Here is a 42,610-nt window from a genome sequence, read left to right on the forward strand (position 1 = left end):
ATCACCCGCGGATCGCTGCGCAGTGACCAGGCCAGCTGGCCGTACCCGACGTCGGCGGCGACGACCTCGGCGGCGCCCCGGTCCAGGAGGACCTCGGTGAATCCGCCGGTCGATGCGCCCGCGTCCAGACAGCGGCGGCCCTCGACGGGAATCGCGAAGGCGTCCAGGGCCCCGATCAGTTTGTGCGCGCCGCGCGACACCCAGGTGCGTCCGCCGTCGTCGGCCACGGTCAGCGCCGCAGTGACAGACACCGCCGTGGCCGGCTTGACCGCCGGCAGGCCATCGATACGCACCTTCCCGGCGCCGATCAACTCCGCGGCCTGCTGCCGGGAGCGTGCCAGACCACGCCGGACCAGCTCGGCGTCGACGCGGGCACGCCGTGGCACGCGAGCACTCAGCCCTTCTCCGCCGACTCCAGCGCCCGCATCAGCACGTCGTGCGCCTCGGACAGGCGGCGGGCGATGTCTTCGAGCTCTTCGAGCGACGGCCCGGCTCCGGCGTTGTCCGGGTCGGGCAGCTGGGCGAGCAGTTCTTCGATTTCGGCGCGAATCTGGTCAGGATCGATAGTCATTGCGCTCCCTACGCTAGTCACCGGCTAGTCGGTGGGCATCAGCGACCACTTCTGCAGGGCGTCGCGGGCCTGCTCGTCGCCGGCCTCGATGCGCGGCACCTCGTCCAGATCCCAGACGGCCGCGGCCAGTGCGCGCACGATGGCCAGGCCGTCGCCTTGGTCGTCTCCGGTCGCGGTGACCGTTACCGTCTGGTCCCGGCTCTCGACCCGCCAACACGGCTGCGGGCCGACCTTGAGCTGATCGGATTCCAGCAGCAAGGACCGCAAGTCCTGGCCGATGTAGGTAGGCCGCTGATCGGGTTCGGCGTAGACCGCGTCGCGCGCGGAGTTCACCCCGGTGAGCACCATCAGGCTGGGCAAGTCGGCGGCGTTGGCGCCTTCGATGTCGGTGTCCAACCGGTCTCCGACCACCAGTGGGGCGCGGAAGTCACCGCGGCCCACCGCATCTTTCATCAGTTGCGGACCCGGCTTGCCGGCCACCTGCGGGTCCTCGTCGGTGGCCGCTCGCAGCGCGGCGACCAGAGATCCGTTGCCGGGCAACAGACCCCGCTCGGTGGGCAGTGTCTTGTCGACGTTGGCCGCAACCCACAACGCACCGGCCCGGATCGCCAGCGTTGCTTCCGCGAGGTCGGACCAGTTGAGGGTTTTGGACAAACCTTGCACGACGGCGTCGGGTCCGTCATCGAAGCACCGGACCGGACGCAAGCCGACCGCGGAGATCTCGTCGGCCAGTGCGTCGGTGCCGACGACCAGCACCTTGGAATCCGGATCCAACTGTGCGGCAAGCAGATTGGCCGCGCTCTGCGCGCTGGTGACCACATCCTGGCTGTCGGCATCGAACCCGAGCTCACGCAGGTGCGCGGCGACCTCGCCGGCGCTGCGGGAGGCATTGTTGGTGACGAAGAGCTTGCGGCTGTCGATTTCCTCCAACGATTCCACCGCCCCCGCAGTGGGCTCTTGGCCGCGGAAGACGGTGCCGTCCAGGTCCAATAGCAAGCAATCGTATTGCTGTGCAATGTTTTTGGTGTCAGCCAAGTTCGCTGACCCGGTCTTCGGCATCGGTGACGCCCTCGATGTCGGCGGCCGCCGACCGCAAAAACCATTGCAGGGCGTCCTCATCGCGTCCGAGCGCCAGCAACGTTTCGGCGTAGGCGTAGAACAACCGTGCCGCCGTCGAACCGGTGCGCGCCGGGTCCAGCTGCGGGGTGGACAGCACCGTCAGCGCCTGCTCGAGCTGCCCGAGGTCGGCGCGGGCTCCGGCGGCCACGATGCGCAACTCGTCCGCGTCGTCACCGGTGAGCTGGGCCGCCTCGGGCCCGCGCGCCAGGTCGATGGCCCGCTGCGGGCGACCGAGGCCGCGTTCGCAGTCGGCGATGAGCGCCAGCAGCGCGGACTTGCTGCCCATCCTGCGGGCGGCACGGAACTCGGCCAGCGCCTGCGCCCAGTCACCGCAGTGATACGCGGCGATGCCGACCGCCTCACGGACCGCGGCGATCCGGCTGGCCCGGGCGCGGGCCGCACGGGCGTGGCCCAGCGCGGATTGCGGGTCGTCGTCGAGCAGTCCTCCGGCGGCGACCAGGTGCCTCGCGACGGCGTCCGCGGTGGCTCGGTCCAGGGTGCTCAGTTCACGCCGGACGTCGGGCGCCAGTTGTCGGGCGTCGATGTCCGCCGGGATCGGGGGTCCGTCCTGAGCGGGACGATCGACGTCGGGCCTGGGTTGCGCGGGACGGGCTCGTCCGGGACCCGACCAGGACCCGTTTCGCTCGCGACGCGGATCGCGCCGACGTGAATCACCCGACGGAGGTCTCGGACGCCGCGCGCCGTCGCGCCCCTGCCTGTCGTCGACCACGCGCTAGAGGTTACGGGCACCCGGGACAGAGACACAATTTGCGAGTTCGGCGGCACCACAACCCGGCATGGGGTCAGGCCTGCAACTTGTTCGGGAACAACGGCGAGAGCAACGACGGACAATAGGTGGCGATCGCGACGATGGTGAATCCTGCGGCCCGCTCGCGCGACATGTCGTTGAGTTCCGCAATTTCGGCGACGACGGCCTCGAACGTGCCGCCGGGCGCAAGTACCTTCGGGCACACCGATCGGCCCATCGCGACCGCGGTTGCGGGCTGGCTGTAGGCGATACCGGCGTTGGTCAACGCACTGAGGAATGCGTTGCCCAACATGTCTGCGTGGATCGGGGCAGCCACGCCGGCCGAGACGCTGAATACACCGGCGGTCAACGCCAAAACCCTGAGCGCGATCCCGGGTGTGGTCATCGTGACAACAGTGCGCAACCATGGTCACGTCCGCGACACAGTGGGGTAAAGATTTGCGCACTACCGCGTTTCGGACCGTCGCCGCGATACGCCGCCGTGGTGGCGCGCTACGGGGTTCGTTCGACGCCGGCGATGTTGCGTTTGCCGCGACGCAGCACCAGCCACCGCCCGTGCAGGAAATCCGTTGTCTGTGGTGACCATTCGTCGCTTTCCACGCGAATGTTGTTGACGGACACGCCACCTTCGGCGATCGTGCGCCGTGCCGCCTTCCTGCTGTCCGAAAGCCCGCTGGCCACCAGCAGGTCGACGATCCCTTCCGCGTCACCGGGTTTCAGCTCGGCGACCCTGGTCTCACGCAGGGCCGCCGACAACGTCGCCTCGTCGAGGTCCGCCAATTCGCCCTGCCCGAACAGCGCCCGGCTGGCATGCTCGACCGCTGCGGTGGCTGCCTCGCCGTGCACCAAAGTGGTGAGTTCAGCGGCCAATCTGCGCTGAGCCGCGCGCTGCTGGGGGCGTTCTGCGGTGGCCTGCTCCAACTCGGCGATTTCCTCGGCCGTCAGGAAAGTGAACCACCGTAGGTAGCGGATCACGTCCGCGTCGGCGGTGTTGACGAAGTACTGGTACCAGGCATACGGGCTGGTCAGCTGCGGGTCGAGCCACAGGCTGCCACCGCCGGTCGATTTGCCGAACTTGGTGCCGTCGGCTGCGGTCACCAGCGGGACGGTGAGCGCATGCACTGCGGCACTGAGCTTTTGGCGCACCAACCGTACCCCGGCGATGATGTTGCCCCACTGATCCGAGCCGCCGATCTGCAGCGCGCAACCGTGCCGGCGGTGCAGTTCCACGTAGTCGTTGGCCTGCAGCAGCATGTAGCTGAACTCGGTGTAGGAGATCCCGTCGCCTTCGAGCCGACGGCGCACGGTGTCGCGGTCCAGCATCACGTTGATCGAGAAGTGTTTGCCTATATCGCGCAGGAACTCGATGGCCGACAGCGGGCGCGTCCAATCGAGATTGTTCTCGACGATGGCACCGGTCGGTGAATTGTCGAAGTCGACGAAACGCTCCAGCTGTCCCCGGATCCGTTCGGTCCATTCGGCGACGATGTCGGCCCCGTGCAGACTGCGCTCACCGACCTCGCGGGGGTCACCGATCATGCCGGTGGCACCGCCGGCCAGCACAATCGGGCGGTGCCCGGCGCGTTGGAAACGGCGCAACGCCAACAGCGGCACCAGATGCCCCGCGTGCAGGCTCGCCGCGGTGGGGTCGAATCCGGCGTAGACGGTCATCGGACCGCGTTGCGCCTCGGCGGACAGCGCGGCGAGATCGGTGGACTGAGCGATCAACCCACGCCAGTTGAGCTCGTCGAGGATCCCGGAGGACTCGGTAACCATGGCACAGAGTCTTGCAGGGCCGTCGTCGCTGCCGATACGTGCCCGCGATTCGCTCAGGATGATTTGAGCCGAGCGCCTCGACGACGACCAGTCGTAGAGTGACTTGCGGCCAGCCGAGGCGAATCTGACCCCCCAGTCACGGAGCGATATGCAGAACCAGTTCTTCCCGTTGGTCGTCGTGGCGGTGATGCTTGCCCTCGGGTTGACGCTGACCGTCGAGGACTTTCGACGCGCCGCCACGCTCCGGCGCCCACTGCTGGTGGCGCTGATCTGTCAGTCGCTGCTGTTGCCCGCGGTGTGCCTGCTGATCGCCGAATTACTACACCTTTCGCCCAACCTTGCGGTCGGGCTCATGCTCATGGCCGCTACCCCGGGCGGAATGCTGGCGAATGTCCTGAGCCATCTCGTCGACGGTGACCTCGCGCTCAACCTGACTTTGACGGCGATCAACGCGGTGTTGGCGATCTTCGCGATACCGGCGATCCTGGCGTTCTCGATGACCTGGTTCCTCGGCGACGGACGCTTCATCCCGTTGCAGTTCGACAAATTCCTGACCGTGGTGGGCCTCGTGCTGATCCCGACGGCGGTCGGTGTCGCGGTACGCCACCGCTTCCCTGATCTGGCCCGACGGCTACGGAAGCCGGTCAGGATCGCTGCCGCGGTGCTCCTGGTGGTTGCCATCGCCGCCGGGGTTGCGGGCGGCCAGGCGACGCTGTGGAACAACTTCGGCGTGCTCAGTGCCGCGGTGTTGTCCTTCTGCGCGATCAGCCTCACCGTCGGCTACCTGGCGCCCCGCTGGCTGCGCCTGGCCCCCCGCCAGGCCATTGCCGTCAGTTTGGAGATCGGACTGCACAATGCCGTGGTGGCAATCGGCATCGCGTTGAGCCCGCAACTTTTGAACAACGCCGAGATAGCCACTCCCGCTGCAGTTTACGGAGTTCTCGCGCCCTTCGTCGCGCTGCCGTTCGTCTTTGCTGTTCGCCGCCTGGACCCCGCCTACCGTGCCACGCCGGACCCCGACGACACCCTCATCGAGAAATCTTCGGGTTAGTCACTGGCCACGGCGTCAGGGTCGGCGGGGTTTTCGTGGTCGTAAGGCGTTTGGCGTTGAGTGTGCATCCTTGGCGTTGAGTGTGCAGCCTTGGCGTTGATAGTGGAATGACGGCTTTCGGGGTGAACACACGGCGGGAAAATCGGCGAAATCCCGCCCAGTTTTCACGCGCAAATCCCAGGATTCACACTCAAATCCATGGCTTCACGCTGAAGGTCCAGGTTCAGCCGAACGTGGCGGCGACTAGTCACTTTCGCCGGGCGCGGGCGCTCGCGGACTGCGTCGGTATGCCGACACCTCCGGCCGACCGGCCAGCCACAACCGCCAGGGCCGGTCGGCGGCTTTGCTCACTCCGACGCGCGGTCCTTCAGTGGCCGTGAGCGGACCGTGCAGCTCCAACCGCACCGGCGCGTCGGGATCGAAAAGGTCAATGCCGTTGTCGTCCATGGTGATTCCCATGGCCGAGCAGAGGTTGCCCGGACCCCGGGCCAGCGCGACGGTGCGCACCAACTCGCCGCGGCGATACCGTGCCGTGTCGAACCCGTCCTCGATGACACATGCCCTGAGCAGCACCGCCGCGGCGGTGCCGTCGGGACCGCACGCGACGTTGGCACACACGTGGATTCCGTGACTGCGGTAGGTGTATAGCCGCCCGGGTGGCCCGAACATAACCGCGTTGCGGGGGGTGCGCCCGCGGTAGGAGTGCGCGGCGGCGTCCGGCCACGGTCCGTCCGGGACTCCGCCGTAGGCCTCGACCTCGACGATCGCCGCTGTGACGCCGCGGCTGACGAGGGTGGCGCCGAGTAGGCGGTGGGCGGCGGTAAGGGGGTCGACCGACAGTTCGGAGGCGCTCACCGCACCGATTCTGCCCGTGGTGATCGCCAGCGCAGCGAAGCTGGGCGCAGCGGGTCACCGCGACCAAAGTCGACCCTATTGACAGCAGCAGACATCGGGTGGATATTCATCACATGATGACTTCATCACGCGATGAATTAATGACGGAGACCACCGCGGTTAGCATCGAGCACCTCCGCGTGATCCGCGGCAAACGCCCGGCTCTGCACGACTTCTCCGTCGAGATCGGGCGGGGCAGCATCACCGGCCTGCTCGGTCCATCCGGATGCGGCAAGACCAGCCTGATCCGCTGCATCGTCGGCAGCCAGATCGTCGCCGGCGGCAAGGTCACAGTGCTCGGCCGACCGGCCGGCTCCGCCGCGCTGCGCCGACGGGTCGGGTACGTGCCCCAGGACCCGACCATCTATCAGGACCTGCGGGTGGTCGACAACGTGCGCTATCTCGCGTCGCTGTACGGCTTCGACGGGGACGCCGCCGACGAGGCCATCGACCGCGTGGGACTGACCGATCACCGAACGGCGTTCTGCGCCAACCTTTCCGGCGGCCAGCGCACCCGGGTGTCACTGGCGTGCGCACTGGTCAGCCGACCCGAGCTGCTGGTGCTCGACGAACCCACCGTGGGACTGGATCCGGTTCTGCGGGTTGATCTTTGGCGGCAATTCCAGGAGCTGGCCGACACTGGTACCACCTTGCTGGTGTCCAGCCACGTGATGGACGAAGCCGACCACTGCGGCGATCTGTTGTTGATGCGCGAAGGCCACCTGGTCGCGCACACCACCCCGGCCCGACTACGAGAGGACACTTCATGCACATCACTGGAGGAAGCGTTTCTGTCCATCATCCGGCGCAGCACCGAGCAGCAACCGAAGGCCGGCTAGGGCTCAAGGGATACACCGCGACCACGGCGCGGATCCTGCGCCAGTTGGCCGCCGACCACCGTAGCGTCGCCATGATCGTGGTGGTGCCCGTTCTGGTTATCACGTTGATGTACTTCATGTTTCAGAATGCACCCCACCGCCCGGGCGCTCCGACGCCGTTCAACAATGCCTGCCTGATCCTGCTGGGCCTGTTCCCGCTGTTCGTGATGTTCATCATCACGTCGATCACCATGCAACGCGAGCGCGCGTCGGGAACGCTGGAACGCATCCTGACCACGCCGTTGCGCCGCTTCGACCTGCTGATGGCATACGGCACCGCGTTCTCCATCGCCGCGGCGGCCCAGGCCACGGTGGCCTGCCTGGTCTCGTTCTGGCTGCTGGGCTTCGAGACCACCGGCAGCCCGGCGTGGGTGTTCGTGATCGCGATCGCCAACGCGATGCTGGGGGTCGGGCTCGGATTGTTGTTCAGTGCCTTCGCGCGCACGGAATTTCAGGCCGTGCAGTTCATCCCGTTGGTGATGGTGCCGCAGCTGTTGCTGGCCGGGGTGATCGTCCCGCGGGCGGCGATGCCGGACTGGCTGCACTGGATCAGCAACGCCATGCCGGCCAGCTACGCACTCGAGGCGCTGCAGCAGGTGGGTGCGCATCCGGGACTGACCACGACTACCGTGCGTGACATGGTCGTCGTCCTGGGCTTCGCCGTCGCATCCCTGTGCCTGGCCGCCGCGACCTTGCGGCGGAGGACCCCGTAGCGTGGCGGCAGCCACCGGCAAGAAGCGGCCCGGCCGGCCCGCCGGCAACTCCGACACCCGGGAGCGAATCCTGGTCTGTGCGCGAGAGATGTTCGCCGACAAAGGGATTGACAAGACTTCGATTCGGGCGGTGGCCGCGGCGGCCGGAGTGGACGCCGCCCTGGTGCATCACTATTTCGGCACCAAGGAGCAACTGTTCGCCGCCGCCATCCATATCCCGATCGACCCGATGCAGGTGATCGGGCCGGTGCTGGAAGCACCGATCGAGGAGATGGGGTTGCGGCTGCCCTCGCTGCTGTTGCCGCTGTGGGATTCGGAACTGGGCGCGCAGTTGATCGCCACGCTGCGCTCGCTGATCTCGGGCAACGACGTGGGTCTGGCGCGCTCGTTCCTGCAGGAAATCGTCGGCGGCGCGGTGGGTGCGCGGGTCGACAATCCGCCCGGAACGGGCAAGATCCGCACCCAGTTCGTCGCCTCGCAATTGATGGGCGTCGTGATGGCCCGCTACATCATCAAGGTCGAACCGTTCGCGTCACTGCCGACCGAGCAGATCGTGCAGACCATCGCGCCGAACCTACAGCGCTATCTCACCGGGGATCTTCCGGAAGGCCTTGCGCCGTGAAGCGCGCATGTTCGTCGTCGTCAACGTCACGAGCCTCGTCCACGAGCAGCACCGGGATGCCGTCGTCGATGCGGTAGGCACGCCGCAACCGCGGGTTGTAGAGCGCTTTGCCGTCGTCGACCAGCAGCAGCGGCCCCCGGTCGGCCGGGCACACCAGGATCTGCAGCAAGGTGTCGTCAAGCATCGGCGGGCACCTTCTTGCCGCTGATCTCGGTGCGCGCCGCCGGGGTCAGTCGGCGGAACTCGTTGCTGCCGGCATCCAGATACCAGGCCTGACGGCCGGATTTGGGGATACCGGCGGCCCGCAGCGCGCTGACCGTGGGCCGGTAGGTGGCGCTGAGTTCGAACTTGGGCACCACATGAACGATGTCGGGACCCAGCCCCACCGGCATGCCCGCAATTGCCTCGGTCAGGTCGGCGGCGGTGATGGTGGCACCGGGCCGCAGCGTCACCGCGGACACCGCCAGATAACGGTCGCCCACCGGGACGCCGTAGGTCACCGCGAGGTCGACCGCGCTGATGCACCCCAGTGCATCGGTGACCGGTTCGGCGTACACCATGCCGCGCGCCGTGCGAACCACCGAGCCGCGCCGGCCGGCCAGCCAGAAGTCTCCGTCCTCGTCCCGGTGGAACAGGTACTCGGTGGAGATCCAGGTGTCGGCGGGAGAAAAGACCCCACGCTTGACCGAAGCGCTCGGATCGATCGGCCCACGGGACTGCGCCAACAGCACCCCGATCTGGTTGGTCTCGGCAACCTGCACGAAGCCGTCGTCGTTCTCCAGGATCAGATCCTGCTCGGCGTCGTAGGCGCCCAGTTCCACTCGACCGGCACCCGGCAGCGGCCGGCCCTTGCTGCCGACCTTGGCGCCGGACACGTTGGCCAGCACCGCCTGCCCGTCGGTGGTGGCGAAGAACTCCACGACGTGAGCGGGAGCGAACGCATCTTCCACCCGGCGCCACAAACCGGTGGGCATGCCGGAGCCGATGAACAACCGCACCGGATGGTTGCCGTGCAGCGCGAACTCCGGGTCGTCGACGACGTCGCGCAGCATGGCCCAGGTGTAGGAGACCACCGTGACGCCGTACTGACGGACCTCGGAGACGAACCGATCCGGGCGGATGCCGCGGGACAACGCGATGCGGGTACCGCCGACCACCGCCCCGCCCAGGCTGACCAGCAGCGCGGACTCGTGATGCAGCGGCGTGAGGCAGTAGACGGTGTCCTTGCGGTCCAGTGCCGCCGTCGAGGCCGTTCCGAACGCCGACAGAGCCCACCGGAAGTTGGTGATCTGCTTGGCGACCAGTTCGCCGCCGGCGGCATTGAACGCGATGAACGCCAGGTCCCGCGCGAAGCCCGGGTTGGGCCGGTACCAGGCCGGCAACTGCACGGCGTCGGGATCGATCTGCTCCATGTCGATCACGTCCGCGTCTTCGGGTAGGTGCAGATCGCGCGACTCGCCACCGCCGAGCACCAGGATCTGGCCCTGCAGCTGCCGGGCGGCCTCGAGATTGCTGGGGTCGGTCAGGATTTCGCTGACTCCCCCGAGCCGCACCTGCGCGGCCAGGTCGACGTCCTGGCGCATCATCACGGCGACCGCACCGAGGCGGGACAGGGCAGCGATGGCGACCAGCGCGCTGGGCCGGGTTTCCATCAGCAACCCCACTCGGTCGCCCTGCCGTACACCCACCTCGATCAGGCCACGCACGACGTTGTTGATCCGGCGGTTGACCGCCTCGTAGGTGTGCACGCGGCCGTCGAACAACAGGAATTCACCCTGCGGGGCGTCTCGGGCCTGTTCCTCGATGATGCGGCCCAACGAGATTCGGGTGTGGTCGTTGAGTTGCCCGAGTCGGGCCAGCCTCGGCAGGGTGCGGACGGTCTCGACGGCCAGGGTGCGCATCGATCGGTTGGCCGCGACGACGGCGTCGGCGGCACCGCGGGCCATCGCCAACGCCGCCTCGGACACCTCCCCCACCCCGTGTGCGAGCCGGGAGCTGAGTGCGACCCCGCTGTCGGTGCTCTCAGCGGACTGCTCGACCATCAACCCGATGCTGCCGGGCTTGTCGCCGCCGCCGGAGATCCAGCGCACCCAGTCGACGACGGTCGGCCAGCTCTGTTGAGCCGCCCGGGATCCCACGACCAGGCCGAAATGACCTGTCCGGATCAAGCATTCGTAGACCTCGGTGTTGGGTGCGGCCCGGCGGATGCCGCGTACCGAGGCCGGCTGGCCGATGTCGTCGACCTCCCCGACGAACGCCAGGACCGGGACGGTGATATCGGTGAGCGTCACCAGCTGGCCGTTGATGGCGAAACCGCCGGTCATCATCCGGTTGTGCGCGATGAACTGCTTGAGCAACTCCGAGATCGCCGGCCCCGACCAGGCGATCCAGCCTTCACGCTCGAGGAATCGGCGCTGCTGTTCGCGCGGCAGCAGCGCCTCACGGTCGTGCAGTTGACGTACGAAGTCGACGCGCGCCTTTGCCGTCTTCAACGGATCCATCATCTGAAAACCGGTGCGCGCCATCCAGCTTGGGATGTTCAACCGATTGAATACGTGGTCGGCCATGAAATCGGCCATGCCGGGAGCCAGGTTCGCCGGCAGTCCCATCGGAAGCGCGGCCAGCGTGTCCACCGGGGAACCGAACGCGACGATGCTGGCCAGGCTCTTGGAGCGCCGATACGCCGCGACCTGGTAGCACCACATGCCGCCCTGCGAATACCCGACCAGGTGCACGTCCTGCCCGGTGGCGTCCTTCACCGTGTCGATGGCCTGGCTGAGGGCGACGATGTGGTCGGCGAGGTTGCGGCGCATGCCGCCTTCGACCTTGTCGGGGGAGCCGAAATCGATGACCCAGCAGTCCAGCCCGCCGGCGTGCAGGATTCCTACCGCACCGTCCTCGCGGGTCACATCCCACATGTCGGCCGACATCATCATCGGGTGCACCATCAGCACCGGCGGACCCACCTGCGGTTGTCCCGGCCGGTTGTCCGGCGGAAAGTACCGCCGGAGTTTGTACATGGGTACGCTCTCGACGGTCTGAGACGGCGACGGGACGCTGCCCGTTTCCAGGCCCCCCAGTCGCAGCACTTCCAACCCGTTCTGGGCTGTGGCCACCAACCGCTCGACCGGCCTGGTCACCATCGACAAATTGAGATCCACCGCTGCTCCTGACTGCTCGCTGAGTTGGCCTTGACCAGCGTGGACATCATGGCACATCGCTGTCGAAGTGTGGTCTGGGTCACTGAGTTTTGGGTCACCCACCAGCCAGCGGTCTGTCACGGCGGGACGAGATGCGTTGTCTGTCGCGCCTTTTGGCGACCGCGCGGCGCAGAGTGCGGGCCGGCGATCGGGATGATCGTGGCGGCCGCTGTCACGCACACGGTCCGCGCATGACCACCCGCTGCCGCACCTACTACCGTCGTCAAAGTGGCACACCTGCTCGGAGCCGAGGCCGTGCACCTGGCATATCCGACCCAGGTGATCTTCGATTCGGTCACGCTCGGCGTGAACGACGGCGCCCGCATCGGCATCGTGGGCCGAAACGGGGACGGTAAGTCCAGCTTGCTGGGCCTGCTCGCCGGCTCGGTCCGGCCGGACTCCGGCCGGGTCACCCACCGGAGCGGGCTGCGAGTCAGCGCGCTCAGCCAGGCCGACACCCTGGACGCAGGCAGCACCGTCGCCGCGACGCTCGTCGGCGACCAACCCGAACACCAATGGGCCGGCGACGCCCGCATCCGCGACGTGGTCGACGGGCTCGTATCCGACATCGATTGGGACACAACGATTTCGACCCTCAGCGGCGGTCAGCGGCGACGGGTGCAACTGGCCCAATTGCTGATCGGTGAATGGGATGTGATCGCCCTCGACGAACCCACCAACCATCTCGACATCGAGGGCATCACCTGGCTGGCGCGCCATCTGTGTCAGCGCTGGGCACGCAACAGCGGCGGACTGTTGCTGGTCACCCACGACCGCTGGTTTCTGGACGAAGTCGCCACCACAACCTGGGAAGTGCACGACGGCGTCGTCGAACCGTTCGAAGGCGGATACGCCGCGTATGTGCTGCAACGGGTCGAACGGGACCGGATCGCCGCCGCGGCAGAAGCCAAACGGCAGAACCTGATGCGCAAGGAATTGGCGTGGTTGCGCCGCGGGCCCCCCGCGCGCACCTCCAAGCCCAAATTCCGGATCGAGGCCGCCAACCAGCTGATCGCGGACGTCCCGCCGCTGCGCAACCCCGTCGAGTTGGCCAAACTGGCCACCTCCCGGCTGGGCAAGGACGTCGTCGATCTGCTCGACGTATCGGTTTCCTACCAGGGTCGCGCGGTGTTGCGCGACGTCGAGTGGCGCATCGCGCCCGGGGAACGCACCGGCATCGTCGGAGCGAACGGCGCCGGAAAGTCGACGCTGCTGGGCTTGATCGCCGGTACGGTCCAGCCGGACAGCGGGCGGGTCAAGCGCGGCAAGACGGTGCAGCTGGCGGTGCTGGATCAGCGTGGGGACGAGCTGAAAGCTCTGGCCGCCGAGCGAATCGCCGACGTACTGGGCCGCCTGCAGACCGGTTATGAGGTGGAGGGCCGGGAGATGACGCCCACCCAGTTGCTCGAGCGGCTGGGCTTCGGCCGCGGGCAGTTGTCGGCGCGTGTCCGTGAGCTGTCCGGTGGTCAGCGACGGCGTCTGCAGCTCATGCTCACCCTGCTGGCCGAGCCGAATGTGCTGCTACTCGACGAACCCACCAACGACGTCGACACCGACATGTTGACCGCCACCGAAGACCTGCTCGACTCCTGGGCGGGCACCTTGATCGTGGTATCCCACGACCGTTACCTGCTCGAACGCGTCACCGACCAGCAGTACGCGATCCTGGACGGCCGGTTGCGGCATCTGCCCGGCGGCATCGACGAATACCTCGAGCTCGCCACCCGCACCACGGCCAGGACCGGCGCAGACGCACCGGCGCAAACGGCACAGGCGATGTCGGGTGCGCAGCGGCGCGCCGCCGAGAAGGAATTGGCCTCCATCGACCGTCAACTCGCGCGCCTGACCGAACGGATCACCGCCAAGCACACCGAACTCGCCGAGCACGACCAATCCGACCACGTCGGCATCACGGCGCTGACCCAGCAGCTGCGCACGCTGGAAGACGACGTCGTCATGTTGGAGGGCCAATGGCTCGAATTGTCGGAAACACTCGAATGAAGCCGATCTCGTATCCGCCCGGCGAAGCGCTGCTCGCGCTGTACAAGCGTCATGGTTCGGTGACCAACGCCGGCATCGGGCGGCACGGGTTCGTATATCTGTTGGGCCCCGAGGCGAACAAGTTCATCTTCGCCAACGCCGACGCGTTCAGCTGGCGCGAGACGTTCGAGAATCTGGCGCCCGTCGACGGCCCGACCGCGCTGATCGTCAGTGACGGTGCGGACCATCGCCGGCGGCGCAGTGTGGTCGCACCCGGTCTGCGGCACCGGCAGATTCAGGACTACGTGCAGACCATGGTGTCCACCGTGGACAGCGCGATCGACGGCTGGCGGGCCGGCCAGCGGCTGGACATCTATGCCGAGTTCCGCTCGGTTGTGCGGCGCAGCACCGCTGAGAGTCTGTTCGGTTCGCGCATGGCCGCGCATTCGGACTTCCTGGGCGAGCAACTGCAACCCCTGCTCGACCTCACTCACCGGCCCCCGCAGGTGATGCGCCTGCAGCGGCGGTTCAACTCGCGGGGCTGGCGGGCAGCGATGACCGCCCGCAAGCGCATCGACGACCTGATGGACAGTGAGATCGCCGATGCGCGGGCCAATACCAGACCCGACGACCACCTGCTGACCATCTTGCTCAACGGTCGCTCCGACGAAGGTGCAACCCTGAGCGACAACGAGATTCGCGATCAGATCGTGTCGATGATCACCGCCGGTTTCGAAACCACCAGCGCCGCACTGGCATGGGCGGCCTATACCTTGCTCACGCTGCCCGGCGCGTGGGACGCCGCCGCCGAAGAAGTGGACCGGGTGCTGGGCGGCAGGACGCCTACGGCTGCGGATCTCACTGCGCTGACCTACCTCAACGGCGTTGTGCACGAGACACTTCGGCTGTACTCACCGGGGGTGATCTCGGCCCGACGGGTGATGCGCGACCTGTCTTTCGACGGGCACCGGATCCGGACCGGGCGGATGATCGTGTTCAGTGCGTATGTGACGCACCGAGACGCCGCGGCATGGCCTCATCCCCGCGAATTTCGCCCGGAGCGGTGGGACCCCTCAACAGCTGGTTACCGCAAACCCGCTCCGCACGAATTCATTCCGTTCAGTGGCGGGTTGCACCGGTGTATCGGCGCGGTCATGGCGGTCACCGAGATGACCGTCATGCTGGCGCGACTGCTGGCCCGGACCCGACTTCGACTGCCACCCCAGCGCATTCGCGCGGCCAACTTCGCCGCGCTGAGTCCCCGGCCGGGTCTGACGGTGCAGGTGGACGAATCAGTGCCAGCGCAGTAACACCAGTTCCGCGCAGAACCCGGGGCCCATCGCCAGCATCAAGCCGGGACTGCCGGTGGGCGGACGCTTCTCGATGGTGTCGCGCAGGATGTGCAGGACCGACGAGGACGACAGGTTCCCGATTTCGCCGAGCGAGCGCCACGTCAGCTCGAGCGCCTCGGGTGCCAACTGCAGGCTGTCGGTGATCGCGTGGATGACCTTCGGTCCGCCGGGGTGGCTCACCCAGGCACCGATGTCGTCCTTGGTCAAGCCGTGCGCGGTAAGGAAGCCGTCTACGTCGGAGGCCAGGTATTGCTCGATCAGATCGGTCAGATCCGGTGACAACCGCAGCTGCAGACCGTGCGAGCCCACGTCCCAGCCCATGATGTGCAGGGATTCGGGGTACAGGCTGCTGCGTGAGTCGATGATGTCCGGGCCGGCGGCACTCAGTTTTTCAGCGCGCCGGTCTCCGACGGCGACCACAGCTGCTGCGCCGTCGCCGAACAGCGCCGAACCCACCAGTCCCGACACCGTCGGCTTGACCGCGGGGTAGGTGAGCGAGCACAGCTCGACGGAGATCAGGACGGCGACGTCGTCCGGGGCGCCACGCAGATAGTCGTTCAGTCGCCCCACACCCGCCGCGCCGGCGACGCAACCCAGGCCGAACAGCGGCATCCGTCGGACGTCGGGACGCAGGCCGAGCCGGCCGGCGATCCGGGCATCCAACGACGGCACGGCCACTCCGGTGACGGTCGTGGTGACGATCAGGTCGATGTCCTGCGGTTGTAGCCCGGCTTCGTCGAGGGCGCCCATCAGTGCCTCGATGCCGAGATCGACCGCCTTGTCGATGAAGATCTCGTTGGCGGCGCCGAAGTCGGTCAGCGCCGGGTACTGCTCGAGCGGCAGCACGAAGTGGCGACCGTTGACCTTGGCGGATTTGTGCAGACGCCGCACGATGTCCTCGTGTTCCTGAAGACCCGGGAACCCGACGAAAAGGTCGGTGATCTCACTCTGGCTGTATCGGTGTGGCGGCAATGCCCCGTACACACCTGCGATGACGCTCATGCACCTGCCTCGATTGGTTGCCCCCGCTGATCTGTTGCCCGAATGTGCAGTTTAGTGGTCAATTCGGGACGTCGCAAAGATTCCGCTTATTCGACACCTGTCGTATCCGGGCCGATTTCGGACCCGAATTTCCTTTTATCGACGGTTTATTCTTGCGATTCGAGGGTCATCGCGATTAACGCGTCGGGACTGAGCGAGTCGATGACCTCTTCGCCGACATCGAGTGCTGTGCTGGCCTTTTCCGGTTGTCCGGCCAGTAGTAGCAGCCTTTCGAGCAATCCGGTTCGGCGCAGCTCGGCGATGGGAATGTTGCGCAAAAGCCCCCAAATGCTTTCTTCCTCGGATTGTCCTTCGCCGTGGCCCGATAATTGTTCGACCAGGTGCCCGGCAAGGGCGGACGGGGTGGGATAGTCGAAAATCAGCGTGCGGGCTAGCGTCAATCCCGCCAGGCGAGGCTCCGATTTGAGGCGATCGCGCAGTTCCACACCGGTCATCGAGGTGAACCCGAGATCCTGGAAGGCGCGCTCGGCATCCACGCGCCGGCCGTCGGCGTGGCCCAGCACGACGGCCGCGTGGAAGCACACCAAATCCACCAGCACACGACGCCGCTCCGCGGCATCCGAGTCCCGCAACCGCTCCGTGCCGGGGGCGTGCGTAGTTTCTGCGGCACCGGCTTCCAGCCAAAAGCTTTGCCGTGCAAACGCATAGGTCGGCAGGTCCACCCGGCGGGCGCCGAGGCCGTCGAACACGGGAGCCCAATTCACCTTCATCCCGGCGACGAACAGTCGGCCTACACCGGTGAGCACGGCGTCGACTTCGGGGCGATCCTCGACCAGCGTCACCACCGAGACGTCCTGGTCCGCGGTCAGTCCGGCGCCCGGACCCACCTCGACGAAGACTTCGGCACCCAGACCCAGCGCCGTCTGCACACCATCGGCAAACCGGACCGGCTCCCGCACGTGCTGGACCCAGTACTGGACCGACCCGTATCCAACACCGCCGAGGTGACCGGAAACGTTGGGAATCAACGGAATTCGCGCGCGATGCGCCGACACACCGGCGAGCAGTTGCGCGAAGTCGTCCAGCATGGGTTCCATCAGCGCCGAATGGAACGCGTGCGACACCGCTAGTCGGCGCGCCCGCCGGCCGCCCCTCGACAGCCGATCAACCACCGCGTTGACTGCGGCCTCCGGCCCGGACAGCACCACCGAGTCCGGCGCATTCACCGCCGCCAGGCTGACCCGGTCATCGAGCAGCGGCAGTGTCTCGGCCTCTCCTGCGGCCACCGCGACCATCACTCCGTCCCGCGGCAGCTCCGCCATCAACTGCCCCCGCACGGCCACCACCCGCGCCGCATCCGGCAATGTCAACACCCCGGCTTCGTACGCCGCGGCGATTTCCCCGACGGAGTGCCCCAGCACAACGTCAGGTGTCACACCCCAACTCCGTAGCAGCGCGGCCAAGGCCACCTGCACGGCGAACAGAGCGGGCTGCGCGAACTCGGTACTTTCCAGCAGCTTCGCATCGGCGCCCCAGATCACCTGTCGCAACGGCACTCTGAGATGCAGGTCCAACTCGTCGGCCGTCCGGTCGAACGCGTCGGCGAAGATCGGAAACCGTTGATACAACTGGTGCCCCATGCCGAGGTATTGCGACCCCTGCCCGGGAAACACGAACACCGTCTTGCCCAACGACCGCGCCCGTCCGGCCACCACCCCGGCACCGCGCGCACCGGCGGCCAAACCCGTCAGCCCGGCCGTCAGGCCCGCGCGGTCACCGACCAGCACGGCGCGATGTTCCAAGAGGGCGCGGGTGGTCGCCAACGACCAACCCGCGTCGACGATGTCGAGTGTGGTTGCCCGATCGGCCAATCGGCGAGCCTGACCCGTCAACGCCACGGCCGAGCGGGCGGACAGCACCCACGGCACGGTGACCTCGCCGACGCGCCCACTCACGGCCGTTTTCGCTGCCGGTGCCTGTTCGACCATGACGTGCGCGTTGGTACCGCCCATTCCGAATGACGAGACACCGGCCCGGCGCGGCTGCGCAGCACCCCACGGCGTCAGGGTGTCGTTGACTTTCAGACCCAGTTCCTGAAGTGCCATGCCCGCTCTGACGAAGTTGAGACTCGCTGGGATAGCGGCATTCTCGATCGACAGCACCGTCTTGACCAGGCCCGCCACTCCGGCGGCGGCGCCGGTGTGCCCGATATTCGTCTTGACCGACCCGACCGCGACCGGACGGTGCCGGCGCGCACCGAACACCTCGTGCAGTGCCGTGGCCTCGACCGGATCTCCCACCTGCGTGCCGGTACCGTGCGCCTCGACGTAGTCGACCTGGTCGGGGTTCAGGCTGGCGTCGGCCAGGGCACGACGTATCACCTCGGCCTGCGCCCGGGACGAGGGCACCGTCACCGCGGCGGTGTCGTGGCCCGCGTTGCCGACCGCGCTTCCCGAGATGACCGCGTGGATGCGGTTCCCGTCATCCAGCGCGGCGCGCAACGGCCTCAGCAGAATCAGCGCTCCGCCTTCACCCCGCACGTAACCGTCCGCACGTTCGTCGAAGGCGTAGGTGTGCCCGGACGCCGAGACGGCCCCGAATTTCGTTTCCAGCATTGCGGTTTCGGGCGCCACGTTGAGGTGAATGCCACCTGCGATGGCCATCTCGGTGGCCCCGTTACGCAGGCTTTCACACGCCAGATGCACTGCGACCAGGGAGGACGACTGGCCGCAGTCGACGGTGAAGCTGGGACCATGCAGACCGTAGAAGTACGAGAGCCGGTTGGCGATCATCCCCCGACCGAGCCCGGCGAAGGCATGGTGATCGACGTCGCCGGCGGCCTCGCGCAGCATCAGCAACGCATAGTCGTCGTTCATCGCGCCGAGATAGACCCCGAGCGGTGTGCCCCGCAGCTTCTCCGGCACGACGAACGCGTCTTCGAACACCTCCCAGGCCAACTCCAGGGCCAGCCGTTGCCGCGGGTCCATCGCGGCCGCTTCGCGGGGGGACACGTTGAAGAAGTCCGCGTCGAATTCGGCGACGTTCTCGAGGGGTTCGGTGACTTCACGTCCGTCACAGATCAGTTGCCAGAAATCGCGCGTACTGGCCGCTGCCGGGAAGCGGCAGGCCATCCCGATGACCGCAATGTCCGTCGGGCGCATCAGGGCCCCAGATCGTCGTCGAGGATGGCGAACAGCTCGCTGTCGGTGGCGCTGCCGATGTCCTCGCCGCGAACAGTGTTCTGTCCGTTGGTGTGCGGCGCGGTCAGGTTGGCGATCAGTGCCTGCAGCCGGGCACTGGCGTGCGTTTTTTCTTCCTCGGTCCAGTCCGGTTGCTGGATGAGTGCGTCGAGTTCGCGGGTGATGTCGTTGAATCGGCCTAACACGTGGGGTTGCTCGGCGACGGGTGGCGCACTGGTGGCCAACCGGTCGGCGAGATGTTCGGCCAGCGCGGCCGGCGTCGGATAGTCGAAGATCAGCGTCGGCGAAAGTGTCAGTCCGGTGGCGGTTTTGAGCCGGTTGCGCAGTTCGACCGCGGTCAGCGAGTCGAATCCGAGTTCCTGGAACGCTTTTTGCGCGTCGATGTCGATGGTGCTGTTGTGGCCCAATACGGTTGCGGCGTTGTCGGCGATGAATTCGGTGAGTTCACGCTGCCGCTGCTCGGGCGACAGGGTGTGCAGCCGCGCGACGAGACCCGTGGCTGCGGCCGCATTGTCGGTGGCGTCTACGACGCGGCGGGTCCGGCGGGTGACCAGATCCCGCCACAGCGGCGGCAGTTCGGTCTCGGCGGTCACCGCGGTGCTGCTCAACCGCGCCGCGACGACGAGCGCCTGATCGGTGAGCAGCGCGGCGTCGAGTAGTTGCAGCGCCTGCTCGGTGGTCAGCGGTGACAGCCCGACTCGCCTCATCCGTTCCAAGTCTCGATCGCCGAGGTGACGGGTCATCGCGCTGGTCTGCTCCCACAGTCCCCAGGCGATCGACAAGCCCGGAAGTCCTTGTTGGCGCCGCTGACTGGCCAGCCCGTCGAGGTAGGCGTTGGCGGCCGCGTAGTTTCCCTGACCCGGGCTCCCCACGATCCCAGCCAGCGACGAGAACATCACGAAGGCAGCCAAATTCGCGTCGCGCGTGAGCTCGTGCAGGTTCCGGGCGCCCTCGACCTTGACCCGTAACACCGCATCGATGCGGTCGGCGGTCAGGGAGGTGACGACCGCGTCGTCCAGTACTCCCGCAGCGTGGAAAACGCCCTTGAGGGGCCATTTCTCGGGTATCTGCGCCAGGAGTGCGGCCACCGCGTCGCGGTCAGAGACATCGCATCGGGCGACCGTCACCCGCGCTCCGGTCCGGTCCAGCTCGGACACCAACTCGCCCACTCCATCCGCGTCCACCCCGGAGCGACTGAGCAACATCAGGTGAGCAACGCCGTAGCGCTCGGCCAGATGCCTGGCGACCGCCGCCCCCGCCATGCCGGTGCCGCCGGTGATCACAACGGTGCCACCCGTGAGCGGTGACTGCGCTTTTACCGGCCCGTCCGGCGCGGACGGCAGGCTCAGCACCACCTTGCCGATGTGGCGGGCTTGGCTGACGAACCGGTACGCCTGCCGGGCGCTGCGAACGTCGAAAACCCGGACCGGCAACGGCTTCAGGGCACCGGACCTCAGCATGGCCAGCACCTCGGTAAGCATGGCGGCGATGCGATCCGCGCCGGCGTCCATCAGGTCGAACGCCCGGTAGGTGATGCCTGGGTATTTCTCGGCGACGGCCTCGGGGGTGCGTCGGTCGGTCTTGCCCATCTCGACGAACCGCCCGCCGGGGACCATCAGCCGCAGCGACGCATCGGTGAATTCGCCGGCCAGGGAGTTGAGCACCACGTCGATCCCGGCGCCGTCGGTGACCTCGGTGAACTGTGTCTCGAAGTCCAGGGTGCGGGAGTCGGCGATGTGTTCGTCGTCAAAACCCATCGCCCGCAACGTGTCCCACTTGCCGCGGCTGGCGGTGGCGAATACCTCACAACCCCAGTGTCGCGCCAACTGGACCGCCGCCATGCCCACCCCGCCGGTGGCGGCATGCACCAGCACCCGTTCGCCGCTTTTCAGCCCGGCGAGCAGCGACAGTCCGTACATGGCCGTCATGAACACCACCGGAACGCTTGCGGCCCTGTCCAACGACCAGTCGGGAGGTACCGCGGTCACCATGCGCTGGTCCACGACCGCTTCGGAAGCGACCACACCCAACAGGCCCATGACCTGGTCGCCCGGCGAGAACCCGGCCACCCCGGGTCCCACCTCGACGACCACTCCGGCACCCTCGGCGCCGAGCTCTCCGCCACCGGGGTACATGCCCAACGCCACCAGCACATCCCGGAAGTTCACGCCCACCGCGGCCACGGCGATGCGCAGCTGCCCGGGCCTCAACTCCACTCGCTCGGTGGGACGGGCGGTCACGTCGTCCAGTGTGTCCGCGGTACCGACAGCCAACCGCCACAACCCATTTGGCAGCTCCAGCACGGATGATGACCCGACCCGCGCCAGCCGGGCCCCGTACACCGCACCCGACCGCACGGCCAGTTGCGGCTCTGCGCAACGCACCGCGTCTGCGACCGCCACCGAGTCGTCGGTATCGACCAGCACCACTCGGCCCGGATGCTCGGCCTGCGCCGCTCGCACCAGCCCCCAGACCGCCGCACCGGCCAGATCCGACACGGCCTCATTCGGCAGTCCCACCGCGCCGCGGGTGAGCACAGCAAGGAGACCAGACCCGTCGCTACCCAGATGCGCCTGCAACACCTCCAGCGCCCGATGAGTGGCCGTGGGCACGGTGTCCGAATCCAGCTCCCAGATCTTCAGATGGTCGGCGGCATCGACGACGTCGCGCTCCAGCGGTGTCCATGCGACGTCCAACAATTCAGCACCGGCGGGCAGTCCCGCCGAGATCGCCGCCGACAGCGCCTGCGCGGAAATCGGGCGCACGATCAGTTCCCGCACCGACAACACCGGCAACCCCGAAGAATCCGCCATTTGCACCGAAACCGATCCCGCACCGGTCGGCGCTATCCGGACCCGCAGCCGGGAGGCCCCGGCGCCGTGTAACGAAACGCCCTGCCAGGAGAACGGCAACGCCAATTGCTGGTCACCTTCGACCACCCCCCAGGCGTGTAATGCCGCGTCCAACATCGCCGGATGGAGCGCGAAGCCACCCAGGCTCAGACCCCTGGGAGCGACCACCTCGGCGAACGCCTCCCGCCCGCGCCGCCATACCTTGCGCAGACCCCGGAATGTCGGACCGTAGCCGTAGCCGCGTTCGGTCAGCCGCTCGTACACGTCGGATATGTCCACCGCCGTGGCGCCGACCGGCGGCCACGCCGAGAGGTCCGCTCCCCCGCCAATGCCACCCGGACCCAGCACGCCCTCGGCATGCAACAGCCACGAATCGGATTCGGCCGCAGCCGAGTACACCGACACATTCCGGCGCCCGGCGTCGTCGACGGCGCCGACGACCACCTGGATCCGCACCCCTCCGGGAGGCAATCCCAATGGAGCCAACAACGTCAGCTCCTCGATCACCTGCGCACCGACCTCGTCGCCGGCCCGCAGCACCAGTTCGACGAATCCCGCGCCCGGGAACAACGTCATACCGCTCACCACGTGATCGGCCAGCCAGCGCTGCACGCCGGGCGACAACGAACCCGTCAGCACCACTCCGCCATCGTCGGGCCGGGCCACCGCCGCACCCAGCAGAGGATGCCCGAGCCCGGCCAGTCCCACCGCGCTCAGACCGGCGGCACCGACCCCGAGGTCGGACAGCCAAAAGTGCTGCCGGACAAAGCCGTACGTCGGCAACTCGACGCGCTGTGGTTCCAGGCCCGCGAAGGTCTCGGACCAGTTCACTCCGACGCCCTCGGTGAACAATCGGCCCAACGCGGTGAACAACGACGAGACTTCCGGACGGTCTTTGACCAGCACGGGGACCGAAACCGCGTGCTCACCCAGGCACTGTTCGACCAGACCGGTCAATCCGCCACTGGGACCCGCCTCGACGAAGATCTCGGCTCCCAGAGACCGCGCCAGTTGCACACTGTCGGCGAAACGAACCGGTTTTCGCACGTGCTCCACCCAGTACGAGGTCGAGCCATACCCGGTGTCGGCGAGGCGCCCGGTGACGTTCGACACCAGCCCGATCCGCGGCGCACCCACGGCGACATCGGCCAGCAGCGCGGAGAACTCCGCGATCATGGGCTCCATCGACGACGAGTGAAACGCGTGGGAGACCGCCAGCCGGTGCGTCCGCCTACCGTTCAGCCGCTCGAGCACCGCGGCGACCGCCGCCCGCTCACCTGAAAGCACCACGGAGTCAGGCGCATTGACCGCGGCGATGCTGACACCGTCGCCGAGCAGCGGCGCGGCTTCGTCCTCGCCGACGGCCACGGCCACCATCGATCCGCCAGCCGGCAGTTCAGCCATCAGCCGACCCCGGGCCACCACCAGGCGGGCCGCGTCCGGCAGCGTCAGCACACCGGCCACCTGCGCGGCGGCGATCTCTCCTACCGAATGGCCCAGCACCAGGTCGGGGACCACCCCCCACGACTGCAATAGGGCCGCCAACGCGACCTCGACGGCGAACAAGGCCGGCTGCGCGAACTCCGTGCTTTCCAGCAACGCCGCATCCGTTCCCCAAATCACCTGCCGCAGCGGCACTCTGAGGTGCTCATCCAATGCCCGGGCAACTTCGTCAAACCGCTTGGCGAACAACGGGAATCGCTCGTGCAGCACACGGCCCATGTCCAGATACTGGGCACCCTGACCAGGAAACATGAACACCGTCTTGCCCACCGTGTGCGCGCGGCCCACCGCGACACCAGCGGCCGGCTCGCCGGCCGCGACCCGTCCTAATCCGTCCATCAGCTCGGCGCGATCGGCGCCGACCACCACGGCGCGATGCTCGAAGACCGCTCGTGTGCTGGCCAACGACCAGCCGACATCCAGCGCTCGCACATCGGCGTCGGCGCCGGCGTGCGCCAGCAGGCGCCGCGTCTGATTGGCCAGCGCGTCGGCCGAGCGCGCCGACAACACCCACGGAACTGCTCCGCTGAACTGTGGTGCGACCGGGCTTTCGGCGGTCCCTGGTTCTTCGAGGATCACGTGCGCGTTGGTGCCGCTGATGCCGAACGACGAGACACCGGCCCGGCGCGGCCGTCCCGGCGACGGCCAGGGCCTGGTGTCGGTGAGCAGCGACACCGCACCAGCCGACCAATCCACGTGCGGCGTCGGCATATCCACGTGCAACGTCTTGGGCATCACCTGGTGCTGCATGGCCAGCACCATCTTGATCAACCCCGCCACACCCGCGGCCGCCGAGGTGTGGCCGATGTTGGATTTGATCGAGCCCAGCCAGAGCGGTTCGGCGCGGTCCTGCCCGTAGGTCGCCAAAATCGCCTGCGCCTCAATGGGATCGCCCAATCTGGTGCCCGTCCCGTGCCCTTCGACGATGTCCACGTCCGCCGTGCCGAGAGCCGCGCTGGCCAGCGCCGACCGGATTACGCGCTGCTGCGCCGGACCGTTCGGCGCGGTCAGACCGTTGGACGCGCCGTCTTGATTGACGGCCGAACCCCGCACCACCGCCAGCACCGGGCGGCCCGAGCGCTGCGCGTCGGCCAACCGCTCAACGACGAGCACGCCGGCACCTTCCGACCAGGACGTGCCGTCGGCTGCGCCCGCGTACGCCTTGCACCGGCCATCGGCGGCCAATGCCCGCTGCCGGCTGAACTCGACGAACGCCGCCGGCGTGGCCATCACCGTCACGCCCCCCACCAACGCCAGATCGCACTCCCCCGAACGCAGTGACTGGACCGCCAGATGCAGCGCCACCAAGGACGAGGAACATGCGGTGTCCACCGACACCGCCGGCCCCTCGAGACCCAGCACATAGGCGACCCGTCCCGACGTCACGCTCAACGTCGACCCGGTCAGTCCGTAGCCTTCCAGGTCTCCCTTGACTTCGCCGCCGTAGCCGGCGTGGATCACGCCGGCGAATACGCCTGTCGAGGTGCCGCGCAGGGTGGTCGGATCAATCCCGCTGCGTTCCAACGCTTCCCAGGACAACTCCAGCATCACCCGCTGCTGTGGGTCCATCGCGAGCGCCTCGTTGGGTCCGATCCCGAAGAAGCCGGCGTCGAAGTCGCCCGCATTTTGCAGGAAGCTACCGCGGCGGGTGTAGGTCTTACCGGGCTGGTCCGGATCCGGGTCGTACATGCCGTCGATATCCCAGCCGCGGTCAATGGGGAAGTCGGAGACGCCGTCGCGGCCGGCCATCAGCATGTCCCACAACGCTTCCGGCGAATCGACGCCACCGGAATACCGGCACGCCATGCCCACCACCGCGACCGGCTCGCTCAGCTTGCCTTCGAGTTCGGACAGCCGCCGCCGGGTGCGCCGCAGATCCGCCGTGAGCCGCTTCAGGTAATCGACGTGCTTGGCGGTGCCCTCCGTACCCTGATCCATGCTCTAGGACCCGAGTTCTTCGTCGAGGATGGCGAACAGTTCGTCATCGCTGGCGGCGGCCAGGTCGTCGTCGGTGGTCAAGTTGGCCAGGATGGCCTGCAGTCGGTGGGACAGCTGGGTTCTTTCCTGCGGGGTCCAGTCCGCCCGGTCCACCAGAGCGTCCAGTTCACGGGTGATGTCGTGGAAGCGCGCCAGTGGGTCGGCCTGTTCAGTCGGGGTCGCCAGCCGGACGCCGAGGTGCTCGGCCAGGGCGCTGGGACTCGGATAGTCGAAGATCAGGGTGGGCGAAAGAGTAAGTCCGGTAGCAGTTTTGAGCCGGTTGCGCAATTCGACGGCGGTGAGCGAGTCGAACCCCAGCTCCTGAAATGCGCGCTGAGCGTTGATGTCAGCGGTACTCGAACGGCCCAGGACGGTGGCGGCGTTGCTGCACACCACGTCGACCAGTTCGCGATAGCGCTGCTCGGCGTCGAGGCGACGTAGTCGCGTAGCCAAGCCTGTTGCCGGAGAATCGGTTTGGCCGGTATCGACGATCCGTCGAATGGGGCGGCGCATCAGTTCTTGCAGCAGCGGCGGGGCATCATCGGCCAGTGCGGCGGCATCGAGGCGGGTGGCCGCCACCACTCCCGGGTCTGCGGCGATCGCGGCATCGAACAAGTCGAGTGCCTGCCGAGTGGACAGCGTCGCCAATCCCACCCGACCCATCCGGGCCTTGTCGCGATCGTCGAGATGCCGCGTCATCGCGCTGGCCTGCTCCCACAGTCCCCACGCCAGGGACAGGCCAGGCAATCCCTGGGTGCGCCGGTGTGCCACCAACGCGTCGAGGAAGCTGTTGGCCGCCGCGTAATTGCCCTGGCCGGGGGTGCCCAGCAAGCCGGCCATCGAGGAAAACACCACGAAGACAGCCGGTTCGAGATCACGGGTCAAGTTGTGCAGGTTCCATGCTCCGTCGACTTTGGCGCGCAGCACCGCGTCCACCCGCTCCGGCGTCAACGATGCGATCAACCCGTCGTCGAGGATTCCGGCGGCATGGATGACTGCCCGGAGTGGAAACTCCTCCGGTATCTGCCCCAGCAGCGCGGCAACGGCGTCGCGATCGGCCACGTCAGCGGCGACCACCGACACCCGCGCCGCACCCGCCTCCAGCTCACGCACCAACTCCGAAGTGCCTTGCGCGCCGGAGCGGCTGACGAGCAGCACATGCGGGACCCGGTAGTGGGACACCAAGTGTCGGGCCAGCGCAGCACCGGCCATCCCGGTACCGCCGGTGATCAGGACGGTGCCGGTCGAGATCGCGTCGGCGGTGGTGCCCGGAAGAGTCAACACCACCTTGCCGGTATGACGGGCCTGGCTGACGAACCGATACGCCTGCCGCACAGAGCGCACGTCGAACGTCTTGACCGGCAACGGCGCCAGGCTGCCGGTCCGGAACAAGCCGGTCAGCTCGCTGAGCATCTGTGCGGTGTGATCGGGTCCCGCCTCGATCAAGTCGAATGCCCGGTACCCGATTCCGTGCCCGATGAGTGCGTTCGCGTCGCGGAGGTCGGTCTTGCCCATCTCGATGAATCGTCCGCCCGGCGCCAACAGTCGCAGCGAGGCGTCGACGAATTCACCGGTCAGGGAGTTCACCACCAGATCGACGCCGGCGCCGCCTGCGGTGACCCGGAACTTGTGCTCGAAGTCCAGGCTTCGGGAATCGCCGATGTGGTCGTCGTCAAAACCCATCGCGCGCAGCGTGTCCCATTTGCCGCGGCTCGCGGTGGCGAACACCTCCAGCCCCCAATGCCGGGCCAGCTGCACCGCCGCCATGCCGACACCTCCGGTGGCGGCGTGTATCAACACCCGCTCGCCGACTCGAGCTGCACCCAACACCTTCAGTCCGTACCAGGCGGTCAGGAACACCACGGGCACACCCGCGGCCGACTCCAGCGACCAGCCCGCCGGCACCGCTGTAACCAGCCGGCGATCGACCACCGCTTCGGGTCCGACCACTCCCAACAGTCCCATCACGGCGTCGCCGACGGCGACATCGGAAACCCCCGGCCCCACTTCGACGACGACCCCGGCGCCCTCGACGCCCAACTCGCCGGCGCCCGGGTACATCCCCAACGCCACCAACACATCTCGGAAGTTCACCCCTACCGCGGCCACCGCGACGCGCAGCTGTCCGGCCGCGAGGGCGGATCGCGCACAGGAACCTACCTGGACGCCCTCCAGCGTCCCCGAACCGTCGGTGACCAGACGCCATCCGTCATCGGCCTCGGGCAGTGTGAGTCTCGGACTCAGGGGCTTGAGCCGGGCCCGATAGGCCACCCCACTCCGCACGATCAGTTGCGTCTCCCCGCAACCGATTACCTTGCCGACATCGACGGATCCGTCGGAATCAAGGAGCAGCACCCGGCCCGGGTGTTCGGCCTGGGCCGAACGCACCAATCCCCACACCGCCGCGCCGGGCAGATCCGAGACGGCCTCGTCGTCCAACGCCACCGCACCGCGCGTCAGCACGACCAGCAACCCTGGCTCGTCACCGGCCAACCAGTTCTGCAGCGTCGCCAGGGCCGCGTGAGTAGCGGAATAAACCGCCGACGGGTCCTCGGCATCCCCAGATGGCGGCTGCCACACCGTGACCGGAGTGTCGTCGCCGTCGGCAAGCGCGACCGGCGACCAAGCGACCTCGAACAGTCCGGCGTCGTCACGCACAACCGACGACTGCGCGGAGACGGGACGGAAAGTGAGGCTGCGCACGGTCAGTACGGGCAACCCGGTCGGGTCGGCCAGCTCCACCCGGACCGCGTGGGTGCCGGCGGGGCTGATCCGGACCCGCAACCGGGTGGCGCCCGCGGCATGCAACGACACACCCTGCCAGGCGAACGGCAACACCGTGTCGGTCTGCGGACCGCAAACACCCAAAGCGTGTAGCGCGCCGTCCAGCAGCGCAGGATGCATACCGAAACCCGTTGCGGTCAGACCGGCGTCTTCGGCCAGCACGACTTCGGCATAGAGGTCGCCGCCGGACTGCCACACCGCCTGCAGACCCTGAAACGCCGGCCCATAGTCGTATCCCCGCGCGGCCAGCCGAGCGTAGGCGTCGGCCAACTCGATCGGCTCGGCGTTCGGCGGGGGGCACGACGACACGTGGGTCTGCGGAGTCAGCTCACCTCCGCTCAGCATCCCTTGGGCATGCAGAACCCATCCCGAATCCGGTTGAGCGGCGGCCGAATAGATCGAGATCGTGCGTCGAGCAGAATCGTCTGAGGCACCGACCACTACCTGGATCCGCACCGCGGCGTCGTCAGGCAACGGCAGCGGGGTCGACAGGGTCAGCTCGTCGAGCACCGGGAGTCCGACTTGATCTCCCGCCCGGATAGCGAGTTCGACGAATCCGGCACCCGGAAACAGCACGGTGCCGTTGACCGCGTGGTCGGTGAGCCAGGGCTGTGCGGCCGCGGACAATTGGCCCGTCAACACCACGCCGCCGGAGTCGGGCCGCTCCACGACCGCGCCGAGCAGCGCGTGCTCGGCGCCCTGCAACCCGTCCCGGCGTATATCCCGGGCCGTCGACTCGGCAAGCCAAAACCGCCGCCGCGCAAAGCCATACGTCGGCAACGCCACTTGCTCGGCGCCGGGGAACGCAGGCCGCCAATCCACGGTCACGCCGGCCACGTGGGCCTGGGCCGCCGAGAGCCAGAACCGTCGCAGTCCGCCGTCGTCGCGACCCAAAGTGGGTACGATTACCGGTTGGGCGGCGGGATTGCGCACGGCCAGCGTGTCTTCGACGGCCGCGGTCAGCACCGGGTGCGGGCTGGATTCAATGAACACCTGGTAGCCCATTTCCGATGCCGCGCTCACCGCGCTTTCGAATTGCACTGTGCGCCGCAGGCTTTCGTACCAGTAGTCCGGGGTGAGTTCGGCGGTGTCGATGACGTGCCCGGTCAGCGTGGAGAAGAACGTCACGGAGGACGATTGCGGCTCGATACCTGTGAGCGCCTCGAGGAGCGGGGTGCGGATCGCATCGATGTGGGCGCTGTGGGAGGCGTAGTCGACGTCGATCCGGCGGGCGCGCAGGCCGTCGGCGTCACATTGCCGCACCAATTCGGCCACGGCGTCCACTTCGCCGGACACGGCCACCGCCGAAACACCGTTCACGGCAGCGATACTCAAGCGCCCGCCCCACGGTGCCACCAACCTCTCGGCTTCGGACGGACCGACGGCCAGCGAAGCCATGCCGCCCGCCCCCGACAGCTGTGTCAGCAGCCGACTGCGCCGCGCCACCACACGCGCCGCATCCTGCAACGACAGCGCCCCGGCCACGTAGGCAGCCGCGATCTCACCCTGCGAATGTCCGATCACCGCATCGGGTGTGACGCCCATCGAACGCCACAACTCAGCCAAGGACACCATCACCGCCCACAGCGCCGGCTGTACCACGTCCACCCGGTCCAGACTCGGGGCGTCGGGGGCGCAACGGAGAACGTCGATCACCGACCAGTCGACATGTACGCGCAGCGCCTCGTCACAACGCTGCATCTGCTCGGCGAAAACCGGTGCACTACCCAGCAATTCGGCGCCCATGCCAGCCCACTGCGAGCCTTGCCCGGGGAACACGAACACCGTCTTGCCCATCAGCGTGCGTGCCCGGCCGACCACCGTGCCGGAACCCTGCTCGCCGGCAGCCAATCCCGCGAGTTCGGCCAGCAACTGCTGACGATCGGCGCCCACCAGGACCGCGCGATGTTCGAACATTGCCCGTGTGCCAACCAGCGACAAGCCGACATCGGGCGCACTCAGGGCGTCGTCGGCGCTGACCCAGGCCGACAACCGTCGCACCTGGTTGCGCAGCGCGGCGGGCGAGCGCGCCGACACCACCCACGGCGCTGCACCGTCAACCCCTTCGCGCACAGCCCTTTCGACCGCAGGCGCCTCCTCCAGAATCACGTGCGCGTTGGTCCCGCTGATCCCGAACGACGACACCGCAGCACGACGTGGCCGTCCAGAGCGTGGCCACGCCCGCGCCTCGGTCAACAGCGACACCGCACCGGCAGACCAATCCACCTGCGGCGTGGGCGCATCCACATGCAATGTCTTGGGCATGACGCCGTGCCGCATCGCCAACGTCATCTTCATCACCCCGGCCACGCCGGCCGCGGCCGACGTGTGCCCCATGTTGGACTTGATCGAGCCGAGCCGCAGCGGCTCGGTGCGCCCCTGACCGTATGTCGCCAGGATCGCTTGTGCCTCAATGGGATCCCCCAGAGTGGTTCCCGTCCCGTGCCCTTCGACCACGTCGACGCCGGCGGCGCCCAACCGCGCGCTCGCCAATGCCGCGCGGATCACCCGCTGCTGGGACGGACCGTTGGGGGTTGCCAGACCATTGGACGCGCCGTCCTGGTTGACCGCGGAACCCCGCACCAGCGCCAGGACCTGATGACCCAACCGCTGCGCATCTGCCAACCGTTCCACGACCAGCGCACCGGCACCCTCGGCGAAAGCCGTGCCGTCAGCGGCGGCGGCGTACGCCTTGCACCGGCCGTCAACCGAAAGTGCCCGCTGCCGGCTGAATTCGACGAACATCGCGGGCGTGGCCATCACCGTCACCCCACCCACCAGGGCCAGGTCGCACTCCCGCGACCGCAGCGACTGCACGGCCAGGTGCAGCGCCACCAGCGACGACGAGCACGCGGTGTCGGTCGACACTGCGGGCCCTTCCAGACCCAGCACATACGCCACCCGGCCCGACGCCACGCTCAGCGTCGAACCACGTAGCCCATAGCGTTCCAGGTCGCCGGGCACCCGGCCCTGGCCGCCGTAGGAACCATGGAAGATGCCGACGAACACGCCGGTCGGCGAGCCTCGCAACGTGAGCGGGTCGATTCCGGCTCGCTCCAACGCTTCCCAGGACACTTCCAACAGCAGCCGCTGCTGTGGATCCATCGCGAGCACCTCGCTGGGCGCGATACCGAAGAACTCGGCGTCGAATCCGGCGACGTCGCCGAGGAAACCCCCGGCACGGGTGTAGGACTTACCGACCGCGTCGGGATCAGGATCGAACAGCGACGCGCGGTCCCAGCCGCGATCCGTCGGAAACTCCGAGACCACGTCGCGGCCGTCGGCCACCATCTGCCACAGCGCCTCGGGCGAATCCACCCCGCCGGGATACCGGCAACCCATGCCCACCAACGCAATTGGTTCAGTGCTTTGCGCCAAATAGGCGCGGCTTTCCCGCTTGAGGCGCTCGTTTTCTTTGAGAGATCTCCGCAGGGCCTGGATAAGCTCGTCTTGGGTGCTGGTCATGCCACACGAAAAGTATTCAGTGCCAGCGCAACAGCACCAGTTCGGAACAGAACCCGGGCCCCATCGCGATCATCAGGCCCGGACTTCCGCTGGGCGGCGGTTTGGCGATGGTGTCACGCAGCACATGCAATACCGACGCCGACGACAGGTTGCCGATCTCCCCCAGCGAGCGCCAGGTCAATTCCAGCGCTTCCGTTGGCAGATCAAGGGTCTCGGTGATCGCCTCGATGATCTTGGGTCCGCCCGGGTGGGTCACCCAGGCACCGACATCGGCGACGTTCAGGCCATGCTCGCCCAGGAACGCGGTGACGTCGGTGCCCAGATACTGCTTGACGACCGCGGCCAGGTCCTTGGACAAGACCAACTCGAACCCGGCCGAGCCGACGTCGTAACCCATGGTACGCAACGAGTCGGGATAGAGATGGCTGCGCGAGTCGAGGATGGATGGGCCGGCCGCCGCGAGCTGTTCGGCGCGGCGATCCCCGACGCCGACCACCGCTGCCGCGCCGTCAGCAAACAGTGCGCTACCTACCAGTCCGGCTACCGACGGCTTGTACCCGGGGAAGGTCAGCGAGCACAGTTCGACCGCGACCAGTGCTGCGACGCCGTCGGGAGCGCCCCGCAGGTAGTCGTGCAACCGGGCCACCCCCGCCGCGCCGGCCACACAACCCAGCCCGAACAGCGGCACGCGGCGCACGTCGGGACGCAGCCCGACCCGTCCGGCGATCCGGGCGTCCAGCGAAGGCACGGCGAGTCCGGTCACCGTGGTGGTGATGAGCACGTCGAGATCCTCGGGCGCCAGCCCCGCCTCGTCGAGCGCACCCATCAGCGCCTCGACGCCCAGATCCACGGCCTTCTCGATGAAAATCCCGTTGGCCTCGCCGAAGTCGTTGAGTTTCGGGTACTTCTCCAGCGGGAGCACGAGGTGGCGGCTGTTCACTTTCGCGCTGGCGTGCAATTGCCGGACGATGTCTTCATAACCCTCGAAATCGGGAATGTTGACAAAGGTGTCGGTCAGTTCGTGCTGCGAGTAGCGATACGGTGGCAAGGCGCCGAAGACACCTGCGATGACGCTCATTGGTCCCACCCCTTTGATACGAACATCAAGGCCACATTGTTCACCAAGATCGGTCAATCGGATCGCGCAAAGGTCAAAGTTTAGTCCGCCCTAATCGGACCGGCAAAGAAGCAGGACGACACTCAGCGCTGCAGCTGCCCCCGCAGCCCGTCGGCCGCCGAGCGCAACGCGGTGAGTTGCTGGGCAACCTGATTAGGCGCGGTGCCGCCCCGGCGATCACGTGACATGACCGAACCCTCGATGGTCAGCACGTCGCGGACCTGCGGCGTCAAGTCGGTGCTGATCGCGGCCAGCTCGTCGTCGGTGAGCTCTTGCAGCCCGACACCGCGCTGTTCGGCGGTACGCACCGCCGCGCCGGCCGCCTCGTGCGCAGACCGGAACGGAACACCTTGTCGCACAAGCCATTCAGCGATATCTGTGGCGAGTGTGTAACCGGCCGGCGCTAGTGCGGCCATCCGCTCGACATGGAAGGTCAGGCTGCCCACCAGCCCGGCCATCGCCGGCAGCAGCAACTCCAGCTGCAGCACCGAGTCGAACACCGGCTCCTTGTCCTCCTGCAGGTCGCGGTTGTAGGCCAATGGCTGGGCTTTGAGCGTGGCCAGCAGCCCGGCCAGGTTGCCGATCAGCCGCCCGGACTTGCCCCGGGCCAGTTCGGCGATGTCGGGGTTCTTTTTCTGGGGCATGATCGAGCTGCCGGTGGACCACGAGTCGTGCAAGCTGACGTAGCCGAACTCCGTCGAACTCCACAAGATGATGTCCTCGGCCAGCCGGGACAGATCGACGGCGATCATTGCGAAGACGAACGCCGCCTCGGCCGCGAAGTCCCGGGCGGCGGTGGCGTCGACCGAGTTGTCGGCGGCGGCGGTGAAGCCAAGGTCGGCGGCGATGGCGTCGGGATCCAGGCCCAGCGACGAGCCGGCCAGCGCGCCCGAGCCGTAGGGCGAGATCGCCGCCCGCTTGTCGAAGTCGACGATGCGGTCCACATCGCGCAGCAACGGCTGCGCGTGGGCGAGCAGATGATGCGCCAGCAGGATCGGCTGGGCCGACTGCAGGTGCGTCTTGCCCGGCATGATGTCCGTCGGGTGGGCGGCGGCCTGGTCTGCCAGCGCGGCGACGACGTCGAGCACGCCGTCAGCGACCCGCCGTACCGCGTCGCGCAGCCACATCCGGAACAGGGTCGCCACCTGGTCGTTACGCGACCGCCCGGCCCGCAAGCGGCCACCGAGATCCGCCCCGACGCGGTCGATGAGTCCGCGTTCCAGCGCGGCGTGCACGTCTTCGTCGGAGACCAGTGGACCGAAGCTACCGTCGGCGACGTCCTCGGCCAGGCTGTCCAGTCCCGCCAGCAAGCCGTCGCGCTGTTCTTCGGTGAGCAGGCCGGCCCGGTAGAGCACCACGGTGTGGGCGCGCGAAGCGATGATGTCGTACGGTGCCAGCACCCAGTCGAAATGGGTCGATTTGCTCAGCGCGGCCAACGCGTCGGAGGGCCCGCCGGCGAACCGGCCACCCCACAACGACCCCTCGTTGGTGCTCACTTTTTTGTGCCGAGCAGACGCAAAAGCCCCTTTGCGCCCGGCGTGTCGGGGGCTTTTGCGTCTGCTCGCCAGACGACGGTCACCGCAGGTCCCGGCGGGCGGACAGCTTCGATGACAACCCGTGCACGTAGACGAAGCCCTTCGACATGGACTGGTCGAAGGTGTCGCCCTCGTCGTAGGTGGCCAGGTTGAAGTCGTAGAGCGACTCCGCACTGCGCCGCCCGTTGACGGCGATGTGACCGCCGTGCAGGACCAGCCGAATCTCGCCGGTGACGTGCTCCTGGGTCTTGGCGACGAAGCTCTCCAATGCGATCTTCAGCGGCGAGTACCACAGGCCGTCGTATACCAGTTCGGCCCAGCGCTGGTCGGTCTGACGTTTGAACCGGCCCAACTCGCGCTCGAGGGTGACGTGCTCGAGTTCGGCGTGCGCGGTGATCAGCACCATCGCGCCGGGCGCCTCGTAGATCTCGCGACTCTTGATGCCCACCAACCGGTCTTCGACGACATCGAGGCGCCCGACACCCTGTGCGCCGGCGCGCCGGTTCAGTTCCTCGATGGCCTGCAAGACAGATGTCGACTTGCCGTCGATGGAAACCGGCACGCCCTGTTCGAAGCCGACGATCACCTCGTCGGGGGTGTTCCAGTTGACGGTCGGATCTTCGGTGTAGTCGTAGACGTCTTTGGTAGGCGCATTCCAAAGGTGTTCGAGGAAGCCGGTTTCCACCGCACGGCCCCACACGTTCTGGTCGATCGAGAACGGCGAGCGTTTGGTGACGTTGATCGGGATGGCGTTCTCCTCGGCGAACGCGATGGCCTTCTCGCGGGTCCAGGCGTAATCGCGGACCGGGGCCAGTACCTCGAGATCGGGTGCCAGCGAAGCGAATCCGACTTCGAATCGAACTTGGTCATTGCCCTTGCCGGTGCAGCCGTGCGCGACGATGCCGCCGCCGTGCTCGCGTGCCGCGGCGACCAGATGCTTGACGATCAACGGCCGGCTGATGGCCGACACCAGCGGATAGCGGTCCATGTAGAGCGCGTTGTTGAGGATGGTGGGCAGGCAGTAGCCGTCCGCGAACTCGTCACGGGCGTCGACGACGACGGCTTCGACGGCGCCGCAGTCCAGTGCCCGTTGGCGGACGACCTCCATGTCCTCGCCGCCCTGGCCGAGGTCGATCGCTACGGCGACGACCTCGCGGCCGGTCTCCTTGCCGATCCAGCTGATGGCCACCGAGGTGTCCAGGCCGCCGGAATAGGCCAGGATGACGCGCTCTGACATGAACCAATCTCCTTTATCTGAGGTTCTCGATAGCGGTGGCCAGATCGGCGCCGGTCATCGGCTCACGAGCTGCCACGAACACGGTGTCATCACCGGCGATGGTGCCGACCACGTACGGTAACGCGGCGCGGTCGAGCGCGCTGGCCAGGTAGTGGGCGCCCCCGGGCGGGGTGCGCAACACCGCGAGGTTGGCGCTGGCGTCGGTGGACACCAGCAGCTCGGCGAGCAGCCTGGAAAGCCGTCCGGTACCGCCGGCGACCCCGCGTACCGGGCTGCCGTCCTCGGGGACGACGTAGACGCCGACACCGCCGTCGGCGCCGCGCAGCTTGACCGCGCCCAGTTCCTCGAGGTCGCGGGACAGGGTGGCCTGGGTGACCTCGATTCCTTCCGCCGCCAGCAGGGCCGCGAGTTGGCTTTGACTGTGCACCTCCCGGGTGGACAGCATCGCCACGATGCGAGCCTGCCGTCCGGCGCGATTGGCGCTGATCTCCGGTGACGCTTTGGTGTTGCCGTTCGTCATCGTGACCGCTCCAACAGCCAGACCAGCAGCGCCTTCTGCGCATGCAGTCGATTTTCGGCCTCGTCCCACACCGCGCTGGCCGGCCCGTCCATCACTTCATCGGTGATCTCGTCGCCGCGGTGCGCCGGAAGGCAATGCAGCACAATGGCTTCGGGGTGCGCAAGGTCGAGCAGTCGCTGGTTGATCTGGAACGGCCGGAACGGCTTGACGCGATCCAGGCCGTCGTCTTCCTGTCCCATCGACGTCCAGGTATCGGTCACCAGGACGTCGGCGCCGTCGGCGCCTGAGTCCGGGTCATCGGTCACGGTCAGCTCGGCGCCGGTCTCCCGGGCGCGGCGCTCGGTGGCGGCGACTACGCCGGAATCGGGTGTAAACCCTTCCGGTGCAGCGATGGTGACGTGCATGCCGGCGGTCACCGCACCGAGCATCAGCGAGTGAGCCATGTTGTTGCTGCCGTCGCCGAGGTAGGTCAACTTCAAGCCGTGGAGGCTTCCTTTGCGCTCGGCGATCGTCTGCAGGTCGGCCAGCACCTGACAGGGATGGAACACGTCGGACAGCGCGTTGACGACGGGCACCGTGGCAGCCGAGGCCATGGCGACGAGGCGCTCTTGCCCGAAGGTCCGCCACACGATGGCATCGACGAAGCGGGACAGCACCCGTGCGGTGTCCTCCAAGGACTCGTCGCGGCCCAGTTGGGTGCTGCGTCCGTCGACGACCACGGCATGGCCGCCGAGTTGCGCGATGCCCATCTCGAAGGAGAACCGGGTCCGGGTGGAGTTCTTGTCGAAGATGACCGCGACTCCGCGGGGCCCCTCGAGGGGACGACGGGTGAACGGGTCCTTCTTCAGCTCAGCGGCAAGTTGGAGGACCTCGGCCTGTTCCGCAGCAGTCAGGTCGTCGTCACGCAGGAAATGTCTTGTCACGTCTGTGTTCCCGCCGCGTCGAGGATGCGCGGCAGCGCGGCGACGAAGCCGTCGAGCTGCTGCTCGGTGATGATCAGCGGCGGCGCCAGCCGAATAACGTTGGGCGCGGCCGCGTTCACCAGGTAACCGGCACTTCGGGCGGCCGCCTCGGCGTCTTTGGCGCTCGCGACGGTCAGCACGATCCCCAGCAGCAACCCCCTACCGCGCACGTGGTCGATCAACGGGTGGCCCAGTGATTCGATGCCGTGCCGCAGGGCCTTGCCTTTGACATCGGCACCACGCACCAAGTCGTCGGCGGCCAGCACCTTGAGCACCGCCAGCGCGGCCGCGGTGCAGACAGGGTTGCCGCCGAAGGTGCTGCCGTGCAATCCGGGAGTCAGCAGATCTGCGGCCCGCCCTATCGCGATGCACGCCCCGATCGGCAGCCCACCTCCGAGGCCCTTTGCCAATGTCACCACGTCGGGAGTGATGCCGTCGTGCTGATGGGCGTAAAACGTTCCCGTGCGGCCCATCCCGGTCTGCACCTCGTCGAGCACCAGCAAGGCGCCGTGCCGGGTGGTGATCTCACGCGCGGCCGTCAGGTAGCCCCCGGGGGGGACGACGACACCGCTCTCTCCCATGATCGGTTCGAGAAACACTGCGGCCGTGTCGTTGTCGACCGCGGCGGCCAACGCATCGGCGTCGCCGTATGGGATGTGAGTGACGTTGCCCGGCAGCGGTTGGAATGGCGCCTGCTTGGCGGGCTGTCCCGTGAGGGCCAGGGAACCCATCGTGCGGCCGTGAAACGCCTCCTGTGCGGCAACGAGTTTCGTGCGTCCGGTCAGGCGGGTCAACTTGAACGCCACCTCGTTGGCTTCGGTCCCGGAGTTGCAGAAGAACACACGCGCTTGGGCTTCGGCGCCGAGCAGGGCGATCAGTTGCTCGGCCAGCGCGATACCGGGTTCGGTGGCATAGAGGTTGGAGGTGTGCCCCAATGTCGACATCTGTTGTGTGACAGCATCGATGACGGCGGGGTGGCGGTGCCCGAGCACGTTGACGGCGATGCCGCCGAGCAGGTCGACGTAGGTCTTGCCGTCCACGTCGGTCAGCACGGCGCCGTCACCACTAGCCAGCGCCATCGGCGGTGTGCCGTAGTTGTTCATCATGACGGCCTGCCAACGCTGCTGCACCGCTTCGGTTTGCGTCACGCCGACACCACCTTGGTGCCGGTTCCCGCATTCGTGAACAACTCCACCAACACACAGTGCTCGACGCGTCCGTCGATGACGTGTGCGCTGGGCACACCGGCGGTGACGGCCCGCAGGCACGCTTCCACTTTGGGGATCATGCCCGCCTCCAGACGGGGTAACAGTTGGGCCAAGGTGGCCGTGTCGATCTCGCTGACCAACGAAGTTCTGTCCGGCCAACTGGTGAACAGACCTTCGACATCGGTGAGCATCAGCAGCTTTTCGGCTCCCAGCGCTTCGGCCAGCGCCGCTGCCGCCGTGTCAGCATTGATATTGTGCACCACGCCATCGACGTCGGGCGCCAACGTCGAGACCACCGGAATCCGCCGTGCGGCAATGAGATCCAACACCGCGGCGGTGTTCACCAACTCGACGTCACCCACCAGACCGATGTCTGTATCCACGCCGTCGACGGTGACGCTGCGACGTACGGCTGTGAACAGCTGAGCATCTTCACCGGTGATGCCGACCGCGTACGGTCCATGCGCATTGATCAGATTGACCAGTTCCCGGCCTACCTGCCCGAACAACACCATGCGGGCCACGTCGAGCACTTCCGGTGTGGTGACACGGAATCCACCCTTGAAATCACCGTCGATACCCAGCCGACGCAGCATGGCACTGATCTGCGGCCCTCCGCCGTGCACGACCACCGGATGGATGCCACAGTTGCGCAGGAATGCCATGTCGGAGGCAAACGCCCGCCGCAGTGATTCGTCGAGCATGGCGTGGCCACCGTATTTGACGACGACGATCTTGCCGTGCAACTGCTTGAGCCACGGCAGCGCTTCGGCCAAAACCTGCGCCTTGAGCTGGGTTGACAGCGATTCGGTGGTCTCCGTCATGAGCTGTAGGCCGAATTCTCTTCGACATATCCGTGCGACAGGTCCGTGGTGCGGATGGTGGCGGTGCCGTCGCCGACAGCGAGATCCACCACGATGTCGATGTCGCTGCCGGTCAGATCGACGTCGCGCGCGCCGGGGGCGCCGACGCCGTCCCGGTAGACGACGAAACCGTTGAAGGACACTGTGATCCGATCGGGTTCCAGGTAGACCGGGGCCAATCCAACGGCGGCCAGGACCCGTCCCCAGTTCGGGTCGGAACCGAACAATGCGGTCTTGACCAGGCTGTCGCGAGCGATCACCCGCGCTGCGGTCACCGCATCGTCTTCTGTGCGAGCACTTTTCACGGTCACGTGGACCCGCTTGGTGACACCCTCGGCGTCCGCCTGCAGCTGAGCGCACAGGTCGTCACAGACCCGCAACACCGCGTCTTCGAGATCCTCTGCCGCCGGGGCGATTTCACTGGCTCCCGACGAGAGCAGCAGCACGGTGTCGTTGGTCGAGCAGGTTCCGTCGACGTCGAGCCGGTCGAATGTGCGGATGGTGGCGCGTCGCAGCGCTTGCCCGAGGGCGTGGGCGTCGGCCACGGCGTCGGTGGTGATCACGCACAGCATGGTGGCCAGGGACGGCGCCAGCATGCCGGCGCCCTTTGCCATCCCGCCGACGGTCCAGTTGTCTTTGTGGTGCAGTGCAACCTGTTTGGGCACGGTATCTGTGGTCATGATGGCGTGCGCGGCATCGTCGCCGCCGGTAAGGCCACCGTGCATCTCGTGCACCACGTCGCGGACACCGGCCAGTACCTTATCCATCGGCAGCCGGTCGCCGATCAACCCGGTGGAGCACACCGCGACCTCTACGGCGCCGGTCTCGGTTCCCCAGTCCGACAACGCAGTTGCCACTGCTTCAGCGGTCGCGTGGGTGTCTTGGAAGCCACCGGGACCGGTACAGGCGTTGGCGCCACCGGAATTGAGGATCACCGCCCGCAGTCGCCCGGTCGTCAGCACCTGTTGTGTCCACAGCACCGGCGCGGCTTTGACTTTGTTGCGGGTGAGCACCCCCGCCGCCGCATAGTCGGGACCCTCGTTGAAGACCAGCGCCAGGTCGGGCGCACCGGATGCCTTGATGCCGGCCGCGATTCCGGCGGCGCGGAAGCCGGCTGGAGCCGTCACCCCTTGCGCCCGCACCAGCCTCGTGGAGTCGACGGTATCGGTCACGGTGCCACCCCGACGATCGAAAGCCCCTCGCCCTCCGGCCAACCCAGCGCCAGGTTCATCGACTGTACGGCGGCCCCACCGGTGCCTTTGACGAGGTTGTCGATCGCGGCGATCGCCACGAACGTCGCGGCGTCTTCGTCCACCGCGATGGCGATGTGTGCGGCGTTGCTACCGATCACGGACCCGGTGCGGGGCAGCTGCCCGTCAGGCAGCAGATGGACAAAGGGCTCTGCGTCATAGGCCTTCTCATATGCCGTTCGCAGTTGCGAGATCGGCGCTTGGGTGCGTGCGGTGCACGTCGCCAGGATTCCGCGTGAAGTCGGGATGAGCACCGGGGTAAACGACACTGTGACGTTACGGTCGGTCACCGCCCGCAGTCCTTGTGCGATCTCGGGGGTATGCCGGTGGACGCCGCCGACGCTGTAGGCGCGCGCCGATCCGATGACCTCCGCCCCGAGCAGGTCGGCCTTGGCTGTGCGCCCCGCCCCCGAAGTGCCGCTGATGGCGACGATGGTGACTGCGGGCTCGATGAGATCGTCGGCGACCGCAGGCAGGAGGGCCAGCAGTGCCGCCGTCGGATAGCAGCCCGGTACTGCGATACGGCGGGTCCCTTTCAACCGCTCCCGCGCTCCCGGTAGCTCCGGCAGGCCGTAAGGCCAGCTCCCGGAATGCGGAGAGCCATAGAACCGCTCCCAGGCCTGAGAATCGGTTAGTCGGAAATCCGCACCGCAGTCGATGACGAGCGTTTCGGGTCCGAGTTGCTCGGCGAGCGCTCCCGAATGCCCGTGCGGAAGACCGAGGAAGACGACGTCATGACCGCGCAGGACGGCAACCTCGGTGGGTTCGACGACGCGATGAGCCAACGGAATAAGGTGCGGGTGATGCTCGCCGAGCGTGCTGCCGGCGCTGGACGCCGCCGTCACTGATCCGATGACCAGCCGGCCGTCCGAGTAAGAGGGGTGTCCGAGCAGCAGGCGCAGGACCTCGCCGCCCGCGTATCCGGTGGCTCCGGCAACCGCTACCCGTATCGCGTCGACCATCCGGCGATTGTGCATGTTTATGCAGTCGTTCGCAAATTCATTCGTTGTGAGCAGATTTTTCGTTCTGCCACATGCGAGGAGGATCGGCGTTATCGTTGTCAAACCGACACGCCGCGGCGTACTGTCCCATTGTGTCGATTTCGCCCCATTCACATCGGAGCAAATGCTCTCGGGCACAACGGTTTTCGGCCAAAAGGTAGGACTGCGGCGGCGATCGCAGACCCTAAGATTCAGGGCCGAAAACTCTTAGAAATAACTGGTTTAAGCGCCCTCCCCTTTGGGGACCTATTGGGCACGTGTTGTCTCAGCGGCGTTCGGGCGTCGTCGAGTCAAGGCTTGTCTATTTGGGTCATCTGGGGAGATGGACATGTCATTTGTTATCGCTGTACCTGCGTTCGTGGAAGCTGCGGCCGACCAGTTGGCCGGTATCGGGTCTTCACTAGTCGAGGTAAGTTCGTCGGCCGTACTCGCTACGACCGAGCTGGCGCCGGCCGCGGCGGACGAGGTATCGACCGCTATCGCGCGGCTGTTTGGCACCTTCGGTAGCGAATACCAGGCCGTCAACGCTCAAGCGGCGGCGTATCACCAGGAGTTCGTCACTCTCCTGACCCGAGGCGCGACGTCCTACGCCGCCGCGGAAGCACTCAATATTTCCGCGCTGTTCAACCTGAACAACATTGCGGCCAACATCGAGATCGGCCTCAACAACGTCGCCGCTGGTTTCCAAGGGGCCCTGAGCGGATCGCTCGGTGGCTTCGGCGGCTCGATCGGAGGTTCCGGGTCTCTGGGTCTGAACGCCGCCACCGCATTGCGGGCTCTCACGGCTCTTCCCAGCCTCGGCGCGGGGCTTGCTCTTGAGACTGGTGGCGCGTTGGCTTCTGGTCTCGGCACTGGACTGGCGCAGACCGGTCAGGCCATCATCGGCGCCGGCGCGGCCTTCCAGGGCCTGGGGGCAAGCCTGTCGGCATCTGGCGCCGCCTTGAGTGGCCAGGCGAATGCAGCGCTTTCCGCACTCGCGAATGCAGCTCTGGGCGCCAACCTCAATCTGAATCTGTCGGCAAACTTCAGCGGCATCCTCCCCAACCTCGCCGAACTTGCGGCGACCGGCGGACGACTCATCGGCAACATTTCCGCTGTGCTGACCGGTGGACTGCCCGCGCTCAACGCTGCTGTCACCGGCGGCCTGAATGCCCTGGTCGATTTGGCCGGCGACTTCACCCTGCCCCCGCTGCCCGGGTTCCCCGGCTT

General features: G+C 67.2%; 28 protein-coding genes and 1 pseudogene (1 of these 29 cut by a window edge). 7 read left to right on the top strand and 22 right to left on the bottom strand.

What is annotated here, in order from left to right; translation table 11 throughout:
• The 6 genes from AC5Y47_RS05545 to tyrS form a co-directional block, all read right to left on the bottom strand.
• Window positions 1-386 carry the beginning of a TlyA family RNA methyltransferase gene (locus AC5Y47_RS05545; protein WP_499942778.1) on the bottom strand. It extends 424 nt beyond the left edge of the window, so 386 of the gene's 810 nt are visible here — the first part of the coding sequence; its start codon is at window positions 384-386; its stop codon lies beyond the left edge, outside the window.
• A gap of 8 nt (window positions 387-394) precedes the next feature.
• On the bottom strand, window positions 395-571 hold the full coding sequence (locus AC5Y47_RS05550; RefSeq protein ID WP_499942782.1) for a hypothetical protein: 177 nt from the start codon (window positions 569-571) through the stop codon (window positions 395-397).
• A gap of 24 nt (window positions 572-595) precedes the next feature.
• Window positions 596-1,630 carry an HAD-IIA family hydrolase gene (locus AC5Y47_RS05555; protein ID WP_499942785.1) on the bottom strand — a complete coding sequence of 345 codons (1,035 nt, stop codon included), beginning with the start codon at window positions 1,628-1,630 and terminating at the stop codon, window positions 596-598.
• A complete protein-coding gene (locus tag AC5Y47_RS05560) occupies window positions 1,599-2,420 on the bottom strand; it encodes a tetratricopeptide repeat protein (RefSeq protein ID WP_499942789.1) in 822 nt (273 codons plus the stop codon). The genes AC5Y47_RS05555 and AC5Y47_RS05560 overlap by 32 nt, the downstream gene beginning before the upstream one ends.
• A gap of 73 nt (window positions 2,421-2,493) precedes the next feature.
• Window positions 2,494-2,844, bottom strand: coding sequence for a DUF732 domain-containing protein (locus AC5Y47_RS05565; protein ID WP_499942792.1), 351 nt, complete (start codon window positions 2,842-2,844; stop codon window positions 2,494-2,496).
• Between the two features lie 107 nt (window positions 2,845-2,951).
• A complete protein-coding gene (tyrS, locus tag AC5Y47_RS05570; RefSeq protein WP_499942794.1) occupies window positions 2,952-4,235 on the bottom strand; it encodes a tyrosine--tRNA ligase in 1,284 nt (427 codons plus the stop codon).
• A 148-nt stretch (window positions 4,236-4,383) separates the two neighbouring features.
• On the opposite strand from tyrS, the gene AC5Y47_RS05575 reads away from it, so the two are divergent.
• Window positions 4,384-5,286 (top strand): bile acid:sodium symporter family protein, encoded by a 903-nt coding sequence (locus AC5Y47_RS05575; RefSeq protein ID WP_499942796.1) that lies wholly within the window; start codon window positions 4,384-4,386, stop codon window positions 5,284-5,286.
• Between the two features lie 243 nt (window positions 5,287-5,529).
• Here the strand turns inward: AC5Y47_RS05575 and AC5Y47_RS05580 are convergent, their stop codons facing one another.
• Entirely contained in the window at window positions 5,530-6,141 is a 612-nt protein-coding gene (locus AC5Y47_RS05580; RefSeq protein WP_499942800.1) for a DNA-3-methyladenine glycosylase, read from the bottom strand.
• A gap of 113 nt (window positions 6,142-6,254) precedes the next feature.
• Between AC5Y47_RS05580 and AC5Y47_RS05585 the strand changes: the two genes are divergently transcribed.
• The 3 genes from AC5Y47_RS05585 to AC5Y47_RS05595 are packed head-to-tail and all read left to right on the top strand — an operon-like array spanning window position 6,255 to window position 8,393.
• Window positions 6,255-7,019 (top strand): ABC transporter ATP-binding protein, encoded by a 765-nt coding sequence (locus AC5Y47_RS05585; RefSeq protein WP_499942802.1) that lies wholly within the window; start codon window positions 6,255-6,257, stop codon window positions 7,017-7,019.
• On the top strand, window positions 6,947-7,771 hold the full coding sequence (locus AC5Y47_RS05590) for an ABC transporter permease (protein WP_499942805.1): 825 nt from the start codon (window positions 6,947-6,949) through the stop codon (window positions 7,769-7,771). Before AC5Y47_RS05585 ends, AC5Y47_RS05590 begins: the two co-directional genes overlap by 73 nt.
• A 1-nt stretch (window position 7,772) precedes the next feature.
• Window positions 7,773-8,393 carry a TetR/AcrR family transcriptional regulator gene (locus AC5Y47_RS05595; protein ID WP_499942808.1) on the top strand — a complete coding sequence of 207 codons (621 nt, stop codon included), beginning with the start codon at window positions 7,773-7,775 and terminating at the stop codon, window positions 8,391-8,393.
• Here the strand turns inward: AC5Y47_RS05595 and AC5Y47_RS05600 are convergent.
• Both AC5Y47_RS05600 and AC5Y47_RS05605 read right to left on the bottom strand, forming a co-directional pair.
• Window positions 8,359-8,577 carry a Trm112 family protein gene (locus AC5Y47_RS05600; protein WP_499942810.1) on the bottom strand — a complete coding sequence of 73 codons (219 nt, stop codon included), beginning with the start codon at window positions 8,575-8,577 and terminating at the stop codon, window positions 8,359-8,361. The genes AC5Y47_RS05595 and AC5Y47_RS05600 overlap by 35 nt on opposite strands.
• Window positions 8,570-11,536, bottom strand: a complete 2,967-nt coding sequence (locus AC5Y47_RS05605; RefSeq protein ID WP_499942889.1) for an acyl-CoA synthetase — start codon at window positions 11,534-11,536, stop codon at window positions 8,570-8,572. Before AC5Y47_RS05605 ends, AC5Y47_RS05600 begins: the two co-directional genes overlap by 8 nt.
• A 285-nt stretch (window positions 11,537-11,821) precedes the next feature.
• Here AC5Y47_RS05605 and AC5Y47_RS05610 point away from each other — a divergent pair, with 285 nt between their 5' ends.
• Together AC5Y47_RS05610 and AC5Y47_RS05615 are read left to right on the top strand one after the other, a co-directional pair.
• Window positions 11,822-13,594, top strand: a complete 1,773-nt coding sequence (locus AC5Y47_RS05610) for an ABC-F family ATP-binding cassette domain-containing protein (RefSeq protein ID WP_499942813.1) — start codon at window positions 11,822-11,824, stop codon at window positions 13,592-13,594.
• A 5-nt stretch (window positions 13,595-13,599) separates the two neighbouring features.
• Window positions 13,600-14,883, top strand: coding sequence for a cytochrome P450 (locus AC5Y47_RS05615; RefSeq protein WP_499942891.1), 1,284 nt, complete (start codon window positions 13,600-13,602; stop codon window positions 14,881-14,883).
• Here the strand turns inward: AC5Y47_RS05615 and AC5Y47_RS05620 are convergent.
• From AC5Y47_RS05620 to argC, 13 genes and pseudogenes are all read right to left on the bottom strand, one after another.
• Window positions 14,866-15,930, bottom strand: a pseudogene (locus tag AC5Y47_RS05620) (type III polyketide synthase); the annotation flags it as partial. The gene AC5Y47_RS05615 and the pseudogene AC5Y47_RS05620 overlap by 18 nt on opposite strands.
• A 143-nt stretch (window positions 15,931-16,073) precedes the next feature.
• Window positions 16,074-19,088, bottom strand: coding sequence for a type I polyketide synthase (locus AC5Y47_RS05625; protein ID WP_499942815.1), 3,015 nt, complete (start codon window positions 19,086-19,088; stop codon window positions 16,074-16,076).
• Entirely contained in the window at window positions 19,088-25,420 is a 6,333-nt protein-coding gene (locus AC5Y47_RS05630) for an SDR family NAD(P)-dependent oxidoreductase (RefSeq protein WP_499942818.1), read from the bottom strand. Before AC5Y47_RS05630 ends, AC5Y47_RS05625 begins: the two co-directional genes overlap by 1 nt.
• A gap of 3 nt (window positions 25,421-25,423) precedes the next feature.
• Window positions 25,424-31,708 carry an SDR family NAD(P)-dependent oxidoreductase gene (locus tag AC5Y47_RS05635; protein WP_499942821.1) on the bottom strand — a complete coding sequence of 2,095 codons (6,285 nt, stop codon included), beginning with the start codon at window positions 31,706-31,708 and terminating at the stop codon, window positions 25,424-25,426.
• A 16-nt stretch (window positions 31,709-31,724) separates the two neighbouring features.
• Window positions 31,725-32,786 carry a type III polyketide synthase gene (locus AC5Y47_RS05640; RefSeq protein WP_499942825.1) on the bottom strand — a complete coding sequence of 354 codons (1,062 nt, stop codon included), beginning with the start codon at window positions 32,784-32,786 and terminating at the stop codon, window positions 31,725-31,727.
• A gap of 122 nt (window positions 32,787-32,908) precedes the next feature.
• Window positions 32,909-34,321 carry an argininosuccinate lyase gene (gene argH / locus AC5Y47_RS05645; RefSeq protein ID WP_499942827.1) on the bottom strand — a complete coding sequence of 471 codons (1,413 nt, stop codon included), beginning with the start codon at window positions 34,319-34,321 and terminating at the stop codon, window positions 32,909-32,911.
• Between the two features lie 79 nt (window positions 34,322-34,400).
• Window positions 34,401-35,597 (bottom strand): argininosuccinate synthase, encoded by a 1,197-nt coding sequence (locus AC5Y47_RS05650; RefSeq protein WP_499942829.1) that lies wholly within the window; start codon window positions 35,595-35,597, stop codon window positions 34,401-34,403.
• Between the two features lie 13 nt (window positions 35,598-35,610).
• Window positions 35,611-36,117, bottom strand: a complete 507-nt coding sequence (locus AC5Y47_RS05655) for an arginine repressor (RefSeq protein ID WP_499942831.1) — start codon at window positions 36,115-36,117, stop codon at window positions 35,611-35,613.
• Window positions 36,114-37,040: an ornithine carbamoyltransferase gene (argF, locus tag AC5Y47_RS05660; RefSeq protein ID WP_499942833.1), complete on the bottom strand. Its 927-nt coding sequence runs from the start codon at window positions 37,038-37,040 to the stop codon at window positions 36,114-36,116. The genes AC5Y47_RS05655 and argF overlap by 4 nt, the downstream gene beginning before the upstream one ends.
• The gene (locus AC5Y47_RS05665) at window positions 37,037-38,227 is read right to left on the bottom strand and encodes an acetylornithine transaminase (protein WP_499942836.1); all 1,191 of its coding nucleotides are present in this window, start codon (window positions 38,225-38,227) and stop codon (window positions 37,037-37,039) included. Before AC5Y47_RS05665 ends, argF begins: the two co-directional genes overlap by 4 nt.
• A complete protein-coding gene (gene argB, locus AC5Y47_RS05670; RefSeq protein ID WP_499942839.1) occupies window positions 38,224-39,111 on the bottom strand; it encodes an acetylglutamate kinase in 888 nt (295 codons plus the stop codon). Before argB ends, AC5Y47_RS05665 begins: the two co-directional genes overlap by 4 nt.
• Complete coding sequence (argJ, locus tag AC5Y47_RS05675; RefSeq protein WP_499942841.1) at window positions 39,108-40,322, bottom strand: bifunctional glutamate N-acetyltransferase/amino-acid acetyltransferase ArgJ; 1,215 nt, start codon at window positions 40,320-40,322, stop codon at window positions 39,108-39,110. Before argJ ends, argB begins: the two co-directional genes overlap by 4 nt.
• Window positions 40,319-41,362, bottom strand: a complete 1,044-nt coding sequence (gene argC / locus AC5Y47_RS05680; RefSeq protein ID WP_499942843.1) for an N-acetyl-gamma-glutamyl-phosphate reductase — start codon at window positions 41,360-41,362, stop codon at window positions 40,319-40,321. Before argC ends, argJ begins: the two co-directional genes overlap by 4 nt.
• Window positions 41,363-41,723: 361 nt before the next feature.
• Between argC and AC5Y47_RS05685 the strand changes: the two genes are divergently transcribed.
• A partial coding sequence (locus tag AC5Y47_RS05685; RefSeq protein ID WP_499942847.1) for a PE family protein occupies window positions 41,724-42,610 on the top strand: 887 nt, incomplete at its 3' end.

The organism is Mycobacterium sp. NGS22 (genome assembly GCF_059813095.1).

Bases quoted from the DNA above. Each gene is read 5' to 3' on its own strand.
- AC5Y47_RS05655 (WP_499942831.1), bottom strand. From the start codon at position 36,117: ATGACGAACGGCAACACCAAAGCGTCACCGGAGATCAGCGCCAATCGC.
- AC5Y47_RS05605 (WP_499942889.1), bottom strand. From the start codon at position 11,536: ATGGTGACCAGGCCGGTCGAGCGGTTGGTGGCCACAGCCCAGAACGGG.
- AC5Y47_RS05635 (WP_499942821.1), bottom strand. From the start codon at position 31,708: ATGACCAGCACCCAAGACGAGCTTATCCAGGCCCTGCGGAGATCTCTC.
- AC5Y47_RS05640 (WP_499942825.1), bottom strand. From the start codon at position 32,786: ATGAGCGTCATCGCAGGTGTCTTCGGCGCCTTGCCACCGTATCGCTAC.
- AC5Y47_RS05575 (WP_499942796.1), top strand. From the start codon at position 4,384: ATGCAGAACCAGTTCTTCCCGTTGGTCGTCGTGGCGGTGATGCTTGCC.
- AC5Y47_RS05630 (WP_499942818.1), bottom strand. From the start codon at position 25,420: ATGGATCAGGGTACGGAGGGCACCGCCAAGCACGTCGATTACCTGAAG.
- AC5Y47_RS05625 (WP_499942815.1), bottom strand. From the start codon at position 19,088: ATGCGCCCGACGGACATTGCGGTCATCGGGATGGCCTGCCGCTTCCCG.
- argB (WP_499942839.1), bottom strand. From the start codon at position 39,111: ATGACGGAGACCACCGAATCGCTGTCAACCCAGCTCAAGGCGCAGGTT.
- tyrS (WP_499942794.1), bottom strand. From the start codon at position 4,235: ATGGTTACCGAGTCCTCCGGGATCCTCGACGAGCTCAACTGGCGTGGG.
- AC5Y47_RS05565 (WP_499942792.1), bottom strand. From the start codon at position 2,844: ATGACCACACCCGGGATCGCGCTCAGGGTTTTGGCGTTGACCGCCGGT.
- AC5Y47_RS05555 (WP_499942785.1), bottom strand. From the start codon at position 1,630: ATGCCGAAGACCGGGTCAGCGAACTTGGCTGACACCAAAAACATTGCA.
- AC5Y47_RS05590 (WP_499942805.1), top strand. From the start codon at position 6,947: ATGCACATCACTGGAGGAAGCGTTTCTGTCCATCATCCGGCGCAGCAC.
- AC5Y47_RS05600 (WP_499942810.1), bottom strand. From the start codon at position 8,577: ATGCTTGACGACACCTTGCTGCAGATCCTGGTGTGCCCGGCCGACCGG.
- argC (WP_499942843.1), bottom strand. From the start codon at position 41,362: ATGGTCGACGCGATACGGGTAGCGGTTGCCGGAGCCACCGGATACGCG.
- AC5Y47_RS05550 (WP_499942782.1), bottom strand. From the start codon at position 571: ATGACTATCGATCCTGACCAGATTCGCGCCGAAATCGAAGAACTGCTC.
- AC5Y47_RS05650 (WP_499942829.1), bottom strand. From the start codon at position 35,597: ATGTCAGAGCGCGTCATCCTGGCCTATTCCGGCGGCCTGGACACCTCG.
- AC5Y47_RS05585 (WP_499942802.1), top strand. From the start codon at position 6,255: ATGATGACTTCATCACGCGATGAATTAATGACGGAGACCACCGCGGTT.